General features: G+C 74.9%; 59 protein-coding genes and 2 tRNA genes (1 of these 61 cut by a window edge). 14 read left to right on the top strand and 47 right to left on the bottom strand.

Annotation, left to right across the window (positions count from 1 at the left end; genetic code table 11):
- From ACI792_RS14500 to ACI792_RS14440, 13 genes are all read right to left on the bottom strand, one after another.
- Positions 1-138: the start of a YraN family protein gene (locus tag ACI792_RS14500; RefSeq protein ID WP_456579036.1), read on the bottom strand. It extends 222 nt beyond the left edge of the window; 138 of the gene's 360 nt are visible here — the first part of the coding sequence; the start codon lies at positions 136-138; its stop codon lies beyond the left edge, outside the window.
- Positions 139-216: 78 nt separating this feature from the next.
- Positions 217-537, bottom strand: a complete 321-nt coding sequence (locus tag ACI792_RS14495; protein ID WP_456579037.1) for a DUF2469 domain-containing protein — start codon at positions 535-537, stop codon at positions 217-219.
- The gene (locus ACI792_RS14490) at positions 534-1,412 is read right to left on the bottom strand and encodes a ribonuclease HII (protein WP_456603205.1); all 879 of its coding nucleotides are present in this window, start codon (positions 1,410-1,412) and stop codon (positions 534-536) included. Before ACI792_RS14490 ends, ACI792_RS14495 begins: the two co-directional genes overlap by 4 nt.
- Positions 1,413-1,521: 109 nt before the next feature.
- The gene (locus ACI792_RS14485) at positions 1,522-2,229 is read right to left on the bottom strand and encodes a LuxR C-terminal-related transcriptional regulator (protein ID WP_456603204.1); all 708 of its coding nucleotides are present in this window, start codon (positions 2,227-2,229) and stop codon (positions 1,522-1,524) included.
- Between the two features lie 158 nt (positions 2,230-2,387).
- Positions 2,388-3,332 (bottom strand): signal peptidase I, encoded by a 945-nt coding sequence (gene lepB / locus ACI792_RS14480; protein WP_456603203.1) that lies wholly within the window; start codon positions 3,330-3,332, stop codon positions 2,388-2,390.
- A 78-nt stretch (positions 3,333-3,410) separates the two neighbouring features.
- The gene (gene rplS / locus ACI792_RS14475) at positions 3,411-3,767 is read right to left on the bottom strand and encodes a 50S ribosomal protein L19 (protein ID WP_091933693.1); all 357 of its coding nucleotides are present in this window, start codon (positions 3,765-3,767) and stop codon (positions 3,411-3,413) included.
- Positions 3,768-3,913: 146 nt separating this feature from the next.
- Positions 3,914-4,411, bottom strand: coding sequence for an NUDIX hydrolase (locus tag ACI792_RS14470; RefSeq protein ID WP_456603202.1), 498 nt, complete (start codon positions 4,409-4,411; stop codon positions 3,914-3,916).
- Positions 4,404-5,147, bottom strand: coding sequence for a tRNA (guanosine(37)-N1)-methyltransferase TrmD (gene trmD / locus ACI792_RS14465; protein WP_456603201.1), 744 nt, complete (start codon positions 5,145-5,147; stop codon positions 4,404-4,406). The genes ACI792_RS14470 and trmD overlap by 8 nt, the downstream gene beginning before the upstream one ends.
- Positions 5,144-5,689, bottom strand: coding sequence for a ribosome maturation factor RimM (rimM, locus tag ACI792_RS14460; protein WP_456603200.1), 546 nt, complete (start codon positions 5,687-5,689; stop codon positions 5,144-5,146). Before rimM ends, trmD begins: the two co-directional genes overlap by 4 nt.
- Positions 5,690-5,701: 12 nt before the next feature.
- Positions 5,702-5,938: an RNA-binding protein gene (locus ACI792_RS14455; protein WP_104529572.1), complete on the bottom strand. Its 237-nt coding sequence runs from the start codon at positions 5,936-5,938 to the stop codon at positions 5,702-5,704.
- Between the two features lie 3 nt (positions 5,939-5,941).
- Positions 5,942-6,412, bottom strand: a complete 471-nt coding sequence (gene rpsP / locus ACI792_RS14450) for a 30S ribosomal protein S16 (protein WP_456603199.1) — start codon at positions 6,410-6,412, stop codon at positions 5,942-5,944.
- 294 nt (positions 6,413-6,706) lie between these two features.
- Positions 6,707-8,455 carry a proline--tRNA ligase gene (locus ACI792_RS14445; protein ID WP_456603198.1) on the bottom strand — a complete coding sequence of 583 codons (1,749 nt, stop codon included), beginning with the start codon at positions 8,453-8,455 and terminating at the stop codon, positions 6,707-6,709.
- Positions 8,456-8,511: 56 nt separating this feature from the next.
- Positions 8,512-9,078 (bottom strand): hypothetical protein, encoded by a 567-nt coding sequence (locus ACI792_RS14440; protein WP_456603197.1) that lies wholly within the window; start codon positions 9,076-9,078, stop codon positions 8,512-8,514.
- A gap of 119 nt (positions 9,079-9,197) precedes the next feature.
- Between ACI792_RS14440 and ACI792_RS14435 the strand changes: the two genes are divergently transcribed.
- Both ACI792_RS14435 and ACI792_RS14430 read left to right on the top strand, forming a co-directional pair.
- Complete coding sequence (locus ACI792_RS14435; protein ID WP_456603196.1) at positions 9,198-9,878, top strand: response regulator transcription factor; 681 nt, start codon at positions 9,198-9,200, stop codon at positions 9,876-9,878.
- On the top strand, positions 9,875-11,122 hold the full coding sequence (locus tag ACI792_RS14430) for a sensor histidine kinase (protein ID WP_456603195.1): 1,248 nt from the start codon (positions 9,875-9,877) through the stop codon (positions 11,120-11,122). The genes ACI792_RS14435 and ACI792_RS14430 overlap by 4 nt, the downstream gene beginning before the upstream one ends.
- Here ACI792_RS14430 and ACI792_RS14425 read toward each other — a convergent pair whose 3' ends face one another.
- Positions 11,123-11,293 (bottom strand): hypothetical protein, encoded by a 171-nt coding sequence (locus ACI792_RS14425; RefSeq protein ID WP_456579049.1) that lies wholly within the window; start codon positions 11,291-11,293, stop codon positions 11,123-11,125.
- Between the two features lie 123 nt (positions 11,294-11,416).
- Between ACI792_RS14425 and ACI792_RS14420 the strand changes: the two genes are divergently transcribed.
- Positions 11,417-12,955: an LCP family protein gene (locus tag ACI792_RS14420; RefSeq protein ID WP_456603194.1), complete on the top strand. Its 1,539-nt coding sequence runs from the start codon at positions 11,417-11,419 to the stop codon at positions 12,953-12,955.
- Positions 12,956-13,114: 159 nt separating this feature from the next.
- On the opposite strand, the gene ACI792_RS14415 is transcribed toward ACI792_RS14420, so the two are convergent.
- From ACI792_RS14415 to ACI792_RS14405, 3 genes are all read right to left on the bottom strand, one after another.
- A complete protein-coding gene (locus tag ACI792_RS14415; RefSeq protein WP_456603193.1) occupies positions 13,115-14,200 on the bottom strand; it encodes an amidohydrolase family protein in 1,086 nt (361 codons plus the stop codon).
- On the bottom strand, positions 14,197-15,771 hold the full coding sequence (gene ffh, locus ACI792_RS14410) for a signal recognition particle protein (RefSeq protein WP_456579053.1): 1,575 nt from the start codon (positions 15,769-15,771) through the stop codon (positions 14,197-14,199). Before ffh ends, ACI792_RS14415 begins: the two co-directional genes overlap by 4 nt.
- A gap of 497 nt (positions 15,772-16,268) precedes the next feature.
- Positions 16,269-16,610: a helix-turn-helix transcriptional regulator gene (locus ACI792_RS14405; RefSeq protein WP_456603192.1), complete on the bottom strand. Its 342-nt coding sequence runs from the start codon at positions 16,608-16,610 to the stop codon at positions 16,269-16,271.
- 293 nt (positions 16,611-16,903) lie between these two features.
- Between ACI792_RS14405 and ACI792_RS14400 the strand changes: the two genes are divergently transcribed.
- A complete protein-coding gene (locus ACI792_RS14400; protein WP_456603191.1) occupies positions 16,904-17,932 on the top strand; it encodes a baeRF3 domain-containing protein in 1,029 nt (342 codons plus the stop codon).
- A gap of 6 nt (positions 17,933-17,938) precedes the next feature.
- Here ACI792_RS14400 and ACI792_RS14395 read toward each other — a convergent pair whose 3' ends face one another.
- From ACI792_RS14395 to ftsY, 5 genes are all read right to left on the bottom strand, one after another.
- Positions 17,939-18,130, bottom strand: coding sequence for a hypothetical protein (locus ACI792_RS14395; protein WP_456603190.1), 192 nt, complete (start codon positions 18,128-18,130; stop codon positions 17,939-17,941).
- 83 nt (positions 18,131-18,213) lie between these two features.
- Positions 18,214-20,586: a [protein-PII] uridylyltransferase gene (locus tag ACI792_RS14390; protein ID WP_456603189.1), complete on the bottom strand. Its 2,373-nt coding sequence runs from the start codon at positions 20,584-20,586 to the stop codon at positions 18,214-18,216.
- 137 nt (positions 20,587-20,723) lie between these two features.
- The gene (locus ACI792_RS14385; RefSeq protein WP_456579059.1) at positions 20,724-21,062 is read right to left on the bottom strand and encodes a P-II family nitrogen regulator; all 339 of its coding nucleotides are present in this window, start codon (positions 21,060-21,062) and stop codon (positions 20,724-20,726) included.
- Positions 21,059-22,393 (bottom strand): ammonium transporter, encoded by a 1,335-nt coding sequence (locus ACI792_RS14380; RefSeq protein WP_456603188.1) that lies wholly within the window; start codon positions 22,391-22,393, stop codon positions 21,059-21,061. Before ACI792_RS14380 ends, ACI792_RS14385 begins: the two co-directional genes overlap by 4 nt.
- Positions 22,394-22,616: 223 nt before the next feature.
- Entirely contained in the window at positions 22,617-23,837 is a 1,221-nt protein-coding gene (gene ftsY / locus ACI792_RS14375; RefSeq protein WP_456579061.1) for a signal recognition particle-docking protein FtsY, read from the bottom strand.
- A gap of 86 nt (positions 23,838-23,923) precedes the next feature.
- On the opposite strand from ftsY, the gene ACI792_RS14370 reads away from it, so the two are divergent.
- Together ACI792_RS14370 and ACI792_RS14365 are read left to right on the top strand one after the other, a co-directional pair.
- Positions 23,924-25,600, top strand: a complete 1,677-nt coding sequence (locus tag ACI792_RS14370; RefSeq protein ID WP_456603187.1) for an alkaline phosphatase D family protein — start codon at positions 23,924-23,926, stop codon at positions 25,598-25,600.
- 12 nt (positions 25,601-25,612) lie between these two features.
- Positions 25,613-26,413 carry an endonuclease/exonuclease/phosphatase family protein gene (locus ACI792_RS14365; RefSeq protein ID WP_456603186.1) on the top strand — a complete coding sequence of 267 codons (801 nt, stop codon included), beginning with the start codon at positions 25,613-25,615 and terminating at the stop codon, positions 26,411-26,413.
- Between the two features lie 60 nt (positions 26,414-26,473).
- Here ACI792_RS14365 and smc read toward each other — a convergent pair whose 3' ends face one another.
- The 12 genes from smc to ACI792_RS14305 form a co-directional block, all read right to left on the bottom strand.
- Positions 26,474-30,040 (bottom strand): chromosome segregation protein SMC, encoded by a 3,567-nt coding sequence (gene smc, locus ACI792_RS14360; RefSeq protein ID WP_456603185.1) that lies wholly within the window; start codon positions 30,038-30,040, stop codon positions 26,474-26,476.
- Positions 30,041-30,183: 143 nt separating this feature from the next.
- The gene (locus ACI792_RS14355; protein ID WP_091933638.1) at positions 30,184-30,375 is read right to left on the bottom strand and encodes a hypothetical protein; all 192 of its coding nucleotides are present in this window, start codon (positions 30,373-30,375) and stop codon (positions 30,184-30,186) included.
- 151 nt (positions 30,376-30,526) lie between these two features.
- Positions 30,527-30,796, bottom strand: a complete 270-nt coding sequence (locus tag ACI792_RS14350) for an acylphosphatase (RefSeq protein WP_456579066.1) — start codon at positions 30,794-30,796, stop codon at positions 30,527-30,529.
- Positions 30,793-31,671, bottom strand: a complete 879-nt coding sequence (gene mutM, locus ACI792_RS14345; RefSeq protein ID WP_456603184.1) for a bifunctional DNA-formamidopyrimidine glycosylase/DNA-(apurinic or apyrimidinic site) lyase — start codon at positions 31,669-31,671, stop codon at positions 30,793-30,795. Before mutM ends, ACI792_RS14350 begins: the two co-directional genes overlap by 4 nt.
- A gap of 4 nt (positions 31,672-31,675) precedes the next feature.
- Positions 31,676-32,413 carry a ribonuclease III gene (gene rnc, locus ACI792_RS14340; RefSeq protein ID WP_456603183.1) on the bottom strand — a complete coding sequence of 246 codons (738 nt, stop codon included), beginning with the start codon at positions 32,411-32,413 and terminating at the stop codon, positions 31,676-31,678.
- Positions 32,414-32,475: 62 nt separating this feature from the next.
- On the bottom strand, positions 32,476-32,655 hold the full coding sequence (gene rpmF, locus ACI792_RS14335) for a 50S ribosomal protein L32 (RefSeq protein WP_014377519.1): 180 nt from the start codon (positions 32,653-32,655) through the stop codon (positions 32,476-32,478).
- 1 nt (position 32,656) lies between these two features.
- The gene (locus ACI792_RS14330; RefSeq protein WP_456579069.1) at positions 32,657-33,283 is read right to left on the bottom strand and encodes a YceD family protein; all 627 of its coding nucleotides are present in this window, start codon (positions 33,281-33,283) and stop codon (positions 32,657-32,659) included.
- 112 nt (positions 33,284-33,395) lie between these two features.
- A complete protein-coding gene (locus ACI792_RS14325; protein ID WP_456603182.1) occupies positions 33,396-34,076 on the bottom strand; it encodes a hypothetical protein in 681 nt (226 codons plus the stop codon).
- Entirely contained in the window at positions 34,073-34,558 is a 486-nt protein-coding gene (gene coaD, locus ACI792_RS14320; RefSeq protein WP_456579071.1) for a pantetheine-phosphate adenylyltransferase, read from the bottom strand. The genes ACI792_RS14325 and coaD overlap by 4 nt, the downstream gene beginning before the upstream one ends.
- Positions 34,555-35,109 (bottom strand): 16S rRNA (guanine(966)-N(2))-methyltransferase RsmD, encoded by a 555-nt coding sequence (gene rsmD / locus ACI792_RS14315; RefSeq protein WP_456603181.1) that lies wholly within the window; start codon positions 35,107-35,109, stop codon positions 34,555-34,557. The genes coaD and rsmD overlap by 4 nt, the downstream gene beginning before the upstream one ends.
- The gene (recG, locus tag ACI792_RS14310) at positions 35,106-37,289 is read right to left on the bottom strand and encodes an ATP-dependent DNA helicase RecG (protein WP_456603180.1); all 2,184 of its coding nucleotides are present in this window, start codon (positions 37,287-37,289) and stop codon (positions 35,106-35,108) included. The genes rsmD and recG overlap by 4 nt, the downstream gene beginning before the upstream one ends.
- Before the next feature lie 7 nt (positions 37,290-37,296).
- Positions 37,297-38,895: a DAK2 domain-containing protein gene (locus tag ACI792_RS14305; RefSeq protein WP_456603179.1), complete on the bottom strand. Its 1,599-nt coding sequence runs from the start codon at positions 38,893-38,895 to the stop codon at positions 37,297-37,299.
- A gap of 185 nt (positions 38,896-39,080) precedes the next feature.
- Between ACI792_RS14305 and rpmB the strand changes: the two genes are divergently transcribed.
- The gene (gene rpmB / locus ACI792_RS14300) at positions 39,081-39,272 is read left to right on the top strand and encodes a 50S ribosomal protein L28 (protein WP_305999814.1); all 192 of its coding nucleotides are present in this window, start codon (positions 39,081-39,083) and stop codon (positions 39,270-39,272) included.
- Positions 39,273-39,350: 78 nt separating this feature from the next.
- On the opposite strand, the gene ACI792_RS14295 is transcribed toward rpmB, so the two are convergent.
- From ACI792_RS14295 to ACI792_RS14285, 3 genes are read right to left on the bottom strand one after another with little or no spacing between them, the layout of a single operon-like run.
- The gene (locus ACI792_RS14295; RefSeq protein ID WP_456579075.1) at positions 39,351-39,977 is read right to left on the bottom strand and encodes a cytidylate kinase-like family protein; all 627 of its coding nucleotides are present in this window, start codon (positions 39,975-39,977) and stop codon (positions 39,351-39,353) included.
- The gene (locus ACI792_RS14290) at positions 39,965-40,489 is read right to left on the bottom strand and encodes a GNAT family N-acetyltransferase (protein WP_456603178.1); all 525 of its coding nucleotides are present in this window, start codon (positions 40,487-40,489) and stop codon (positions 39,965-39,967) included. The genes ACI792_RS14295 and ACI792_RS14290 overlap by 13 nt, the downstream gene beginning before the upstream one ends.
- Positions 40,473-41,513, bottom strand: a complete 1,041-nt coding sequence (locus ACI792_RS14285) for a thiamine-phosphate kinase (protein ID WP_456603177.1) — start codon at positions 41,511-41,513, stop codon at positions 40,473-40,475. Before ACI792_RS14285 ends, ACI792_RS14290 begins: the two co-directional genes overlap by 17 nt.
- Positions 41,514-41,605: 92 nt before the next feature.
- On the opposite strand from ACI792_RS14285, the gene ACI792_RS14280 reads away from it, so the two are divergent.
- Entirely contained in the window at positions 41,606-41,839 is a 234-nt protein-coding gene (locus ACI792_RS14280; RefSeq protein WP_236824589.1) for an Lrp/AsnC ligand binding domain-containing protein, read from the top strand.
- An 11-nt stretch (positions 41,840-41,850) separates the two neighbouring features.
- Positions 41,851-42,411, top strand: a complete 561-nt coding sequence (locus tag ACI792_RS14275) for a DUF3515 domain-containing protein (RefSeq protein ID WP_456603176.1) — start codon at positions 41,851-41,853, stop codon at positions 42,409-42,411.
- A gap of 14 nt (positions 42,412-42,425) precedes the next feature.
- On the opposite strand, the gene ACI792_RS14270 is transcribed toward ACI792_RS14275, so the two are convergent.
- Both ACI792_RS14270 and ACI792_RS14265 read right to left on the bottom strand, forming a co-directional pair.
- Positions 42,426-43,025: a hypothetical protein gene (locus tag ACI792_RS14270; RefSeq protein ID WP_456603175.1), complete on the bottom strand. Its 600-nt coding sequence runs from the start codon at positions 43,023-43,025 to the stop codon at positions 42,426-42,428.
- 71 nt (positions 43,026-43,096) lie between these two features.
- Entirely contained in the window at positions 43,097-44,233 is a 1,137-nt protein-coding gene (locus ACI792_RS14265; protein ID WP_456603174.1) for a D-alanine--D-alanine ligase family protein, read from the bottom strand.
- 98 nt (positions 44,234-44,331) lie between these two features.
- On the opposite strand from ACI792_RS14265, the gene ACI792_RS14260 reads away from it, so the two are divergent.
- Positions 44,332-45,132 carry a CDP-alcohol phosphatidyltransferase family protein gene (locus tag ACI792_RS14260; protein WP_456603173.1) on the top strand — a complete coding sequence of 267 codons (801 nt, stop codon included), beginning with the start codon at positions 44,332-44,334 and terminating at the stop codon, positions 45,130-45,132.
- Here the strand turns inward: ACI792_RS14260 and ACI792_RS14255 are convergent.
- From ACI792_RS14255 to ACI792_RS14245, 3 genes are read right to left on the bottom strand one after another with little or no spacing between them, the layout of a single operon-like run.
- The gene (locus ACI792_RS14255) at positions 45,103-46,245 is read right to left on the bottom strand and encodes a cystathionine gamma-lyase (protein WP_456603172.1); all 1,143 of its coding nucleotides are present in this window, start codon (positions 46,243-46,245) and stop codon (positions 45,103-45,105) included. The genes ACI792_RS14260 and ACI792_RS14255 overlap by 30 nt on opposite strands.
- Positions 46,242-47,237 carry an NAD(P)H-dependent glycerol-3-phosphate dehydrogenase gene (locus ACI792_RS14250; protein ID WP_456603171.1) on the bottom strand — a complete coding sequence of 332 codons (996 nt, stop codon included), beginning with the start codon at positions 47,235-47,237 and terminating at the stop codon, positions 46,242-46,244. Before ACI792_RS14250 ends, ACI792_RS14255 begins: the two co-directional genes overlap by 4 nt.
- The gene (locus tag ACI792_RS14245) at positions 47,234-48,055 is read right to left on the bottom strand and encodes a lysophospholipid acyltransferase family protein (protein WP_456603170.1); all 822 of its coding nucleotides are present in this window, start codon (positions 48,053-48,055) and stop codon (positions 47,234-47,236) included. The genes ACI792_RS14250 and ACI792_RS14245 overlap by 4 nt, the downstream gene beginning before the upstream one ends.
- Positions 48,056-48,171: 116 nt before the next feature.
- Between ACI792_RS14245 and cofC the strand changes: the two genes are divergently transcribed.
- From cofC to ACI792_RS14230, 3 genes are read left to right on the top strand one after another with little or no spacing between them, the layout of a single operon-like run.
- Positions 48,172-48,819: a 2-phospho-L-lactate guanylyltransferase gene (gene cofC / locus ACI792_RS14240; protein ID WP_456603169.1), complete on the top strand. Its 648-nt coding sequence runs from the start codon at positions 48,172-48,174 to the stop codon at positions 48,817-48,819.
- A gap of 4 nt (positions 48,820-48,823) precedes the next feature.
- Positions 48,824-50,896 (top strand): RNA degradosome polyphosphate kinase, encoded by a 2,073-nt coding sequence (locus ACI792_RS14235; RefSeq protein ID WP_456603168.1) that lies wholly within the window; start codon positions 48,824-48,826, stop codon positions 50,894-50,896.
- Positions 50,880-51,809 (top strand): NUDIX hydrolase, encoded by a 930-nt coding sequence (locus tag ACI792_RS14230; RefSeq protein WP_456603167.1) that lies wholly within the window; start codon positions 50,880-50,882, stop codon positions 51,807-51,809. Before ACI792_RS14235 ends, ACI792_RS14230 begins: the two co-directional genes overlap by 17 nt.
- On the opposite strand, the gene leuD is transcribed toward ACI792_RS14230, so the two are convergent.
- A complete protein-coding gene (gene leuD / locus ACI792_RS14225) occupies positions 51,806-52,411 on the bottom strand; it encodes a 3-isopropylmalate dehydratase small subunit (protein ID WP_456603166.1) in 606 nt (201 codons plus the stop codon). The genes ACI792_RS14230 and leuD overlap by 4 nt on opposite strands.
- Before the next feature lie 4 nt (positions 52,412-52,415).
- The gene (gene leuC / locus ACI792_RS14220) at positions 52,416-53,822 is read right to left on the bottom strand and encodes a 3-isopropylmalate dehydratase large subunit (RefSeq protein ID WP_456603165.1); all 1,407 of its coding nucleotides are present in this window, start codon (positions 53,820-53,822) and stop codon (positions 52,416-52,418) included.
- Between the two features lie 112 nt (positions 53,823-53,934).
- Between leuC and ACI792_RS14215 the strand changes: the two genes are divergently transcribed.
- Positions 53,935-54,597, top strand: a complete 663-nt coding sequence (locus ACI792_RS14215) for an IclR family transcriptional regulator (protein ID WP_456603164.1) — start codon at positions 53,935-53,937, stop codon at positions 54,595-54,597.
- Positions 54,598-54,708: 111 nt separating this feature from the next.
- Here the strand turns inward: ACI792_RS14215 and ACI792_RS14210 are convergent.
- The 3 genes from ACI792_RS14210 to ACI792_RS14200 all read right to left on the bottom strand — a co-directional run bounded on the left by ACI792_RS14210 (position 54,709) and on the right by ACI792_RS14200 (position 55,866).
- Positions 54,709-54,781 (bottom strand) — tRNA-Glu (locus tag ACI792_RS14210).
- A 41-nt stretch (positions 54,782-54,822) separates the two neighbouring features.
- Positions 54,823-54,894 (bottom strand) — tRNA-Gln (locus tag ACI792_RS14205).
- Positions 54,895-54,972: 78 nt separating this feature from the next.
- Positions 54,973-55,866, bottom strand: a complete 894-nt coding sequence (locus ACI792_RS14200; RefSeq protein WP_456579091.1) for a CPBP family intramembrane glutamic endopeptidase — start codon at positions 55,864-55,866, stop codon at positions 54,973-54,975.
- Between the last annotated feature and the right edge of the window lie 238 nt (positions 55,867-56,104).

The raw sequence follows: 56,104 nt of genomic DNA, 5'->3' as shown, positions 1-56,104 counted from the left end.
GTCACCTTCCCGCGCGACGAGATCGATCTCGCCCTCGCGGCAGCGCCAGTTGCGGTCGAGGACGCGCAGGCCGGCGTCGGTCAGGTAGGCGACGGCGATGCGTTCACCGCGGGCGCCGAGTTCGGTGGTGGGAGGCACCCCCCGACCGTGCCGCCGCGGGGGCGCCGGGCCGAGCCCCTGGGGCGATCTGTGGACGGGGCCGCCGGGTGTGGACGGCTACGGCAGCCGGGGACCGTCCGGGAGCTCGAGGTCGGGCTTGTCGAGCTCCTCGACGTTGACGTCCTTGAACGTCAGCACGCGCACGTTGCGCACGAACCGGGCGGGCCGGTACATGTCCCACACCCAGGCGTCGGAGAGCTTCAGCTCGAAGTAGACCTCTCCCGCGGCCTCCCGCACCTGCAGGTCAACGGAGTTGGCCAGGTAGAACCGGCGCTCGGTCTCCACCACGTACGTGAACTGCCGGACGATGTCCCGGTACTCGCGATAGAGCTGCAGCTCCATCTCGGTCTCGTACTTCTCGAGGTCTTCGGTGCTCATCGACACTGCTCCGCATCGCTGCTCCGCAGGGGAACCGGATGCCTACGGCTGATGCCGGCAGGGGAACCGGACGCCTGCGGCGACCCTCGAAGGTCCTCGGTGCTCGTCAGGGCTAAGGACACAGGGCGCATGGGCCCATCATCGACCATGGCACCGGAACCGGTCAGGTGGGTGGTCCGCTCGGCGTGCGCGTCGCGGGCGCTGCGCACGTTGACGAAGCGCATCCGGTGCTCGGGGCAGGGCCCGTGGCGGTCCAGCGCGGCGGTGTGCACGTCGGTGATGTAGCCCTTGTGGCCGGCGAAGTCGTACTCCGGCCAGCGCTCGTGCAGCTCGAGCATGATCCGGTCGCGGGTCACCTTGGCCAGCACCGAGGCCGCGGCCACGCAGGCGGCCACCCGGTCGCCCTTCCAGACGGCCAGCCCCGGGCGGGCGAGGCCCGGCACGGGGAAGCCGTCGGTCAGCACGTAGTCCGGGCCGGGGTCCAGCGTGCACACCGCGCGGCGCAGCGCCTCGATGTTGGTCACGTGCATGCCCCGGGCGTCGAGGTCCGCGACCGGCAGGACGACGACCGACCACGCGACCGCCCGGTCGAGGATCTCGTCGTAGGCACGCTCCCGGGCGGCCGCCGTGAGCAGCTTGGAGTCGGCCAGCCCCGGCACCCGGCCCCGGCGTCCCGCGGGCAGGATGCAGGCCGCGGCGACCAGCGGGCCGGCGCAGGCACCCCGCCCGGCCTCGTCGGCCCCGGCGACCGCCTCGAACCCCCGCCGGCGCAGCGCGCGCTCCATGTCCCAGAGCGCGTCGGGCCGGTCGTCGGCGAGGGTGCGCCGGACGCGGACCGCCGGCGCGGATGGGGTGTGGGTGGGAGGTGCGGCCATCGCCGCACGACACTACGACGGCGGGCCGACACCGCCGCCGCCCCCCGGACGCGCCGCAGGCCGGCTCCCGGGAACGGGAGCCGGCCTGCGGGGGCGGGAGAGGAGCCGGTCAGACGTCGGCCGTCTCCTCGGGGGATGCGGCCGCCGGGTGCGCGCCGCAGCCGCAGCCCGGACCGCGGTTGGAGAGGACCAGCGAGACGGCGTGCGCCCGGTCGCGGGCACCCAGCTTGCGCAGGATGGCCTTGACGTGGGACTTGACCGTGTCCTCGCTGATGAAGAGGTTGCGGCCGATCTGCCGGTTCGACTGGCCCTGCAGCAGCTCGTCCAGGACGTCCTGCTCGCGGCGGGTCAGCGGCACCTCGGGGGCGAACGGCTTGGCGGTCGGCACGGCGGAGGGCTCCACGCGGCGGATCTGCGGATCGACCACGGTGCGCCCGGCGCGGGCGGCGAGGATCGCCCAGCCGAGCAGCGTCGGGGACGTGTTGATCATCAGGTAGCCGCGGATGCCGGCTGCCAGGGCCTCGTTGACCACGGCCGGGTCCTCGGAGGTGGCCAGCGCGACGATCGCGACCCGGGGGAAGCGGCGCCGCAGATCACGGCAGGCGTTCAGCGTGGCCGCCCGACCGGACCCCAGCTCCACCACGACGGCGTCGGGGCGGGCGGTCTCGACCAGGGTGAGGGCCCGCCGCAGCTCGCCGGGAGTGCCGACGGCCTGCATGCCGGCGGTCTCGTTGATCATGCTCACCAGCCCGCGACGCAGGACGGGCGCGTCGGCGAGGAGGAGCACGCGGGTGATGCCGCGCGCGGTGCTCGCCATGGGTGCAGACACAACTGACTCCGTTTCACTTCCGGGAACGTGCAATCACTCCATCGGAAGGGGAAAACGGTTGCTTGAATGCTTTTCCGGCAATTCTTGTGCGATTGCCCGCGGCGATGGTGAAAGGCGCCGGAATCACTCCTGCAACGCCACGACCATCAGGAGGACGGTGGGACGGCGCGCGCCCGCCGGCGCCACGCGGTGAGGGGCACGGCACCGGCCAGCCCGACGGCGTAGGGCAGCACCGCCACCGCGCCCACCGGGCCCACCCCGTCATCGGGGACCGGGGGCACGGCTCCCGACGCCTCGACGCCCTGGATGTCCGGGGAGTCGAGCAATCCGAACCGGTCCAGCGGCCAGACGATGACCGCGGCCTTGCCGATGACGTCGTCGACAGCGACGGTGCCGGCGTACTCGTCACCCACGTGCGAGCGCGAGTCCGCCGACGCGGAGCGGTGGTCCCCCATGACCCACAGCCGGCCCTCGGGAACGGTCACCGGGCCGAACGGCCGGCTCTCGATGGGCATGTCCTCGAAGATGTAGGGCTCCTCGAGCGGTTCGCCGTCGACGGTGACCCGGCCCTCGACGTCGCAGCACTGGACGGTCTGCCCCTCGGTGGCGATGACGCGCTTGACGAAGTCGTCCTCGCTGGGCGGCGCGACGCCGATCGTGCGGCCCAGCCACAGCAGCGCGCCGGTGAACCAGTTGCCGGGCTCCTCGACCGATATCTCCGGCGTCCAGGTGTCCGGGCCGCGGAAGACGACGATGTCACCGGGTTCGGGCTCCCCGAACCAGTACGGCACCTTGTTGACCAGCACCCGGTCGCCGGTGCAGCCGGTGCAGCCGTGCAGCGTCTGCTCCATCGATCCGGAGGGGATGAAGAAGGCCTGCACGAAGAAGGTCTTGACCACCAGCGCGAGCACGAAGGCGATCAGCAGGAGGACCGGCAGCTCCCGCAGGAGCGAACCCTTCTTCGGGTCCTTCGCCCTCCGGCGCCGGCGCACGGGCCTCTCGGAGGCGGGTGAGGCGTCGGGGGTCCGGTCGGGCTCATCGGGTTCGCCCGGGACGACGTCGGCGGGCCCCCCGGGCCGGTCGCTGCTCATCAGGAGCCAGCGTACGGCGCGGGGGACCCGCCGAGTTCCAGCCGGTCGGCCCGGCTGCAGCGTGTCCTCGCGGGGAGGTCAGCGCGCGACGGTCTCGCGCTTCTCCTTGATCTTGGCGGCCTTGCCGCGCAGCTCGCGGAGGTAGTAGAGCTTGGCGCGACGCACGTCACCGCGGGTCAGCACCTCGATCTTCTCCACGACGGGGGTGTGCACCGGGAAGGTGCGCTCGACCCCGACACCGAAGCTGACCTTGCGCACGGTGAAGGTCTCGCGGATGCCGCCGCCCTGACGGCGGATGACGACACCCTGGAAGACCTGGATCCGCGAGCGGTTGCCCTCGATGACGCGGACGTGCACCTTGACGGTGTCACCCGGGCGGAACGAGGGGATGTCGTCGCGCAGCGAGTCGGCGTCGAGTGCGTCCAGGGTGTTCATCTCGGCAGTCCTCAGTCTCAGGTGGCTCGTTCTCGGTTCGGACAGCGGAACGCCCCGGCTGTCCGTTCCGGGGGGCTGCGGCTCCGGTGCGGAGCTCCCGACAGCGGTGCCGTCGGTCAGCAGCGACTCTCTACTGTGCCACATCGTCACGCGACGATGCGCGGCGGGCCCGTCCACGGCCCCGCCCGCAGCTCCGCCACCAGAGCGGCGAGGTCGGCCGGGACGAAGGCTCCCCCCGCCGCCAGCTCGCCGGTCGTCCACCACCGGTGCGGTTCGTCGGCCAGCAGCTCCAGCGCGGTGAGCGCACCGGGGACGACCTCGTGGACGACGTCGCGCAGCACGAAGAACGTCTCGCGGGTGTCGAACACCTGCTCGCCGAACGGCCCGACGTGCCGCCGCAGCCACACCGGCCCCTCGAGCGCGGTCGTCTCGACGTGCAGCCCGATCTCCTCGGCTAGCTCCCGGACGGCGGCCGCGCGGAGGGTCTCGCCGTCCTCCACTCCCCCGCCGGGCGTGTACCAGAACAGCACCTCGCCGGGCGGCACGGAGGGATCGGGCAGCCGGGCGCCGAGCAGCAGCACCCGCCCCTCCGGGTCCAGGACGACGACGCGCGCCGTCGTCCGCTGGACCGGCCGGTCAGCCACCGGCCAGCGACGCCCGCTCGGCGTCGGTGAGCGCGTCGTCCGGCAGGGCGGCCAGCAGGTCGGGGCGGCGGGCCGCCGTGCGGCGCAGGGACTCGGCGCGCCGCCAGCGGTCGATGGCGGCGTGGTCCCCCGACAGCAGGACCGGGGGCACCTCGTGGCCCCGCCAGTTCGCCGGCCGGGTGTAGGAGGGGCCCTCGAGCAGGCCGTCGGCGTGCGAGTCGTACTCCGCGGACTCGCGGTTGCCCAGCACCCCGGGGATGAGCCGGGTGACCGCCTCGGTCATCACCAGGACGGCGGCCTCACCGCCGGCGAGCACGTAGTCGCCGATCGAGACCTCGGAGACCGGCCCGGCCTCGGCCGCCCAGTCGGCGACCCGCTGGTCGATGCCCTCGTAGCGCCCGCAGGCGAAGACCAGCCCGGGCTCGGTCGACCACTCCACCGCCATCGCGTGGGTGAACGGCCGACCGGCGGGGGTCGGCACCACGAGCCGGGTGCCGGGCGGGCGGACGGCCTCCAGGGCGCGGCCCCACGGCTCGGGCTTCATCACCATGCCGGGGCCACCGCCGTACGGGGCGTCGTCGACGGTGCGGTGGACGTCGTCGGTCCACTGCCGGAGGTCGTGCACGCCGACCTCGACCAGTCCCCGCTCGACGGCCTTGCCGAGCAGCGACTGGCGCAGCGGCGCCAGGTACTCCGGGAAGATCGTGACGACGTCGATCCGGAAGGCGTGACTCACAGGTCGAGCAGCCCCTCGGGCGGGTCGACCACCACGAACCCGCCGGCGACGTCGACGGTCGGCACGATCGCGGTGACGAACGGGATCAGCGCGTCCCCGCCCTCGACGCGGCGGACGACCAGCAGGTCCTGCGCCTCGTGGCGGACCGCGGTCACCTCACCGATCACCGTGCCGTCCGGGAGCCGGGCGGCCAGGCCGACGAGCTGGTGGTCGTAGTAGGAGTCGGGGTCGTCGAGCTCGGGCAGGTCGGCGACCCGGACCAGCAGCAAGGTGTTGCGCAGCTCGTCGACGGCCTCGCGGACGTCGTAGACGGCGCCATCGGGTGCGGCGAGCTGGAGCAGCAGCGTGCCGCTGTGCCACCGCCGGTCGACGACGGTGAGCGGGCCGCGCTCCGCCGGATCGGTCAGCAGCACCGCCCCGGGGGCGAAGCGCCCCTCAGGGTCGTCGGTGCGTACCTCGACGGTGGCCAGACCACGGACACCGTGGGGCCGGCCGATGCGGCCGACCACCACGGTGTCGGTGGGTTCGTTCTGGGTGCTCAAAGGAGCCGGTGCTCAGCGCCCGTCGGTGTCGACGACGTCGACCCGCAGGCCTCGTCCGCCGACCCCGGTCATCACCTGGCGCAGCGCCTTGGCGGTGCGCCCGCCGCGGCCGATGACCTTGCCGAGGTCGTCCGGGTGGACGCGGATCTCGAGGGTCTTGCCGCGGCGGTTGGTGAGCAGGTCGACGGTGACGTCGTCGGGGTTGTCGACGATGCCCCTGACCAGGTGCTCGAGCGCTTCTTCGAGCACGTCTTACTCGGCCGGCGTCTCGGCCGGAGCGGCGTCGGCTGCGGGGGCGTCGGCCGCAGAGGCGTCCGCCTTCGGGGCCTCGGCCTTGGGGGCGGCCTTCTTCTTGGGGGTGGTGGCGCCGGCGGCCGGCTCCTCCATACCCGCGCGGACGGCCTCCTCGTACAGGGCCTTCTTGTCCGGCTTCGGGGCAGCGACCTTCATGGGAGCCGGGGCCGGCTCGCCCTTGAACTTCTGCCAGTCACCGGTCACCCGGAAGATGGCGGCGACGGCCTCGGTCGGCTGCGCGCCGACGCCCAGCCAGTACTGCGCCCGCTCGGAGTCGACCTCGATGAAGGAGGGGTCCTCCTTCGGGTGGTACTTGCCGATCGTCTCGATCGAGCGGCCGTCACGCTTGGTGCGGGCGTCGGCGACGACGATGCGGTAGTACGGCGCGCGCATCTTGCCCAGGCGCATGAGCTTGATCTTGGTGGCCACGGTGTGTGGTGTTCTCCTCGAACGCGTTTCGGGTGCTCGCCGGGCGACGTGTGGGGGTACGCCGGGGCGGAGCCAGGGACACGCACGTCACCGGTGAGAGGGCCGCCGACGCCGTGTTCGACCGACCATGATGCCAGACGCCCGGACGGGGCGGTCACGCAGCCGGGTCGGCCCGCGCGGGCGCACCGACCACGGCCGCCGGACGCCGTCCACCCTCGCCGCAGCGCGTCCTCCCTCACCGCACACCCTGAGGGAGGACGCGCCATGATCAGGTTCCCTGATCGTGGCTGGGGGTCAGCTGCGGACGGCGGCCAGCACGCGGGCGGTGGCGTCGTCGACGGGGATCTCCTCGCGCTCCCCCGTGGCCCGGTCCCGCAGCTCCAGGACGCCCTCGGCCAGGCCGCGGCCGACGGTGACGATCGTCGGCATGCCGAGCAGCTCGGCGTCCTTGAACTTCACGCCGGGCGAGACCTTCGGCCGGTCGTCGTAGAGCACGGTGAGGCCGGCGGCGACGAGCTGGGCCGCCAGCGACTCGGCGGCCTCGAAGACGGCGGCGTCCTTGCCGGTGGCCACGACGTGCACGTCGGCCGGGGCGACCTCCCGTGGCCAGACCAGCCCGAGCTCGTCGTGCGTCGACTCGGCGATCGCGGCGACGGCACGGGAGACGCCGATGCCGTAGGAGCCCATCGTCACGGTGACCAGCTTGCCGTTCTCGTCGAGCACCTTGAGGTCCAGCGCCTCGGCGTACTTGCGGCCGAGCTGGAAGATGTGGCCCATCTCGACGCCGCGAGCGAGCTCCAGCGGACCGGAGCCGTCGGGCGCGGGGTCGCCGGCCAGCACCTCGGCGGCCTCGATGACGCCGTCCCAGGTGAAGTCCCGGCCGGCGACCAGGTCGAACACGTGCTTGCCGGGTGCGTTCGCGCCGGTGATCCAGCGGCTGCCGGGAACCACCCGCGGGTCGACCAGGTAGCGGATGCCCGACTCGCTCCCACTGCCGAGCACCTGCGGCCCGATGTAGCCCTTGACCAGCGCCGGGTGCTGGTCGAACTCGGTGAACGGCTCGACCTCCGCCGGGGCCACCTGCGCCCCGAGGCGCTTGGCGTCGACGTCCCGGTCGCCGGGGATGCCGACGACCAGCGGCTCGCGGGTGCCGTCGGGGTGCACGAGGGTGACGACGACGTTCTTCAGCGTCGAGGCCGCGGTGTAGCCGGCCTCGGGGAACATGTCCCGCGCGACGGCGACCAGCGTCTCGATGGTCGGGGTGTCGGGGGTGTCCTCGACGTGCGCCTCGGGCAGGCCCTCGAGCGGGATCTCGTCGGGGACGACGGTGGTGACCGCTTCGACGTTGGCCGCGTAGCCACCGGCCGAGCGGACGAAGGTGTCCTCCCCGATCTCGGTCGGGTGCAGGAACTCCTCGCTCTTGGAGCCGCCCATGGCGCCCGACATCGCGGAGACGATGGCGTACTCCAGGCCGAGCCGGTCGAAGATCTTGATGTACGCGTCGCGGTGCGCGGCGTAGGACGTGTCCAGCCCGGCGTCGTCGACGTCGAAGGAGTAGCTGTCCTTCATGGTGAACTCGCGGCCGCGCAGCAGCCCGGCCCGGGGACGCGCCTCGTCCCGGAACTTGGTCTGGATCTGGTAGAGCGAGAGCGGCAGGTCCTTGTAGGACGAGTACAGGTCCTTCACCAGGAGCGTGAACATCTCCTCGTGCGTGGGGCCGAGCAGGTGGTCGACGCCGCGACGGTCCTTGAGCCGGAAGAGGTTGTCGCCGTACTCGGTCCAGCGCCCGGTGGCCTCGTAGGGCTCCTTGGGCAGCAGCGACGGGAAGTGCACCTCCTGCGCGCCCATCGCGTCCATCTCCTCGCGGATGATCCGCTCGACGTTGCGGAAGACGCGGAAGCCCAGCGGCAGCCAGGTGAACCCGCCGGGGGCCGCGCGCCGGATGTAGCCGGCCCGCGCGAGCAGGCGGTGGCTGGCGACCTCGGCGTCGGCCGGGTCGTCCCGAAGGGTCCGGAGGAACAGGGTCGACATCCGCAGCAGCACGGCAGCAGTCTCCCAGGCCCGGCGGGGGACCTCCCCCGCCGGGCTCGCGGAGGAGATCAGTCGTCGCGACCGTGGCCGCCGCCGACCCGTCCGTCGGAGTCGTCGTGGCCGGAGGTGGGGCTCGCCGCGCCCGGCGACCAGGACGCCGACGGGGACGAGGACGAGGACGAGGACGTCGACGGGGACGAGGACGGGGACCGGAACGCCGAGTCGTCCAGGGCGAACCGCGGTGCGCCGTCGATGCACGCGACGTGCACGTCGATGTCGTCGTCGTCGTTCTCGAACTCCATCTTGCCGAGGTCGTCGGAGGGGTCGACCCACCAGCCGGCCGCGGGGACCCCTGCCAGGACGGGTGAGCCGCTGCTGCAGTCGGCGAACACGGTGCCGCCGGCGGTGGCGTACTCACCGGTTGCCGACGCGGCGGGCGCCGACGGGCCGGGGGCCGACCCGTGCGGCACGGACGCCGTCGGCGCCGGGGGTGCCGACGCGGAGCTGCTGGCCGCCACCGGCGACGTGCCCGGCGACGCCGAGGCGTCCACGAACGACACCGCGAGGAAGCCCAGGCCGACGGCTGCGGCCGCCGACGCGGTCCAGGCGGCTCCGAGGAGGACCGGTCGTCTCATGCTGGTTCGTGTCATGGCGCAGACCCTCCGGCCGAGCGGGTTAAGACCACCCCAAGAGGACATCAAGGAAGCGCGCCGGTTTCCATCCCCAGGGCCGAGGGCCCGCTAGCGTCCGCGGCGTGGCCCAGCTCCTGGTCGTCGAGGACGACGAGCGCATCCGCTCCGCGCTCATCCGCGCGCTGCGCGACCGGGGGCACGCGGTCAGCTCGGCCGGCACCGCGCTCGAGGGGTTGCGACAGGCCGTCGACGGGCGGCCGGACCTCGTCGTGCTCGACCTCGGGCTCCCCGATCTCGACGGCGGCGAACTGCTGCGCATGCTCCGCGCGGTCTCCTCGGTGCCGGTCATCGTCGCGACGGCCCGGGACGACGACGGGAGCATCGTGCGGGTCCTGGATGCCGGCGCCGACGACTACGTGCGCAAGCCGTTCAGCGCGGAGCAGCTCGACGCACGCATCCGCGCGGTGCTGCGCCGGAGCAGCCCCGCGGGCAGCGGCGCGGCCGAACTCACCGTGGGAGAACTGACCGTGGACCCGCGCGGCCGCCGGGTGAGCTACGCCGGCCGGCCGGTCGAGCTCGCGCCCAAGGAGTTCGACCTGCTGGCGTACCTGGCCGCGCGGCCCGGCGCGGTGGTCCCCAAGCGCGAGCTGCTCGCGGAGGTCTGGCAGCTCCCGTACGGCGGCTCGGACAAGACCGTCGACGTCCACCTGTCCTGGCTGCGGCGCAAGCTGGGGGACGACGGTCCCCGCATGGTGCAGACGGTGCGCGGCGTCGGCGTCCGCCTGACCGAGCCCGAGCCGTGAGAGGCCGCATCACGCTGCTGGTGGCGGCGACGACGTCGGTCGTCCTGCTCGCCTTCCTGCTCCCCGCCGCGTCGCTGGTCAGCCGCGTGGCCGAGGCACGAGCCCTGGATGCGGGCCAGGCACAGCTGCAGTTCCTGCTGCCGTCGGTCGGCCTCGGGGACCAGGACCAGGTCGCCGCGGATCTGGCGGCTCTCGCCGGGGGGCCGCGGGCGGGGGTGCTCTGGACCGACGGGACGACGTGGCTCGGCGAGCGCGGGACCACGACCACCGCACCGGGGAGCCCCGTGGTCGAGGAGTCGGCCGAGGGCACACGTCTCGTCCAGCCGGTGGGCCGTCCCGGCGGCACGGCGGTCGTCGAGGTGCTCGTGCCGGTGGAGCAGCTGCGCGCCGGCGTCGCCCGCACCTGGGCGGTGCTCACCGGGCTGGGCGTCGTCCTCCTGCTGGTGGCCCTCGTCGTCGCCGATCGGCTGGCACGCTCGCTCACCCGCCCGGTGATGGACCTGGCCGCAACGGCACACCGGCTCGGCAGCGGCGAGCTGTCCGCGCGCGCCGTCCCCGCCGGGCCACCGGAGGTGCGCGAGGTCGGGGAGGCGGTCAACCGGCTGGCCGGGCGGATCGGCGAGCTGCTGCAGGCCGAGCGGGAGGCAGCGGCCGACCTGGCGCACCGGCTGCGCACGCCGTTGACGGCCCTGCGCCTGGACGCCGAGGGGCTCCCCCCGGCCGATCGGGACCGGATCCGCGAGGACGTCGACGCGCTGAGCCGCACGGTGGACGCGGTGATCGCCGAAGCCCGCCGCCCGCTGCGCGAGGGGCTCGGAACCGGCTGCGACGCCTCCGCGGTGGTGACCGGGCGGGTCACCTTCTGGTCGGCGCTCGCCGAGGACGAGGGCCGGGCGCTCCGGTTCACCGCCTGTCCCGACGCGCTCCCGGTGCGGGTGCCCGCCGACGACCTCGCCGCCACCGTCGACGCACTGCTCGGCAACGTCTTCCAGCACACGCCGGACGGCACCCCCGTCGCCGTGGACGTCCGGCCGCGGGACGGCGGCGGCGCCCTCCTCACGGTCGCCGACGGTGGACCTGGCCTCGATGCCACCGCGCTCGAGCGAGGCCGGAGCGGCGGCGGGTCCACCGGGCTCGGCCTGGACATCGTCCGGCGGACGGCCGAGGCCTCCCGTGGCCGGCTGCACCTCTCCTCGTCGTCGGCCGGGACACGGGTGACCGTCGAACTGGGCCCGCCGACCTGATCAGGCGGGTTCGGGCACCCCGCCGGGGTCTCCGCCCGGGTCGTCGGGCGAGGGCTCGACCGGCGCGGGTGGCAGCGTGTCGGGGGTGTCCGGCAGGAGCTCGCCCGGATCGTCGGGCACGGGCTCGCTCGGGTCGATCGGACGGTCGGGCTCCGGGATCGGCGTGACCATGCGACGAGTCAACCAGCACGGTCCCCCCACCGGCATGTCGCGAGCGCTCCGCGACGGACGCGTCCTGGCTACGATCGGGCCGGTCAGAGGCGCATCCACACCCCCGCCGCGGGGCCGACCGGCGTGAGCGAGGAACCAGTGGGCCGAGACCGCGACCAGCAGGGCGCCCGGCCGCTCCCCCCGCGCCTCGACCCGCGCGCCGGCGGGCGCGCCCGCGCCCGGACCGGGTCGAGCGCCGCCGGCCTGCGCGAGCGGGACGGCCACCGTCGCCTCGTCGTCGGCAGCCGCGTGGTCGCCGGGCTGCTCTCGGTGCTGCTGCTCGTGGGCTCCGGCTGGGGCTGGTACCTCGGCCAGGTCGCCGACGCGACGGTGAACCGCACCGACGCCATCCCCGCCGACGGCAACGACGGCGACGGCGAGGCGATGAACCTCCTGCTGGTCGGCAACGACAGCCGCAGCAACCTGACCGAGGAGCAGCTGGTCGAGCTCAACGCCGGGACGGACTCCGGCATCAACACCGACACGATCATCCTGGTGCACGTGCCCGCCGACGGGTCCCGCGCCTCGTTCGTCTCCTTCCCGCGCGACTCGTGGGTCGAGATCCCCGGCCACGGCGAGGACAAGCTGAACGCCGCCTACGCCTACGGCTACACCGGCGCCGCCGACGCCGCGACCGAGGCAGCCCGCCAGGCGGCCGGCGCGCAGCTGCTGGTGCGGACGATCAGCCGGCTCACCGGGCTGGAGATCGACCACTACGCCGAGGTCGACCTGCTCGGCTTCTTCGAGCTGTCGAGCGTCGTCGGCGGCGTCGAGGTCAACCTCTGCAACGCCGTGGACGACCGTGAGTGGTCCGGCGCCTTCTTCCCGGCCGGCCCGCAGACGATCAGCGGCGCGGACGCGCTGAAGTTCGTGCGCCAGCGGCACAACTTCGGCCCGGACGGCCGCGGCGACTTCGACCGCATCGTCCGCCAGCAGGTCTTCATCGCCGGCGTGCTGCGCAAGATGCTCTCCGAGGAGGTGCTGCTGGACCTCGGCAAGCAGCGCGAGCTGGTGCAGGCCGCCGCGGAGTCGCTCACGGTGGACGAGGACCTGGACCTGCTGCAGCTGGCCGAGCAGATGCAGTCGGTCACCACGGGCAGCATCGAGTTCCAGACCGTGCCCAACCTCGGCGTCGACCGGGAGGGCGACGCGTCGATCGTCCGCCTCGAGGACGAGGCCACCCTCCGCCAGTTCTTCTCGCAGCTCTCCGCCGAGCCCGAGCCCGCACCGGAGGAGGCCGCCCCGCCGGAGGCCGCCGACCCCGCGGACGTCTCGGTGGCCGTCTTCAACGGCTCGGGAACGAGCGGGCTGGCCGCCACGGCCCAGGGCGAGCTCGAGGACGCCGGGTTCACGGTGGTCTCCACCGGGAACGCCGACTCCTCCGACTACGCGCAGAGCGAGATCCGCCACGCCGCCGGGGACGAGGCCCTCGCCGCCGCGGTCGCCGCCGCCGTCCCCGGCGCCGTCACCCGGGTCGTCGACGACGCCACGTCGGGCACCGTGCAGCTCGTCCTGGGCTCGGACTACAACGGCGTCGGGCAGGCGACCGACGCACAGCCGCCCGCGGCGCCGGTCGAGGGCGAGGACGCCCGCACCGCCGCCGACACCGGCTGCATCAACTGACCGCGCCCGGCGGCCTTCACCGCAGGCCCGCTGCGGGGGTCAGGACGAGGAACGGTGGACAGCACCGCCACCAGCGCCCCGGCCGCCAGCACGCTCCCAGGAACGAGAGCGCCTGCACTCCAGCGCCCGGCTGACGCGGTCACGGACGGGCCGGCCGGCTCAGGCGACGACGCGGCCGCGCAGGACCGTCCGCTGCGGTCGCTGCAGCGCGTCGAGGTCGGCCCGGGGGTCGGTCTCGTAGACGACGACGTCCGCCGTCGCACCCTCCTCGATGCCGCGCAGCCCCAGCCACTCGCGCGCCTTCCACGACCCCGCGGCCAGCGCCGCCTCGGCCGGGATGCCGGCCCGGCAGAGCGCCCGGATCTCGTCGGCGATCACCCCGTGGTCGATCCCGCCACCGGCGTCGGTGCCGGCGAACACCGGCACGCCCGCCTCGTACGCGGCCCGCACGACGGCGCCCGAGTTCGCGTACAGCCGCCGCATGGTGCTGGCGTAGGTCGGGAACTTCTTCTCCCCCGCCGCGGCGAAGCCCGGGAAGTTCTCCACGTTGACCAGGGTCGGCACGACGGCGGTCCCCCGGCGGGCCATCTCGCCGATGAGCTCCTCGGTGAGCCCCGTGCCGTGCTCGATGCAGTCGATGCCGGCCTCGATCAGCGCGGGCAGCGCGTCGGTGCCGAAGGTGTGCGCGGTGACCCGGGCACCCTCCTCGTGCGCGGCGGCGATCGCCGCCGCGACGACGTCGGCCGGCCACTCGGGCGCCAGGTCGCCGACCGAGCGGTCGATCCAGTCGCCGACGAGCTTCACCCAGCCGTCGCCGCGGCGGGCCTGCACGCGGGTCTGCTCGACCAGGTCCTCCGGCTCGATCTCGACGCCCAGCCCGGGGATGTACCGGCGGGTGCGGGCGATGTGCCGCCCGGCGCGGATGATCGTCGGCAGCTCGGGGTCGCCGTCCAGCTCGCGGGTGTCGACGGGTGAGCCGCAGTCGCGCAGCGCCAGCACACCGGCGTCCCGCTCGGTCAGCGCCTGCTGCCGGGCGTGGGCGAGGTCCTCGACGTGCCCACCGCCGCGGGCGATGCCGACGTGGCAGTGCGCGTCGACCAGGCCGGGCAGCAGCCAGCCGCCGCGGCTGACCGTCTCGGCGCCCGGCACCGGGTCGAAGGTGAACCGCCCGTCGCGGATCCAGACGTCGCGGTGCTCCCCCTCGGGCAGCACCACACCGGAGAGGTGGAGGGCGGGGGCGGTCACCGCCCGTTGCCGTCCTTGAACTGGTCGAAGTTCAGCTTGGTCAGGTCGGGCAGGCCCTGCCCGGGCGGGAGGCCCGGCATCCCGGCGCCGCCGAAGGGGTTGGCCCCGCCCGGGAGGCCCGCGCCCGGCGGCAGGCCCGGAGCGCCGGCGGGGCGGCGGGCCGGACCACCCTTGCCCTTGCCCTTCTTGCCCTTGCCCTTCTTCGACTGCGCCTGCATCTGCCGGCCGCGGGCCTTCTTCGACATGGGTCCCATGCCCTGCAGGCCCATGCTCCCGGCCATCTGGCCCATCATCTTCTGCGCCTGGGCGAAGCGCTCCAGCAGTTGGTTGACCTCGGTGACGCTGACCCCCGAGCCGTTCGCGATGCGCACCCGGCGCGACGCGTTGATGATCTTCGAGTTGACCCGCTCCTGCGGCGTCATCGAGCGGATGATCGCGGCGGTGCGGTCGAGGTCGCGGTCGTCGACCTGCTTGAGCTGCTCCTTCATCTGGTTCGCGCCGGGGAGCATGCCCAGCAGGTTGGCGATCGGCCCCATCTTGCGGATGGCCACCATCTGCTCGAGGAAGTCCTCGAGGGTGAAGCCCTCGCGGGAGGTGAGCTTGCCGGCCATCTTCTCGGCCTGGTCGGCGTCGAAGGCCTGCTCGGCCTGCTCGATGAGGGTGAGCACGTCACCCATGCCGAGGATGCGGGACGCCATCCGCTCGGGGTGGAAGACGTCGAAGTCGGTGAGCTTCTCGCCGGTGGAGGCGAACATGATCGGCTGGCCGGTCACGTACCGCACCGAGAGGGCCGCACCACCGCGGGCGTCGCCGTCGAGCTTGGTGAGGACGACGCCGGAGAACCCGACGCCCTCCTGGAACGCCTGCGCCGTCGTCACCGCGTCCTGACCGATCATCGCGTCGACGACGAACAGCGTCTCGTCCGGGCGCACGGCGTCGCGGATGTCGGCCGCCTGCTGCATCAGCTCGGCGTCGATGCCCAGCCGGCCGGCGGTGTCGACGACGACGACGTCGTGCATCGTGCGGCGGGCGTGGTCGATGGAGTCGCGGGCCACCTGCACCGGGTCACCGACGCCGTTGCCCGGCTCGGGCGCGAAGACGTCGACGCCCGCCTGCCCGGCGACGATCGACAGCTGGTTGACCGCGTTGGGGCGCTGGAGGTCGGCGGCCACGAGCAGCGGGGTGTGGCCCTGGGACTTCAGCCAGCGGCCGAGCTTGCCGGCCAGGGTCGTCTTACCGGCACCCTGCAGACCGGCCAGCATGATCACCGTCGGCGAGGTCTTGGCCAGCCGGATCCGGCGGGTCTCGCCACCGAGGATCTGGATGAGCTCCTCGTTGACGATCTTGATGACCTGCTGCGCCGGGTTCAGCGCCTGCGAGACGTCCGCGCCCCGGGCCCGCTCCTTGACGGCGGTGATGAAGGCCCGCACCGCCGGCAGCGCGACGTCGGCCTCCAGCAGCGCGATGCGGATCTCGCGCGCGGTCGCGTCGATGTCGGCGTCGGAGAGCCGACCCTTGCCCCGCAGGCCGGTGAAGACCTTGTCGAGGCGGTCGGAGAGGGTCTCGAACACAGCACGTCCTCGTCACAGCTCGTGGCGCGGCCCGCCGGCCCGACGGCCGGCGACACGGCGACGGGTCCGGGCGTGCCGGACCCTCGCGCCTCCTGGCCCCAGCGTATCCACCCGGCTCTCACGCGGGCGGCACCGCGAACGAGCGACGGCGGCGAGGCGTCCACCCGGACCGGGGCCGGCTCACCAACCCTCCACGGCCGAGCGCACCACGAACAGGCATTGGCCGAAGCCTGTTTCGTGAGTATCGTTGCGCCTATCAATCCCGGCCAACAGTGAGCGGCCGGACGGAGAGGTGCTCCTCGTGTCCGACGTCCTCGACCTGACGGCGCTCGTCCTGGCACTCGGCCTGCTCGGTCTGCGCGCCCACCCCCGCACCCGGTGCTGGGCGCCGCGAGGCCTCCGGCACGCCTCGCCCGCGGGACCCCCGGCCGCCGCGCCCGCCCGCGGAGAGGAGCGCCGGCTCGCAGCTGCGGGTCGCTGAGCCGCCGCGGACCGGCTCAGGACTGCCGGGCGCCCGCTGCCGGTGCGTCCACGGATGCGAGGCCACCCCCGGCCCCGTCGAGGACGAGCGCGAGGAAGTCCCCGACCCGGACGTGCCGCTCCAGGTCGTGCCGGAACCGCCCCTGCATCACGACTGTGTAGCGGTTGCGCCGCCCGACCCGCTCCCGGATGACGTACCCGGCCTGCTCGAGGTCGCCCACGATCATCTGGACGGCCCGCTCGGTGATGCCGACGCGTGTGGCGATGTCGCGCATCCGGGCGTCGGGATCGGCAGCGAGGCTGACCAGGACGTGCCCGTGGTTGGACAGGAAGGTCCAGCTCGCCCCCGGCGCGATCATGCCGGGCACCTTACGCGACCGCCACCCACGCCATCAGCTGGTCCAGAGCAATGCATTTCGGGTAACGTGCTTCGCGCGAGGGGAGTACCCGATGCACACGAGCGCAGTCGCTGCCCGCCAGTCCCGGCCCCCGGCCCGGGCGCGACCGGCCCTGACCAGGGGTCGGGGGAGACCTCGCCGCACCCTGGGAGACGCCCTGTGACGTCGCGCCGCACCGCCATCCCGCCAGCCGCGAGAGCGATCGCCCCCGTTCCCGCCGACCGGTCCTCCTCGTGACCCCCACCGGGCCCCGGGTGACCTGGCCCTCCCCCGGCCAGGTGCTCCTCCTGCAGTCGGTCCGGGCGGACCCGTGCATCAGCGTCCTCGCCGCGACCACCCCCTCGCCGCGCATGACCGACACGGACGTGCGGCGCCTCCGCCGGCTGGCCGACGACGCCGCCGCCCGGCTGGCCGAGGGCGACCACCCCGACGTCCACCTGCTCCGGACCGCGCTCGACGAGGTGGTCGCCGGCGCGTCCACGCTGGCGACCGGGTCGGGGATCGGCCTCTACGTCAGCGCCCACGTGCGCGAGGTCGTGCGACTGCCCGTCCCCGTCGCCGACCGCGTGGTCGTCGACCCCTCCTTCGCCACGCGCGACCTCGTGCGGGCGCTGCACCGGACGCCCCATCACGTCGCGTTGCTGCTCGGAGAGCACGAGGCCCGGCTGATGGTCGGGGTGGCCGACGACCTGCGGCCACCGCCGCGCAGCGCCTTCCCCCTCATGGCGGACGGGGCGCCGGTCGACGCCTTCCTGCGCCGGGTGGACGAGGCGCTGGGCACCTACCTCCAGCTGCACCCGGCACCGCTGGTCCTGGTCGGGGCCGAGCACGTCGTCGGGCGCTTCCGCCGGCAGTCGCGCAACACCCACCGGCTGGCCGGGACGCTGGACGCCAACCTCACCCGCTCACCCGTGACGACCCTCGTGCCGCGGATCAGGGAGGTGCTGCAGGCCTACCTCCGGTCCCGCCAGGACGAGGCGCTGGAGCACCTGGACCGGCGGCGGTCGCGGAACGCGGTCGTGGAGGGGATCGACTCCTGCTGGCTCGCCGCCCGGCGGGAGCGTCCGGAGATGCTCGCGGTCGAGGAGGGCTTCACCTACGCCGCCCGGCTCAGCCCGGACGGCGACTTCCTCACCCGCGCCGACGACGTCGAGCACCCGGACGTCGTGGACGACGTCGTCGACGAGCTGATCGAGACGGTGCTCCTGCGCGGAGGGTGGGTCGCCTTCGTCGACGACGGCGCCCTGGCCGAGCACGGACGGGTGGCGCTCACCATCCGCTGACCGGGGTCAGGCCGCGCTGGGAAGCCCCGCCGCGAGGGCACCGGCCGGCACGGCCCCGACGACCAGGGCCGCGCCGCAGTCGACGCAGGCCCACTCGGGGCACTCGCCGCCGTCCTCGGTGTGGCCGTCGACGCACGGCGGCTGCACGAAGTCCCGGTCGTCCTCGCAGGACGGGCAGGGCCAGTGGCGGCTCTCCACGGGCGAGCTCCTCTCGGCAGATGGGACCGGTCCGTCCCGTTCCGCCTCGACGCTCGCACGGACCACCGACAGAACCCGGTAGCTCAGGCCGGCGTGTCGGGCCCCACCGCCACCGCGGGGCCACGGGTGGCGGCGACCAGGGCCGCGTCGACCCGTTGCCGCTGTTCCTGGTCCACCGGGGAGCCCGAGGGGTTGGCGACGTAGAAGCAGTCGACGGCGTCGCCCCCGAGCGTCTCGATGCGGGCCGACGTGACGTCGAGCCCCTCCCCCGCGATCGCCGCGGTCAGCCGGTAGAGCAGCCCCGCCCGGTCCCCCGCGCGCACCTCCACGATGCCGGTCGCCTGCCCGCTGACCTCGTGGTTGTGCCACGAGATCCGCGGGGGCGCGGTCCGGGCCTCCTGGTGGTAGTCGGCCTCCCGCTGGCGCAGCCGCTCCGGCAGCCGGAGCGTGCCCTCGAGGGCGGCCCGGACGCCGTCGGCGAGGATCTCCGGCACCGGCGCCCGGCCGAACCGGGGCCGCACCGAGTAGACGCCGGTGCTGTACCCGTCGGCCACGGTCATCTTCGCCGCCCGCACGTCGAGCTGGTTGAGCGCGAGCACGCCGGCGCAGGTGCTGAGCAGGCCCGGCCGGTCGGGGGCCCCGATGGTCACCTGCTGGCCGTCGGCCACCTCCTCGATGGCGACGGTCACGCCCCGCGTCGCGCCGGGGATGCCGGGGACCTGCACCGTGGCCTGCGCGCGCGTGGCCGGGTGCAGCACGGGTTCCGGCGCCACCAGCGGGGTGCCACCGAGGACGGCCTGCACCCGCGCGACGAGGGCCGCCACCAGGTGCGCTTTCCACGGCGACCAGGCGGAGGCGCTGGTGGCGGCGCCGTCGGCCTGCGCCAGCGCGTGCAGCAGCTGCAGCACCGAGGGGTCGCGCCCGATGGTGGCCGCCACCCGCTCGATGGTCGCGGGGTCGTCGATGTCGCGCCGGGTCGCCGTCGCCGGGAGGAGGAGGTGGTGGCGCACCAGGGTGCCCAGGACGGCGACGTCGGCGTCGGCGAAGCCCATGCGGGCACCGATCGCTGCGGCGACGCGCTCCCCCACCACGCTGTGGTCCCCCGGCCAGCCCTTGCCGATGTCGTGCAGCAACGAGGCGACCAGCAGGAGGTCGGGGCGGTCGACGTCGCGCGTCAGCTCGGAAGCCGCGGCCGCCGCCTCGATCAGGTGCCGGTCGACGGTGAACCGGTGCCACGGGTGCCGCTGCGGCAGCGAGCGCACCCGGTCCCACTCCGGCAGCAGCCGGGCCAGCAGCCCCTCCTGGTCCAGCTGCTCCAGCACCGGCACCGCCGACCGGCCGCTGGCCAGGACCCGCAGGAAGGACCAGCGCGCCTCGGCCGGCCACGGCTCGGGCATCGGGGGGCTGTGCACCGCGAGCACCTTGAGCGTGTACGGGGAGAGCAGCAGGTCGGCCCGGGCGGCGGCCGCCGCGGCCCGCAGCAGCAGGCCCGGGTCGGCGGCGGGCTTCGCGCCCTGGGCGAGCACCACCTCGTCGCCCTGCCGCACGACGCCCTCGGCCAGCGGCTCGCGGCGCACCCGGCGGTAGCGGCCACGGGGACGCCGGACCAGCCCGGCCTCCACCCGCCGCCAGGTCTCGTCGGCGACGAAGGCCAGCCGCCGCCCGGCCAGGCTCACCTCCCGCAGGAGCACGTCCTCGTCGGCCAGGCCGAGCGCGGCGGCGACCGCCCGCTGCTCCTGGCGGACCAGGACGTCGGCGGCGCGCCCCGACCGGCGGCGCAGCTCGTCGCGCACGTCCAGGAGGAAGGCGTAGGCCTGCTCGACCTCGGACGCGGGCTCGTCGGCGAGCTGGGCGGCGGCCGCCGCACGGAGCACCTGCCCCTCGCGCAGCCCGCCGTAGGCCTCTTTGAGGTCCGGCTCGAGCAGGAAGGCGAGCTCGCCGAGCCGGCGGGCGCGGTCGCGGCGAAGGTCCCTCAGCTGCGGCAGCAGCCGGACGGCGTGCTGCCGCCAGCTGGCCAGGGTCGCGGTGCGCAGCCGGGCGGCCAGCCCGGAGTCGCCGGCCACCAGCCGGGCGTCCAGGAGCCCGAGGCCGGCCTTGACGTCGGTGGAGGCGACGCCCACCGCCTCGGCCACCGACCGCACCGAGTGGTCCAGTCGCAGCCCGGCGTCCCAGACGGGGTACCACAGCGCGTCGGCGACGGCGGCGACCTCCGGCCGGTCCTCGTGCACGAGGACCAGGTCCAGGTCCCCGTGCGGGGGGAGCTCCCGGCGGCCGAGACTGCCGACGGCGACCAGGGCCAGGCCGTCGGTCCCCGTGCGGGGCGGCGGCCCGCCCCGCCGAGCCCGGGCCGGCGGCGTGCCACCGACGGCGTCGTCCAGCAGCCCGGCGAGCCACCGGTCCAGGGCCTCGACCCGCCCAGCGCGGCTCAGCCCCGGCAGCCCCTCGGTGTCCAGCACGGCTCCCCCTCGGTACGGCCCGGATGGAAAGGCGTCGGCCGGGGCGGTGACGAGACCACCACCCCGGCCGACGGAAGAAGGACTCCCTGCCCCCGCGCTCGCACGCTCGCCGCGGGACCCTGCAGGGGCCGGGTCCCTCAGATGGCGTCGTCCCCGCGTTCCCCGGTGCGGACCCGGACGATCTCGTCGATCGTGGTGACCCACACCTTCCCGTCGCCGATCTGGCCGGTGGAGGCCGCCTCGACGACGGCGTCCACCACCCGGGCGGCGTCGAGCTCGCCGACGACGACCTCGATGCGGACCTTGGGCACGAAGTCCACCTGGTACTCCGCCCCGCGGTAGACCTCGGTGTGCCCCCGCTGGCGGCCGAAGCCCTGGACCTCGCTGACGGTGAGCCCGGCGATGCCGATCAGCTCGAGCGCGTTCTTGACGTCGTCCAGCTTGAACGGCTTGACGATCGCGGTGACCAGCTTCATGCCAGCGTCCTCTCCGTGTTGCGGGCCTCGGCACGCGCCTGGCCGGCCAGTGGTGCGGTGGAACCGCTGCTGCCGAGCGAGGCGAAGTCGTAGGCCGACTCGGCGTGCGCGACGTTGTCGATGCCGGTGACCTCGTCCTCCTCGGTGATGCGGAAGCCCATCGTCTTCTGGATGACGAACCCGATGACCAGCGTAAGGACGAAGGAGAAGACGAGGACGGCCACCGCCCCGACGACCTGGCGCCACAGCTGGTCGACGCTGCCGCCGAAGAGCAGGCTCTCCACGCCCGCGGGGGCGTCGGGGTCGGCCAGGAAGCCGATGGCGATCGTGCCCCACAGGCCGCCGACCAGGTGGACGCCCACGACGTCGAGCGAGTCGTCGTAGCCCAGCTTGTACTTCAGGCCCACGGCCAGGGCGCACAGCACGCCGGCGACGGCCCCGACGACGATCGCCCCGACCGGCGAGACCGCCGAGCAGGCGGGGGTGATGGCGACCAGGCCGGCGACGACGCCGGACGCGGCGCCCAGCGAGGTGGCGTGGCCGTCGCGGATCTTCTCGATGAGCAGCCAGCCCAGCACCGCCGCCGCGGTGGCGACCAGCGTGTTCACCCAGGCGACCGCGGCGGTGTTGTTCGCGGCGACGGCGGAGCCGGCGTTGAAGCCGAACCAGCCGAACCACAGCAGCCCGGCGCCGATCATCACCAGCGGCAGGTTGTGCGGGCGCATCGCGTCCCGGCCGAAGCCGCGCCGCTTGCCGAGCACCAGGGCGAGGGCGAGGCCCGCCGCACCGGCGTTGATGTGGACGGCGGTGCCACCGGCGAAGTCGATCGCGGCGAGGTCGTTGGCGATCCAGCCGCCGATCACGTCATCGACGTCGAAGGCGAACACCCAGTGCGCGACAGGGAAGTAGACGATCGTGGCCCAGATGCCGACGAAGACCATCCACGCGCCGAACTTGGCGCGGTCGGCGATGGCACCGGAGATCAGCGCGACGGTGATGATGGCGAACACGGCCTGGAAGCCGACGAAGGCCATGGCGGGCAGGCCACCGGCCTCGCTGGTCGTGTCCTCCATCAGGCCGGCGAGGCCGAAGTACTCGGCCGGGTCGCCGATCAGGCCGCTGCCCCCGACGCTGTCGCCGAAGGCGATCGAGTAGCCGTAGAGCACCCACAGCACGCTGACCAGGGCCAGGGCGCCGAAGCTCATCATCATCATGTTCAGCACGCTCTTCGCGCGGACCATGCCGCCGTAGAAGAGCGCGAGGCCTGGCGTCATCAGCAGCACGAGCGCCGCGCTGGTGAGGATCCAGGCGGTGTCGCCGGTGTTGACCACGGCAACCTCCTGTGTCGGGTCGTCGGCCGGGCGGCCGTATCGGTGGGCTCGGGCCCTCCGTGCGGGAGGGGCGACGCGGTGTTCACCGTGCCGGTCGCGTGTTTCCGGCGACGTCGGCGCCGCGTTTCGCGGGCGTGAACTCCGCGCCGCGTGTCCCGCTCCCGCGTTGCGGGCGTGTTGCGCGCCCCCCAGGAGCCCGTCCCTCACCCACCGAGCGCGGGGATCACCCCTCTCCGACGAGGCCCTCCGCGAACGCCCGCGGCTCGAACGGCGCGAGGTCGTCGGGGCCCTCCCCCAGACCGATGAGCTTCACCGGGATGCCCAGCTCCTGCTGCACCCGGACGACGATGCCGCCCTTGGCCGTGCCGTCGAGCTTGGTGAGCACCACGCCGGTGACCTCGACCGCCTCGGTGAACACCCGTGCCTGCACGACGCCGTTCTGGCCGGTGGTGGCGTCGAGCACCAGCAGCACCTCGGTGACCGGCGACTGCTTCTCCACGACCCGCTTCACCTTGCCGAGCTCGTCCATCAGCCCCGACTTGGTGTGCAGCCGGCCCGCGGTGTCGACGACGACCGTGTCCACCTCCGCCTCGACGCCGGTGCGCACCGCCTCGAACGCCACGGCCGCGGGGTCGCCGCCCTCCCGGCCGCGGACGGTGAGCACGCCCACCCGCTCGCCCCAGGTCTCCAGCTGGTCGGCCGCGGCGGCCCGGAAGGTGTCGGCCGCGCCGAGGATCACGCTCTTGCCGTCGCCGACCAGCACGCGCGCGAGCTTGCCGACGGTGGTGGTCTTGCCGGCGCCGTTGACGCCCACGACCAGCACGACGCCGGGCCGCCCCTCGTGCCGCGAGGTGCCCAGCGACCGGTCGAGGTCGGGACCCAGGACCGCGACGAGGTTGTCGATCAGCAGTTCGCGCAGCTCGGCGCCGGTGGCCGTGGCGAGCACCATCGACTGGGTGCGCAGCCGCTCCACGATCTGGGTGGTCGCGGAGATGCCCACGTCGGCGGCGAGCAGGGTCTCCTCGATCTCCTCCCAGTCGTCCTCGGTCAGCTTCTCGCGGGCCAGGACGGTGAGCAGGCCGCGGCCCAGCGACGACTGCGAGCGGGCCAGCCGCGAGCGCAGCCGCACCAGCCGGCCGGCCGAGGGGGCCGGGGTGTCGAAGACCAGCCCCGGCTCGGGCTCGGCCGGGGGCAGCTCCACCGTCGGCGGGGCGTCGGGGACGACCGCGTCGGGCTGGTCCTGCAGTCCCAGGCCAGAGGCGGTGGCGCCCGTCGGCCGCGGCTGGTCGGCCGGTGGCGCGGGAGGCCGGGGCCGGGTCAGCGTCGTGCCGCTGACGGCGTCGTCGTCCAGGCGCGTGGTCCGCCGGCCGCGGCCGACGAGGAGGCTGACACCGAGGACCAGTGCCACGACCAGGATCGCGATCGCGATCAGCACGAATTCCATGCCCCGAGTCTCCCAGCACCCGCCCGCGGAGCACCTCCGGCACGGCGGGTCCCCGCAGGCACGGGCCGATGCGCCAGGCTGTGCCCATGCCGCCGCCCGCCTCGTCCTCCCCCGCCCTCGTGCTGGGCCCCCTCCTGCGGCACGTGGACCCGGTCTCGGCCACCGTCTGGGTGGAGACCGACCGGCCGTGCGAGGTCGACGTCCTGGGCCGGACGGCCCGCACCTTCTGCGTCGGCAGCCACCACTACGCCCTGGTGCTGGTGGAGGAGCTCGAGCCGGGCAGCACGACCCCCTACGAGGTGCGTCTCGACGGCGACCTCGTCTGGCCGCCGGCCGCCTCGGAGTTCCCGGCCAGCCGGATCCGGACGCCCGGCGGGCCGGGTGCGTTCCGGCTGGCCTTCGGCTCCTGCCGCTACGCCAGCCCGGGCACCGTCGAGGCGTCCGAAGGGATCCCACCGGACGCCCTCGACCTCTACGCCGGCCGGGTGGCGGGCCTGCCGGAGGACCGGTGGCCCGACGCGCTGGTGCTCCTGGGCGACCAGGTGTACGCCGACGAGCTCACCACGCACACGAAGTCGCTGCTGCACCGCCGGCGCGATGCGCGCACCACCGGCGGCCGCGGACCGGACGACCAGGTCGCGGACTTCGAGGAGTACACCCGGCTGTACTACGAGTCCTGGCAGGACCCCCGGGTGCGGTGGCTGCTGTCGACGATCCCGTCCTCGATGATCTTCGACGACCACGAGATGATCGACGACTGGAACACCTCCGCGGCCTGGCGGGCCACGGCCTCGCAGGAACCCTGGTGGCGCGGGCGGATCACCGGCGGTCTGGTCAGCTACTGGATCTACCAGCACCTGGGCAACCTCAGCCCGCAAGAGCTGGCCGAGAACAAGACCTGGCAGGCGATCCAGGACCTGAGCGCCGACGACCCCACCCGGGACGCCCAGCCGATGCTCCGCGAGATGGCGGAGCTGGCGGACGCGGAACCGGCGACGATCCGGTGGAGCTTCGTGCGGCACTGGGGCGACGCCCGGCTGATCATGGTCGACACCCGGGCCGGCCGGGTCCTCGAGGAGCAGCACCGCCGCATGCTCGACGAGGACGAGTTCGCCTGGGTCGAGGCCGCCATGCGCCGCGCCGTGCACGAGGGCGTGGAGCACCTGATCATCGGCACCTCGCTGCCCTGGTTGCTGCCGCACGCGATCCACAACGTGGAGCGCTGGAACGAGACGCTCAACGTTCGGCACCACGGCCGCTGGCGAGGAAGGATCGCCGAGGCGATCCGGCAGGCCGCCGACCTGGAGCACTGGTCGGCGTTCGGGCACTCCTTCGAGCGGCTCGGTGCGGCGCTGACCGCGGTCGCCCGAGGCGATCACGGCCGGGCCCCCGCGACCGCTCTCGTCCTCTCCGGCGACGTCCACCACGCCTACGCGGCCGAGCTGGTGCGCCCCGGCGGGCTCCGGGCCCGCGTGCACCAGCTCACCGTCTCCCCGCTGCACAACCAGGCGCCCCACCCCGTCCGCATCGGTTTCAAGATCGGCTGGAGCCGGGCGGCGCGCCGGTGGACCGAACGCCTGGCGCGACTGGTGGAGGCAGAACCCACCGGCCTCGAGTGGGAGAAGCAGGCCGGCCCCTACTTCGGCAACCAGATCGGCGAGCTGGTGCTCGACGGCCGGGAGGCCCGCTTCGTGCTGTCGGTGAGCGAGCGGGGCGCCACCACGCTGAGCCAGGTCCTGGACGCGCCGCTGTCGAGCGCCTGAGAGGGTGAGGAGGTGACGAAGCCGGCCCCCGGTCCCGACCAGCCGCCGATCCCGGTCCGCCTGGTCACCTTCAACACCCACCACGGCGTGGGCGCCGACGAGCGCCACGACCTGCCCCGGCTGGCCACGCTCCTGGCCTCGGTGGACGCCGACGTCATCTGCCTGCAGGAGGTGGACCGCCACTTCGGCGCGCGCAGCGAGGACGTCGACCAGGCGCTCCTGCTGTCCCGGGCACTGGACATGCAGCTGGCCTGGGGGCCGGCCATCGACGAGCAGCGGCCGGGCGACCAGCCGCCTCGGCAGTACGGCAACGCACTGCTCTCGCGGCTGCCGATCCTGATCAGCGACGTCCACCGACTGCCGGGGAGCGGTGAGCCGCGCAGCGCGCTGCGGACCATGGTCGAGCTCGACGGCGGGGCGCTGTGGATCACCGCGACGCACCTCACCACGCGTTCGGCCGAGGAGCGCGGGGCACAGGTGGCGACGCTGGCGGCGCTGCACACCGACTCGATGGAGACCGGCGTGCTGGTCGGCGACTTCAACGCCGCGCCCGACGCCCCGGAGCTCGACGCGCTGCGCCAGCGGTTCACCGACGCCTGGCGGCTGGCGCGGGCCCGTGACGACCAGGCCGGCTGGCGGTTCTGGCAGTCCGACGCCGGTCACACCCACCCGGCGCGGTCGCCGCACCGGCGCATCGACCAGGTGTGGGTCTCGCCGGGGGTCGCCGTCGCCGGGGCGCACGTCCTCGACGGCGGGGGCGCCTCGGACCACCTGCCCGTGGTCGTCGACCTCGAAGTCCGCTCGGGCGTCTGAGAAAGGACCCTGCTGCCTCCACCGCTCGCACGCTCGCGGCGGCCCCCTGCAGCAGGGCCGTCAGGCGGTGGCGAGCTCGCGCAGCCGCTGGCTGATGACGCCGGTGATCCCGTCGCCGCGCATGCTCACCCCGTAGAGGGCGTCCGCGATCTCCATCGTCCGCTTCTGGTGCGTGATGATGATCAGCTGCGACGTCGACCGGAGCTGCTCCACGAGCACCAGCAGCCGGCCGAGGTTGACGTCGTCGAGCGCCGCCTCGACCTCGTCGAGCACGTAGAAGGGCGAGGGGCGGGCGCGGAAGATCGCCACGAGCATCGCGACCGCCGTCAGCGACCGCTCCCCGCCCGAGAGCAGCGACAGCCGCTTGACCTTCTTGCCCGGCGGCCGCGCCTCCACCTCGACGCCGGTCGTGAGCATGTTCTCCGGGTCGGTGAGCACCAGCCGCCCCGAGCCGCCCGGGAAGAGGGTGGCGAAGACCTGCTCGAACTCGCGCGCCACGTCGGCGAACGCCGCGGCGAAGACGTCGTGGATGCGGCCGTCGACCTCGCGCACGACGGTCAGCAGGTCCTTGCGGGTGGTCTTGAGGTCCTCGAGCTGGGTGGCGAGGAAGGTGTGGCGCTCCTCCAGCGCCGCGAACTCCTCGAGGGCCAGCGGGTTCACCTTGCCCAGCGTCGCGAGGTCGCGCTCGGCCCGGGCCACCCGCCGCTCCTGGACGGCGCGGTCGTAGGGCACCGGGTCCGGTGCCGGCTCCCCCGCCGCCTCGGCCTCGGCCACCTGCTGCGGCGAGGGCGGCACGGCCGCGGCGGGCCCGTACTCGCCGATCAGCGTGGGCAGGTCGACGCCGAACTCCTCGGCCGCCCGGGTCTCCAGCGACTCGATGCGGTAGCGCTGCTCGGTGCGCGCCACCTCGTCGCGGTGCACCTCGTCGGTGAGCCGGTCGAGCTCCGCTGTCGCCGCACGCACCCGGCTGCGCACCTCCAGCAGCTCGGCCTCGGCACCGCTGCGCGACGACGCCAGCGCATCCCGCTCCGCGGCTGCGCGGGCCAGCGAGCGCTCCAGGGCAGCGCTCGCCACCCCGGCGTCCCGCCGCACCGCGTCGGCGACCGCGGCCCCCCGCTGGCGGGCGACCCGGGCGGCCGCGGCGCGGTCGCGGGCCGCCCGCTCCTGCCGCGCCTGCCGGCGCAGCGACTCGGCCCGGCCCTGCAGCGCCCGCGCCCGCTCCTCGGCGGTGCGGACGGCGAGACGGGCCTCGGTCTCGGCCTGCCGGGCGGCGGCCACCTCGACGCGCAGCCGGTCGCGCTCCTCCGTCGGCGGCTCCTCCGCGACGGGCGCGGCCTCGGCGTCGGCGAGCTGCTGCTCCAGGCGGGTCAGCGAGCCCTGCGCCTGCTCCAGGGCCTGCTCCGCCCGCACCCGCGCGGCCAGCGACCGCTCGGCCTCCGAGGCGGCGGAGCGCGCCGCGGCGCCGAGCTCGGCCAGCGCCGCCGCCTCTGCCGAGCGGGTGCGGTCGGCGGCCTGGCGCGCGGCCAGCGCCTCCTCGACCGCGGCCGAGCGCGCCCGGGCCTCCTGCCGTGCCGCGGCCAGCTGGTCGGCGAGCTCGGCGGCCCGGGCCGACGCGGCGGCGAGCTCGGTCCCGGCCTCGTCCACGCGGGCCCGCAGCTCGAGGTTCGAGGGCGCGTCGGTCTGCCCACCCAGCGCCCAGTCCGCGCCGAGCAGGTCGCCGGTGGCGGTGACCGCCCGCACCCGGGGGTGGGTGCGCACGAGGGCGACAGCCGCGTCCAGGTCGGGTACGAGCGCCACCCGCTCGAGCGCGCGGGCCAGGGCCGGGCGCAGCTCCTCGGGGGCGCGCACGGCGTCCAGGGCCCACCGCGCGCCGGCCGGCAGCTCCGGCCAGCCGTCCCGCGGGACCGGCGGCAGTCCCCCGGTCACCAGCAGCCCGGCCCGCCCGCCGTCGGTCCGCGTCAGGTGGTCCAGCGCCGCGGCGGCCTCGGCGACGCCCGCGACGACGACGGCCTCCGCCATCCCGCCCAGCGCGGCCGCGACGGCGACCTCGTCACCGGGGGCGACGGCGAGCTGCTCGGTCACCGGGCCCAGGACGCCCGGCAGCCCGGCGCCGAGCACCGCGGCCGCGCCGTCGGCGGGCGTGAGCCCGAGGGCCAGGGCGTCGCGGCGGGCCTGCCAGGACGCGCGGTCGCGCTCGGCGGCCCGTTCGGCCTCGGCCAGCTCGGTCACCCGGCGGGCGGCGGCGGTGTGCCCGGCCACGGCGTCCTCGTGAGCGGCGACCAGCGCGAGGTCGGTGTCCTCCTGGCCGGCGACCTGCCCGCGCCGATCGGCCAGCCGGTCGGCGGCGGTCTCGGCGCGGTCGGCGGCCTCGGCGGCGGCGACGGAGAGCCGCTCGATCTCCGCCTCGCCGGCGTGCACCCGGGACCGAGCGGCCGCGACCTGCCCGGAGAGCCGGGCGAGGCCCTCGCGGCGGTCGGCGAGCGCGCGGGCGGCGGCGACCCAGGCCTTCTCGGCGGCGGCGAGCGCCGTCTCCAGCTCCGCCCGGCCGGCCACGACCGCGGCGAGGCGCTCCCGCTCGGCCGCCAGCCCGGCGGCCAGCTCGGCCTCGGTGGCGGCCACCCGGTCGGCCTCGGCGTCGAGCTGGTCGGGGTCGCGCCCGGTGGCGGCGGAGGGGGCCGCGGCGGAGAGGTGCCGGTGCCGCTCGGCGGCGAGCTGGGCGACGCTCCGGAACCGCTCCCCGAGCGCGGAGAGCCGGTACCAGGTGTCCGAGGCGGCCTGCAGCCGCGGCGCGCTCGCCGCGAGCGAGCTCTCCAGCTCGCCCTCCCGGCGGGAGACGGCGGAGAGCTCGCGCTCGACGACGGCGCGCCGCTGGCGGGCCGCGGTCTCGTCGGCGACGTCCCGGTCGAGGGCGTCGCGCAGCTGCACCAGGTCGTCGGCGAGCAGCCGGAGCCGGGCGTCGCGCAGGTCGGCCTGCACGCCGGCGGCCCGCCGGGCGACCTCGGCCTGCCGGCCCAGCGGCTTGAGCTGGCGCCGCAGCTCGGCGGTGAGGTCGGCCAGCCGGTCGAGGTTGGCCTGCATCCCGTCGAGCTTGCGGAGCGCCTTCTCCTTGCGCTTGCGGTGCTTGAGGACGCCGGCGGCCTCCTCGATGAACGCGCGCCGGTCCTCGGGGCGGCCGGAGAGCACCGCGTCCAGCTGTCCCTGGCCGACGATGACGTGCATCTCGCGGCCGATGCCGGAGTCGCTGAGCAGCTCCTGGACGTCGAGCAGCCGCACCTTGTCGCCGTTGATCTCGTACTCGCTCTCGCCGGAGCGGTACATGCGGCGGGTGATCGACACCTCGGTGTACTCGATCGGCAGCGCGCCGTCTGCGTTGTCGATCGTGAGCGTCACCTCGGCCCGGCCGAGCGCCGGGCGGCCGGCGGTGCCGGCGAAGATGACGTCCTCCATCTTTCCGCCCCGCAGGCTCTTCGCGCCCTGCTCGCCGAGGACCCAGGAGATGGCGTCGATGACGTTGGACTTGCCCGACCCGTTGGGGCCGACGACGGCGGTGATGCCGGGCTCCAGCCGGAGCGTGGTGGCGGACGCGAAGGACTTGAAGCCCTTGAGCGTCAGGCTGGAGAGGTGCACGGGACGTGGACTCTAGCCCGTGTCTCCGCAGGACAGGGGGGCCGCGGGGCCGGTGGTGCGCCTGTGGACGATCGGTTCAGGATGCGGCCCCCTTCCGGGCACCGCCCCGAGCGTGCGAGGGGTGGGGAGAAGGGGGTCCTTCCTCAGGCGAGCGCGGGCTCGGCGGTGTCGCCCGCCAGCGAGAGCAGCTCGTGCGCGATGGCGGCGTCGCGCTGGGCACGCAGCTCGGCGAGCTCGTGCTCGAGCCGCTGCACCCGGGCCCGCAGGGCGGCGTTCTCCTCGGCTACCCGGAGTTCCACGGGGGTGACGACCGAACCGAACAGGGCCTTGGCCATGGCTGTGACGGCCTTTCGAGAGAGCGAGAGGGTGTGCCCGGCGCCCCGGTGGACGGTCGGCGCGGGCTGGATGTTCCCAGGGTGACAGCCCCCGACACGCAGGTCAACGGCGCGGGGGCAGGGCTCCCGTGTCGGGGGGATGTCGTCTTCGTCACGCCGTGGTGAAGCCCGACATCCCCCGCGCCGGCCCGGTGCGGACGTCGACGTCGGTCACCCGCCCCGGGGCGTCCGGCCCGTCGAGGGCGGCGACGAGGTCGCGCACGGCCTGCTCGGGGCCCTCGGCGACGACCTCGACCCGGCCGTCCGGCAGGTTGCGCGCGACCCCGGCGAGGCCGGCCTCGCGCGCCAGCCCACGCACGAACCAGCGGTAGCCGACGCCCTGGACGCGGCCGGAGACCAGCACCTCGACCCGGACGGTCACGCCCGTCGCGCTCTCGGCCGGGGCTGGCACACGGGGCAGCTGTAGCTCGAGCGGTTCATGAACGACTCCCGGCGGATGGGGGTTCCGCAGCGGGGGCAGGGCCGGTCCTCCTGCCCGTAGACGGCGAGGAAGCGGGAGAAGTAGCCGCTCTGCCCGTTGACGTCGACGTAGAGGGAGTCGAACGAGGTGCCGCCCTGCGCGAGGGCCTCCCCGAGCACGTCGCGCACGCCGTCGAGCAGGTCGGCCACCTGGGCCCGGGTGAGCCGGTCGGTGGGGCGGGCGCCGTGCAGGCGCGCCCGCCACAGCGCCTCGTCGGCGTAGATGTTGCCCACCCCGCCGATGAGCGTCTGGTCCAGCAGAGCGCGCTTGACCTCGGTGCGGCGCCGGCGCAGCGAGGCGGTGAAGGCGTCGACGTCGAAGGAGCCGTCCAGCGGGTCGATGGCGATGTGCGCCAGCCGCGGCGGCACCCCGCCGTCCGCCGGCGCGTCCTCGACCGCCAGGCCCCCGAAGGTGCGCTGGTCGACGAAGCGCAGCTCGCGGCCGCGGTCGGTGAAGGTGAAGCGGGCCCGCAGGTGGGTCTCGTCGGGCGCCGACGGCTTCTCGACGAGGAGCTGCCCGCTCATCCCGAGGTGGCCGACCAGCGCCCGGCCCGAGGGGGTCCCGTCCGCCTCGGCCAGCGGCAGCCACAGGTACTTCCCGCGGCGGTGCGCGGCGGTGAAGGTGCGGCCGGTGATCGCCTGCACGAAGTGGTCGGCGCCCTCCAGGTGCCGGCGGACCGCCCGCGGGTGGTGCACCTCGACGGCGGCCACGGTCCGCCCGGTCACCCACTGGTCCAGACCCCGGCGCACCACCTCGACCTCGGGCAGCTCGGGCACCGGCCTACTCCTCCGAGAGCGAGCGCCAGGCGGCCTCGGCGGCCTCCTGCTCGGCGGCCTTCTTCGTGCGGCCCGCCCCCTCCCCGCGGACGGTGCCGGCGAGCAGCACCGCGGCGCGGAAGGTCTTGGCGTGGTCGGGACCGTCGTCGTCCACCTGGTAGACCGGCGCGCCCAGCCCCTGCGCCGCACCGAGCTCCTGCAGGCTCGTCTTCCAGTCCAGGCCGGCGCCTCGGGTGGCCGACTCGACCAGCAGCGGGTCGAACAGCCGGTGCACGATCGCCGCGGCCGTGTCCAGCCCGCAGCCCAGGTGCAGCGCCCCGATGAGGGCCTCGAGCGCGTCGGCGAGGATCGAGTCCTTGTCGCGGCCGCCGGTGGTCTCCTCGCCGCGGCCGAGCAGCAGGTGCGGGCCGAGCCCGCCGTCGCCGAGCCGCCGGGCGACCCGGGCCAGCGAGGTCATGTTCACCACGGAGGCACGCAGCTTGGCCAGCTGGCCCTCGGGGAGGTCCGGCTGGCTGCGGTAGAGCTCGTCGGTGACCACCAGCCCGAGCACCGAGTCGCCGAGGAACTCCAGGCGCTCGTTGGTCGGCAGGCCGCCGTTCTCGTAGGCGAAGGACCGGTGGGTCAGCGCCAGCGGCAGCAGGCCCCCGGGCAGCGCGACGCCGAGGGCGTCGAACAGCCAGGTGGCTGCCCGCTCGGCGTGCTCGGCGCCACCCGGAGGCGCCGCGGGGACGCGACCGTCCACGGCATCCCGGTCAGGATGCGGAGCGGCGGCCGGCGTCCCCATGGCGGTACGGGTGCGGGAGGTCAGACCGACAGGACCTGGCGGCCGTCGTACTGCCCGCAGGTGGGGCACGCCTGGTGCGGGGGCTTGAGCTCACCGCAGGCGCGGTTGGGGCACGGCGACAGGGTCGGCGCGGTGGCCTTCCACTGCGACCGGCGCATGCGGGTGTTGGCCCGCGACATCTTCCGCTTCGGAACGGCCACGTCAGTTCTCCTCTGGGGTGGTGGATTCGCCGGGGGTGCCCGGCGAGGAAGCGAATCGCTCCGCGAGGGCCGCCCACCGGGGGTCGGTCACCTCGTGGGTGTGGTCCTCGGGCAGGTCGTCGACCCGCTGGCCGCAGCCGACGCAGAGGCCGCCGCAGTCCTCCGTGCAGACCGGCGAGAGCGGGAGGCTCAGGACGATGGTGTCCCGCGCCAGCGGCTCAAGGTCGAGGAAGTCGCCCTCGACCCGGCGCACCTCGTCCTCCTCGCTGGTGGCCTCGGTGGTGCTGCCCGCGTAGGCGTACAGCTCCTGGACGTCCAGCGTGAGGGTGTCCTCGAGCGGCTCGAGGCAGCGGGCGCACGAGCCGACGACGGGGACCTCCAGGTCACCGGAGACCAGCACGCCCTCCATGACCGACTCCAGCCGCAGCTGCAGGTGCACCTCGGCGCCGCCCGGGACGCGGATCAGCTCCAGCCCCCAGCCCTCGGGGGCCGGTGCGGTGCGGTCCAGCTCGTGCAGGCTCCCCGGGCGGCGGCCCAGCTCGCGCAGGTCGACCTTCCAGGGGTTGGCCGAGGGGCGCCGGTCCTCGGGGGAGGCGGCGCCGGGGCGGTTCGGGGAAGCGGCAGGCATGTCAGTACTCGCGGTCGGGTGCGGGAGGGGTGGGCGACCGGGCGGGAGCCGACGGTCGGGCCGGTGGTCGAGACTACCCGATCCTCCCGGGACCCCCACCGTGCGGAAGGTCTCAGCCGTCTCGCAGGGTGCTGCGGGCCTTGTCCACGGAGCGGAGCATGCGCTCCAGGGTCGTCCCGAACTCGGCGAGCCGGGTGTCGACGTACTCGTCGACCTCCGCCCGCATCCGCGCTGCCTCGGCGTGCGACTGCTCGCCGAGCTCGTCGGCGCGGGTGACCGCGGAGCGGTAGACCTCGGTCTCGGTGATGAGCCGCTCGTGCTCGGCCTGGGCTTCGGCGAGGAGGGCGGCCCGGTGCTGCCGGCCGTCGGCGACGAGAGCCTCGGCCTCGGCCTCGGCCTCCAGCAGGATCTGCTCGGCGTCGGCCTGGGCCTGGGCCAGGAGCTCGTCGCGCTGCCGCCGGGCCGTGCCGACGATCTCGTCCCGCTGGCGTCGGGCCTGCACGAGGAGCTGCTCGCTGTCCGCGCGGGTCCGCCCGGTGAGGCGCTCGGCCTCGGCCTGGGCCTGCTGCAGGATCTCGGTCCGCTGCTCGACGATCGCGCCGGCGGCCTGCACGTCCTCGGGCAGCGACTCCCGGAGGTCGTCGAGCAGGTCGAGCACGAGGTCGCGGGGCACCATGCAGGAGCTCGACATCGGCACGCTGCGGGCGTTCTCGATGACCGTGGTGAGCTCGTCCACCGTCTCGTAGAGCCGGTAGACCACCTCGGTGGTGTGACCGCGCCCGGGCCGGGTCACGAGCGCCCCTCCCGGGCCCGCTCGCGCAGCCGGTCGTCGACGGCCTTGGGCACCAGCCGGGAGACGTCCCCGCCGAACGTGGCGATCTGCTTGACCAGGCTCGAGGAGAGGTGCCCCACCTGCGGGGCGGTCGGTACGAACAGCGTCTCGACGGCCGCCAGCTCGCGGTTCATCTGCGCCATCTGCAGCTCGTACTCGAAGTCGCTGACCGCCCGCAGCCCCTTGACGATCACCGGGATGTCGTGGCTGCGGCAGTAGTCGACCAGCAGCCCCTGGAAGCTGTCCACGCGCACGTTGGGCAGGTCGGCGACCGCATCCCGGAGCAGGTCCATCCGCTCGTCGACGGAGAAGAGCCCCGCCTTGCCCGGGTTCACCAGCACGGCCACGACCAGTTCGTCGTAGAGCCCGGCGGCCCGGTTGATGACGTCGACGTGCCCGTTGGTCACCGGGTCGAAGGAACCTGGGCAGACGGCACGCCTCACGGACGCCGACCGTACCGGAGCACGGCCTCGCCGTAGCGCCGCTCGCGCAGACCGTGCAGGGGTGTCGGCCAGTCCCACGCCCGTTCCCGGCTGGGCCGCTCGACCACGACGACCCCGCCAGGGGTCAGCCACTCCCCCGTGACCAGGGCCCGGAGCACCTCGTGGACCTCCTCTGCCGGCGTCTCGTAGGGCGGGTCGGCGAGGACGACGTCGAACGCCTGCGGCGCCGGGCCGGCGACGACGGCGGGCACGGAGCCGGCGACCACCCGCCCGCCGGGCAGCCCGATCGCCGCCAGGTTGGCCCGCAGCACGGGCAGCACCCTCGGGCCCTGCTCGACGAAGACCGCGGTGGCCGCGCCGCGGGAGAGCGCCTCGAGGCCCAGGGCACCGGAGCCGGCGTAGAGGTCGAGGACCGCAGCCCCCTCGAGGTCGACCAGCGAGCCCAGGGAGTTGAAGAGCGCCCCGCGCGCCTTGTCCCCGGTGGGCCGGACACCCGCCTGCGGGACGGTGAGGCGCCGGCCGCCGGCCAGCCCCGCGATGATCCTGGTCACGCCTTCTCGAGCCACTCGGCGCGCTCGTCGCTGGCCAGGGCCGCGACCTCGGCGGCGAGCCCCGGGTGGTCGGCGAGACCGCGCTCGGTCGCCAGCAGCGCCGTCGCCTCCGCCCGCGCCTCGGCGATGAGCTCCTCGTCCGCCAGGAGGGAGAGCAGCTTGATGGTCGAGCGGCGGCCGGACTGCGCGGCGCCGAGGACGTCGCCCTCCCGCCGGGTCTCCAGGTCCAGCCGGGCGAGCTCGAAGCCGTCGGAGGTCGAGGCGACCGCGGACAGCCGCTGCCCGGTCGGCGACGACGTCGGGGCGTCGCTGACCAGCAGGCACAGCCCGGCGTGCTTCCCGCGGGCGACGCGGCCGCGCAGCTGGTGCAGCTGGCTGACGCCGAAGCGGTCGGCGTCCATCACGACCATGACCGTGGCGTTGGGCACGTCGACCCCGACCTCGACCACGGTGGTCGCCACCAGCACGTCGGTCTCCCCCGCGGCGAAGGCGCGCATGACGCCGTCCTTCTCCTCGGGGGTCATCCGCCCGTGCAGCACGTCCAGCCGCAGGCCGGCCAGCGGACCGGCGCGCAGCGCTTCGGCGACGTCGAGGACGGCGAGCGGGGGCCGGCGGTCGCTGCGCCCCTCCTCGGGCGGCGCGCCGTCGGCGTCCCCGGGCTGGTCGTCGGAGCCGGGGACGTCGCCGATCCGGGGGCAGACCACGTAGGCCTGCCGGCCGGCGGCGACCTCCTCGCGCAGCCGCGCCCAGGCCCGGTCGAGCCAGCCGGGCTTCTCCACGACCGGCACCACCGAGCTCGTGACGCCGCCACGCCCGCTGGGCAGCTGCCGCAGCGTGGAGATCTCCAGGTCGCCGTAGACGGTCATGGCGACGGTGCGCGGGATGGGCGTCGCCGTCATGACGAGCACGTGCGGGGGCCGGCTCCCCTTGGCCCGCAGCGCGTCGCGCTGCTCGACGCCGAAGCGGTGCTGCTCGTCGACGACGACGAGGCCGAGGTCGGCGAACTCCACGCCCTCCTGCAGTAGCGCGTGCGTGCCGACGACGATGCCGGCCCGCCCCTCGGCCACCTCGGCGCGGGCCTCGCGGCGCGCCGCGGCCTTGAGCGAGCCGGTGAGCAGGGTGACGCGGGTGCCGGCGGGGTCGCCGTCGATCTCCCCGGCACGGCCGAGCGGGCCGAGCAGGGCCCGGATGCCGCGGGCGTGCTGGGCGGCGAGCACCTCGGTGGGCGCGAGCAGTGCGGCCTGGCCCCCGGCGTCCACCACCTGGGCCATCGCGCGGAGGGCGACGACGGTCTTGCCCGACCCCACCTCGCCCTGGAGGAGCCGGTGCATCGGCTGGTCGCGGTCCAGCTCGGCGGCCAGCTCCTCCCCCACGGCCCGCTGGCCGTCGGTGAGCGCGAACGGCAGGGCGGCGTCGACGGCGTCGAGCAGCCCGCCGGCCTTGGGAGGACGGGCGGTGCCCGGCTCCAGCGCGGCGGCCCGGCGCCGGGCGGCGAGGGTGAGCTGCAGGGTGAGCGCCTCGTCCCACTTCAGCCGGTGCTCGGCGCGCTCGACGTCCTGGCTGGTGGTCGGGCGGTGGATGTCGAGCAGCGCCGCCGGCAGCGACAGCAGGCCGTGCCGGGCGCGGATCTCGTCGGGAAGCGGGTCGGTGACCAGGTCGGCGAGGTTGCCCGCCCCGCCGAGCAGCAGCTTGACCGACTTCTGGATCACCCAGCTCGAGACATCCTTGCTCGCCGGGTAGATCGGCACGAGCTCGCGAGCCCAGTCGTCGTCGTCATCGTCGCCGCTGAGCAGGTGCATGTCGGGGTGGGTGAACTGCAGCTTGCCCTGGTAGGTGCCGACGGTGCCGGCGAACATGCCCCACACCCCGGGCGCGAGGCGGGCGTGCCGGTGGCTGAAGAAGACCAGCTTCATGGTGCTGGCGCCGTCGCCCACGGTGACCTCGGTGAGGGTGCCGCGGCGCTGCCGCATCGGCCGGGTGCTGACCGTCTTCACCTGGGCGAGCACCGTCACCCGGTCGCCGGGCTGCAGGTCGTCGAGCCGGGCCATCTCGCCGCGCCGGGCGTAGCGGCGCGGGTAGTGGCGCAGCAGGTGGCGCACCGTGTGCAGGCCCAGCTGCTCGGCCATCCCGGTGGCGGTCTTCGGCCCGAGCACCTTCGCCAGCGGGGTCTCCAGCGTCACCGCCACCTCACTCGACCCCGATCTGCAGGGGCAGCGAGCCGGGACCGCCGCCGTAGCGCACCACCTCGACGGTCGGGTGCGCCGACGAGAGGTGGGCGCAGACCGCGTCGCCGAGCACCTCGTCGGGGCCGACGACCAGGGTGGCCATCTCCCCGCCCGCGGAGAGCAGCCGGTCCAGCAGGTCGCAGGCGACGGCGGCGAGCTCGGCGCCGATGACGACGACGTCGCCCTCCGCGGAGCCGAGCACGTCACCGGGGTGGCAGCGACCCGCGGAGGTGAGCGCCTCCTGGTCGGCGACGGAGAGCTCGGCCCACCGGGTCGCGGCGGCGGCCTCGGCCATGGCGATGACGTCGTCGCCGAAGCGCCGCTGCGGATCGGCGACGGCCACCGCGGCCAGCCCCTGCACCGGCGAGCGGGTGGGCACCACGGCGACCTCCCGGCCGGCCTCCCGCGCCCGCTCGGCCGCCAGGGAGGCGACGGCGTGCAGGCCGGCGTCGTTCGGGAGGACCACCACCTCCTGGGCAGCGGCCGCGACGATCTGGTCGTAGACCTCGTCCTCGGTGATCCCGCCGGCGTCGCAGACGACGACGCGGACCCCCTCGGCGCGGAAGAGCTCGGCCAGCCCGTCGCTGTGCACCGCCGCGACGACCGCCCGCACGCCGTGCACCGGCGCCGCCGGGGGCACCGGCGCGAGCGGGCTGACCGTGATGCGGTGCGGGCGGCCCGCCTCGATGCCCGCCTCGATGGCGGCGCCGACGTCGGAGACGTGCACGTGGACGTTCCACTCCCGGCCGGTCGGGGTGTCGACGCCCACGATGACGAGGCTGTCGCCGAGCTCGGCCAGCCGCTCGTGGAGGCGGGCGACCGACCCCTCGTCGGCGTCGGCGAGGAGGTACTGCACCTCGCTGCCCGGCCCTGGCGGCGGCTGGTGCGGCGTGTGGAGGTGGTCGTGCGGGCCGTGCGTGCGGCGGGCCAGGGCCGGCCGCACCGGCTGGATGCCGGTGACCGTGCGCACGAGGGAGTCCAGGACGAGGGACAGCCCGGCGCCGCCGGCGTCGACGACGCCGGCCTCGCGCAGCGCGGCCAGCTGGTCGGGGGTGCCCTCCAGGGCGCGGTGGGCGCCGTCGGCCGCGGCCCCGACGACGTCGGCGAGCGCCGTGCGACCCGCGTCGACGGCGGCCACGGCGGCCTCCCCGGCGGCCCGGGCCACCGTGAGGAAGGTGCCCTCCTCGGGGTCGGCGACGGCGGTGTAGGCGCTCTCGGCGGCCTTGCGCAGCGCGGCGGCGAGGACCGGGCCGTCGGCCGGGGGCTGGTCTGCGAGCTGGTCGGCCAGCCCGCGCAGCAGCTGCGCCAGGATGGTGCCGGAGTTGCCACGGGCGGAGAGCACCGCGCCGCGGGCCACGACGGCCCACGTCGACTCGCCGGGCGCCGCCTCGTCCAGCGCGGCCTGCGCGCCCTCGGCGGTGTGCAGGAGGTTGGTGCCGGTGTCCCCGTCGGGCACGGGGAAGACGTTGAGGTCGTCGAGCCGCCCCCGGAAGTCGGACAGCGCCTCGACCGCGGCGCGGCACCACTGACCGACCGCGGCGTCGTCCAGCGCCGTCAGCACGGGAGCAGGCTACCCACCGGCACCGACACCGCCCGGCTCCGCGAGCCCCGGGACCGTCTGCGCGGGCCCCGCCGGGAGGGGGCTGCGGCATCCGCCGCGGAGAGCGGTTAGACTGCTGGACGGTCTTGATGCGGGTGCTGCCTTGCCCCGCCGTCTGTGAACGATTCTTCTGGGAGTGATCCACCGTGGCTGCCGTGTGCGATGTGTGTGGCAAGGGCCCCGGTTTCGGTATGTCGGTGTCGCACTCGCACCGCCGCACGCCGCGCCGTTGGAACCCGAACATCCAGTCCGTGCGGGCGCTGATCGCCCCCGGCAACCGTCGCCGGATCAACGCGTGCACGTCGTGCATCCGCGCCGGCAAGGTTGCCCGCGCGTGACGCAGGCCCCCTGAGGGGGCGCGAGACATCGAGGAGCCCCGGAGGTCACCGACCTCCGGGGCTCCTCGCGTGCGCGCCTCAGCCCCCGATGCCCCGCCCGCGCGCGGCGGTCACCACGAGGTCCACGACGGTCTCCACCGGGAACGCGGTCGCGTCCACCACCAGGTGGTAGAGGCGGGGATCGGCCGGGTCGCGGCGGTAGAAGTGCCGGACGTAGGCCTCGCGCGCGCGGTCGTTGGCCGCCATCTCCCGGGCCACCTCCTCGCGGGGCCGCCACGACCGGGCCACCGCCGCGGCCAGCCGCCGCTCCCGCGGCCCGTCCAGCCGGACGTGCAGCGCGTCGGCGCGGTCGGCCAGCACGACCATCGCGGCCCGGCCGAGCACCACGCCGCCGTCGCCGGCCGCGATCTCGGCCAGGATCCGCTCGGTCTGGTCGCGGTAGGCCCGTGTGTCGGGCAGCGGCGCCCCCGGCACCACCCCGCCCACCGGGTCGGGCATGGTGCCCAGCGACGCGACGAGCCGCCACAGCCCGCGCACCACCGTCTCGTCGTTGGCCTCGGCCTCCTCGAGCGGTACCCCCAGCCGCCCGGCCACCTGGGCGGGGATCGCGCGGTCGTGGAACGGCAGCCCGAGCCGCGCGGCGACCGCGGGCGCCACCTCCGCCCCCGCGGCGCCGTAGGGCGCCGAGATCGTCACGACGCCCATGTCGGCTCCTCCGCGTGCACGGGCAGCTCCTTGCCGAGGAAGACGGCCTCCGGCGAGCAGGCGTACACCCCGTAGCCGGGGACCGGCGCATAGCCGAGCTCCCGGTACAGCGCGACCGCCTCCGGCTGCCGCTGCCCGGTGTTGAGGACCACGGTGCGGTGCCCGGCACGGGCAGCCGAGGCCTCCAGCTCCGCCATCAGCACCTGGGCCAGCCCCCGCCGGCGGAACCCCGGCGCGACGTAGACCCGCTTGATCTCCGCACCACCCGGCGGGTAGGCCCGCCACGCGCCGCACCCGGCCGGCTCCCCCGCCACCTCGGCGACCAGGAACAGCCCGGCCGGCGGGCGGAACTCCCCCGGGTCGACGACTGCCTCGTCGCGGCCGCCGTACCGCGTCACGTACTCCTGCTGCACCTGTTCCACCAGGAGCTGCGCCAGGGGGTCCTCGTAGGGCAGCGGCCGCAGGCGCACCGCCGCGCCGTCCCGAAGCTCCCGCTCAGCCGAAGTGCGCATGCCCCGCCCTCTCCGCTCCCACGGCGGCCAGCACGTCGGCGGCCGTGACCCCGTCCACCCGCACGTCCGGCCCGCGCTTCCCCGGCCGCACCACCCCGATCGGCGTCCACCCCGCGGGCAGCGCCACCTTCCGCGGGAACGTGGCCAGCAGGGCGTGGTCCTCCCCACCGGTGAGCACCCACGCCATCGGGTCCACCCCCAGCGCCGAGCCGACCTGCTGGAGCGGGCCCACCGGCTCCAGGCACGCCCGCACCAACGCCGCGCGGTCCAGGTCGAGGACGACCCCGCTGGCCTCCGCGATGTGCCCGGCGTCGGCGAGCAGGCCGTCGCTCACGTCGCACATCGCGGTGGCGCCCGCATCGGCCGCCACCTGCCCGGCCGCGTACGGCGGCGTGGGGCGCCGGTGCGCCGACACCACCGCCAGCGGGCTGCTGAACCCGCGGCGCAGCACCGCCAGCCCGGCCGCCGACCACCCCAGCCGCCCGGCCAGCGCGACGACGTCCCCGGGCCGGGCGCCCGAGCGCAGCACCGGCGCCCGCCCACCGAGGTCGCCCAGGGCGGTCACCGACAGGACGACGGCGGTGCTGCCGGGGGCGGCCGCCACGGTGTCCCCGCCGACGACGGCGGCCCCCTGCGGTGCGCACTCGTCGGCCAGCCCCGTGGCGACCCCCTCCAGCCAGCTGGTGGGCGTCTCCGGCGGGCAGGCCAGCCCCACCACGAGCGCCGTCGTCCGGGCGCCCATCGCCGCGACGTCGGCCAGGTTGGCCGCGGCCGCCTTGTGCCCGATGTCCTCGGCCGAGGACCAGTCCCGCCGGAAGTGCCGGCCCTCCACCAGCACGTCGGTGGTGGCCACGACCCGGCGGTCCGGGGTGCGCACGACGGCGGCGTCGTCGCCGGGTCCGACCTCGGCGGCCGCCGCGGTGCCAGACCGGGCCAGCACCCGGGCGATGACGCCGAACTCGCCGACGACCCGCACGGTGTCGGCCGGATCGCCGCGCGGGACCAGGGGGCGGGGTCGGCTCATCGATGCTCTCCAGTCGCTGCGGTAGGTTGCCGACGAGTCCGCCAACCGGCGGGGACGACGTCTCGGCACTGTTGCCGGAGGAAGGATCTCCCGTGGTCCACGCCTACATCCTCATCCAGACCGAAGTCGGCAAGGCGGCCCAGGTCGCCAAGACGATCAGCGAGATCAGCGGCGTCACGAAGGCCGAGGACGTCACCGGCCCGTACGACGTGATCGTGCGCGCCGAGGCCGACACCGTCGACGAGCTCGGCCGGCTCGTGGTCGCCCGGGTGCAGTCGGTCGACGGCATCACCCGGACGCTGACCTGCCCGGTCGTCAACATCTGAGCGCTCCCCCCGTGGACCCGCTCCGCCGGGCCGCGATCCTGATCACGGCGGTCACCCTCCCGGTGGTGATCGCGCTCGTCGTGCTGGTCAACCTGCGCGGCGGCGAGATCCCGCCGGAGTCCGAAGGCCCGGCCGCCGTCGACGGGGTCACGCCGGTCCGCCCCGAGGACCTCCCGACGCTCGAACTCGACAGCCCGGAACTCGGCCCCGAGGCCGAGGAGTCCTGCACCGCGCTGATGAGCAACCTGCCGCTGGAGCTGGCCGGCGAGCCCTCGCGCCGGGTGCGCTCCGAACGCGCCAACGTCTACGCCTGGGGCGAGCCGCCCGTGGTGCTGACCTGCGGCGTCGAGCGGCCGGCCGGGTGGACCGTCGGGGCGTCCGCCATCCAGATCAACGGCGTGCAGTGGCACGTCGACACCAGCGACCCCGAGGCGACGGTGTGGACGGCGGTGGACCGCCCCGTCTACGTCGAGGTGCGGCTGCCCCCCGGCGTCGACAGCGCCCCCGTCACGGCGCTCACCGTGCCGCTGGCCGAGGCCCTCCCCTACCAGGAGCCCGTGCCCGGTCCCTGAGCGCCCGCGCCTGCTCACGCCGGCGGCAGCAGCGCCAGCTGCTCCTCGAGGACGGCGCCGACCTCCCGCACCGCCTCGGGGACCGACCCGGCCACGGACGTCACCGACACGCTGAACACGCCGTGCCAGCACCACGCGAACGCCGCCGGGTCGGTCAGCCCGGCGTCCGGCACGGGGGTCTCCACGGTCAGCAGGCGGCAGTTCGCCGGCAGCTCGGGCGGGTCCACGCTGAGGACGCCGCCGTAGAGGTCGGCGTCGTTGCGGGCCAGGGCCTCGGCGTAGGCGCCGGCGCCGGCCCGCTGCTCGAACTGGTCGACGAACAGGCCGGTCATGGGGCCGGACTCCCGCCCCCAGAAGCGCTCCCACCCGTACCGGTAGCCGTAGTCGGCGAGCACCGCCATCTCGCGCTCCGGGTCCGGCGCGTAGGCGGCGACGTCCTCGAGCCGCTTCTCCCCGGCCGGCGGCTCGAGCTCGTCGTCGGGGAGTCGCGGCAGCCCGGAGGGCACCTCCTCGACGAGGAGCTCCTCCAGCTCCGCCGGTGCGGAGGGTCGGTCGGAGGCCGGGGCGGCGGTGGCGACGCCGTCGACCGCGCGCCCGCAGGCAGCGAGGAGCACGGCGGCCAGGAGGAGGCCCGGGGCGATCCGGTGACCGGTGGCGCCTCCGCCACGGCCCGGCCGCCCGGCCCTCACCGGCCCGGCCGCGCGCCGCCGGCGAGCGCCCCGCTCACCAGGCGGTCCACCAGCTCGCCGAAGTCGACCCCGGTGGCGCCCCACATGCGGGCGAACATCGAGATCGGCGTGAACCCGGGCATGGTGTTGACCTCGTTGATCACCAGGCGGTCCGCGCCGTCGGGGCCGGTGCCGAGGAAGAAGTCGACGCGGGCCAGCCCGCGGCAGTCCAGCGCCAGGTAGGCGCGGCGCGCGGTGTCCTGGACGGCGGCGAGCTGCTCGGCGGTGAGGTCGGCCGGGATGTCGAACTCCGCGGCGTCGTCGAGGTACTTCGCGGCGAAGTCGTACCAGTCCACCCCCGGCCGCAGCCGGATCTCGGCGGGCAGGCTCGCCTCGGGCAGGCCCGAGCCGCGCGCGGCGAGCACGCCGCACTCGATCTCGCGGCCGGGGACGGCGGCCTCGACGATCACCTTCGGGTCCACCGCGGCGGCCGCCGCGACCGCCGCCGGGAACTGCGCCCAGTCGGTGACCTTGCTGATGCCGATGCTCGAGCCGGCGCGCGCGGGCTTCACGAAGACCGGCAGGCCGAGTCGCTCGCGCTGTGCCTCGGAGAGCAGGACGGGGTCCGCGCAGACCGCGCCGTGCTCGTCGCGCAGGACGACGTGGTCACCCTGGGGCAGGCCCGCCGCGGCGAGGAGCTTCTTGGTGAACTCCTTGTCCATGGAGGCGGCGCTGGCGAACACCCCCGAGCCCACGTACGGCAGCCCGGTCATCTCCAGCAGGCCCTGGACGGTGCCGTCCTCGCCGAAGGCCCCGTGCAGGACGGGGAAGACGACGTCGACCTCGGTGAGCGCCCGACCGACCGCGGCGCCGGGCTGGAGGACGGCCAGTCCGCGGGCCTCGGGGTCGCCGACGAGGGAGACCGCCGTCCCCCCGGTGACCTCGGGCAGCGCGCCGTCGGTGAGCGCCAGCCGCTGGCCGGGGTCGGGCAGCACCCAGCGCCCGTCCTTCGCGATGCCGACCGGGACCACCTCGTAGCGCTCCGGGTCCAGCGCGGCCATGACGCTGCCGGCGGAGATGCAGGAGATGGCGTGCTCCTCGCTCCGCCCGCCGAAGACGACGGCCACACGCACCCTGCCCTGCTGTCCGCTCATCGACGCGACCCTAACCGAGGCCCCGACGCCGCCCCCGCCGCGACGTCGGTGCACGCGTCGGTCCGCCGGGCCGGGCGTGGTGTGGCAGCCTCGTCGCCGTGCCCGACGACCCAGCTCACCAGACCGCACCCGGGGCCGCGCGCACCACCGACGAGCCCCGGCACTCCCCAGGACTGCGCCTGGCCGGCGCGGCGGTGCACCTGTACACCGCCAGCGGCTCGGTGCTCGGCCTGCTCATCGTCCTCGCGGCCTTCGACGGCGCCGTGGAGACGGCCCTGTGGCTCATCCTCGCGACGCTGTTCATCGACGGCACCGACGGGATGCTGGCCCGGAGGTTCCGGGTCAAGGAGACGATCCCCTGGTTCGACGGCGCCCGGATGGACGACATCGTCGACTACCTGACCTACGTCTTCGCGCCGATCGTGCTGCTCTGGACGACCGACCGGCTGCCCGGCGGCGCGCTCGGCTGGGTCTTGGCCGCGCTGCCGCTGCTCGCCTCCTGCTACCAGTTCTGCCGGGTGGACGCGAAGACCGAGGACCACTACTTCCTCGGCTTCCCGAGCTACTGGAACGTGGTGGCCTTCTACGCGATCGTCCTGGACGTCGGCCCGACCGGCGTCGGCATCGCGCTCGCCGTCCTGACCGTCCTGGTGTTCGTGCCGGTCAAGTACGTCTACCCGTCGCGCACCAAGCTGCTGCGGGGGGTGAACCTGGGGCTGGCGGCGGTCTGGCTGGTCGCCTTCGCCGTCCTGATCGTCCAGTACCCCGATCCCCACCCGCTGGTCGTCGCGGTGAGCATGGTCTACCTCGCCTACTACTTCGGCGTGAGCATCTGGCTCACGGTGGCCGGCACCCGCCGCCGGTCCGCGTCAGCCGAGGGCGTCGAGCGCGCGGGATAGGTCGGCGACCAGGTCCGCGGTGTCCTCGATGCCGCAGGAGAGCCGCACGAAGCCCTCCGGGACGGCGTCCCCGCCCCACTGGGCCCGCCGGTCGATGGTGCTGTGCACCCCGCCGAAGCTGGTCGCCGCCGCCCACAGCCGGCTGGCGCCCAGCAGCCGGGCGACGGCGGCCTCGTCGGGCAGCTCGGCGGAGACGACGCCATTGGGGCGCAGCATCTGCCGGGAGGCGAGGGCGAACGACGGGTCCTCCGGCCGCCACGGCCAGCGCAGACCGGTCACGGCCGGGTGCCCCGCGAGGAGCTCGGCGACCGCGGCCGCGTTCTCCGCCTGGCGGGCCAGCCGCAGGTCCAGGGTGCTCATCGAGCGGTGTCCGAGCCACGCCTCGAAGGGCCCCGGCGTGCTGCCGGTGCGGTCGCGGAAGCCCTTCACCGCCGCGTGCAGGGCGTCGTCGGCCACGGTCACGTGCCCGAGGAGGACGTCGCTGTGCCCGGTGAGCGCCTTGGTGTCGCTGCCGACGGTGAGGTCGGCACCGAGCGCCAGGGGGCGCTGGCCCAGCGGGGTGGCGGTGGTGTTGTCGACGGCGACCAGCGCACCGGCCGCGTGCGCGGCTGCCGCGACCGCGGCGATGTCGCAGACGTCGAGCTGCGGGTTGCTCGGCGTCTCCAGCAGGACCATGCGGGCCCCGGCCAGACCCCCTTCGGCGGCCACCCGCTCGATCTCCGGCGTCGGCACGTACCGCACCTCGACGCCGAACCGGGCCAGCTCCTCGGCGGCCAGCAGGCGGGTCGTGTAGTAGCCGTCCGACGGCAGGACGACGCGGTCACCGCTGCCGACGCAGGACAGCACCGCGGCGGTGAGCGCCGCCATCCCGGTGGCGAAGGAGAGGCAGCGGCCGCCGTCGAGCTCCCCGACGGCGTCCTCGAAGTGCCGGAGCGTCGGCTGCTCGGTCCGCGCGTACGCGTCGGCCCCGCCGGCGCGCGGCGGCCGGTCCCCGAGGTGGAAGGGTGCGGCGAAGACCGGCGAGGGCCGCAGCGGCGCGCCCGGGACCGCCGGGTCCTCCCCCGCCCGGACCGACCGCGTCCCGTCCCCGTGACCGCCCAGCTCGCTGCTCATTCGGGCTTCGCCTCCCGCGACATGATCTCCCGCACCATCTGCGCCGGCGCCTCGCCCTCGTGGCACACCCGGACGACGGCCTCGGTGATCGGGACGTCGATGCCGTGCGCGCGGGCGAGGTCGAGCACGGAGCGGCAGCTCTTCACGCCCTCGGCGGTCTGCCGGGTGCTCGCCTGCACCTCCTCGACGCTCATGCCCCGGCCGAGCTTCTCGCCGAAGGTGCGGTTGCGCGACAGCGGCGAGCTGCAGGTCGCCACCAGGTCGCCCAGCCCCGCCAGTCCCGCGAACGTGGTGAGCTCGGCGCCCAGTGCGAGCCCCAGCCGCGCCGTCTCGGCCAGCCCGCGGGTGATCAGCGAGGCGCGGGTGTTGTCGCCGAAGCCGAGCCCCTCGGCGATGCCGGCGGCCAGCGCGATGACGTTCTTGACCGCTCCGCCCAGCTCGCAGCCGACGACGTCCGGGTTCGTGTAGGGCCGGAAGTAGGGGGTGTGGCAGGCCGCCTGCAGGACCGCGGCCCGGTCCGGGTCCGAGCACGCGATGACCGTGGCCGCCGGCTGTTCCTCGGCGATCTCCCGGGCCAGGTTGGGGCCGGACAGCGCCGCGACCCTCCCCGCCCCGGAGCCGGTGATCTCGCAGATCACCTCGCTCATGCGCATGGTGCTGCCGAGCTCGATGCCCTTCATGAGCGACAGCAGCGTGGCGTCCGGCGGCAGCAGGCCGGACCAGGACGTGAGGTTGTCGCGCAGCGACTGCGAGGGCACCGCCAGCACGACGACCTCGGCGCCGTCGAGCGCCTCGGCCGGGTCGACGGTCGCCCGCAGCCGGTCGGGCAGGCGCACGCCCGGCAGGTAGTCGGGGTTCTCCCGGTGGTCGCAGATGGCCCGCACCAGCTCGGGCCGCCGCGCGTGCAGCCGGACCTCGCACCCGGCGTCGGTGAGCACCTTGGCGAACGTGGTGCCCCAGGAACCCGCACCGAGCACCGCCGCGCGCGTCACGCGGCGCTCCCCGCGGCGCCGCCGGGGCGCGAGCGCCCCGGACCGGGGTGGACGGCGGCCGGGGCCGGTTCCCCCCGGAGCTCGGCGAGCTGGTGGCGAACCCTCGTCATCATCAGGTCGGTCGTCTCCCGCAGCAGTGGGGCGTCCAGCGGCCGGCCGGCCCGGACCTCGGCGCGCAGGGCCGAGAGGTCGATCGGCTCGCCGACCAGGTAGTCGGCGGGCGTGCGCAGCCGCAGGTGCAGCTTCCTGGCGTGGTAGTCGTGCACCCGCTGCGGTCCCCACTGCGCCACCGGGACCACGACGGCGTCGGTGGTGAGCGCCAGGTGCGCCGCGCCCGTGCGCGCCTGCATGGGCCACCACGCGGGGTCCCGCGTCACCGACCCCTCGGGGTAGATCACCACGATGCTGCCGGCCTGCAGGTCGGCGCGCGCCGCGTCCAGCGAACCCCGGGCGGCCGACGAGTACCGGGCCACCGGGATCTGCCCCGCGGCCCGCAGGATCGTGCCCGCCGGCCCCTTGAAGACCGCCTCCTTGGCCAGGAAGTGCGGGATGCGCCCACGGTCGAACACCAGGCGGGCGCAGGCCAGCGGGTCGAGCACCGAGACGTGGTTGACCACGAGCAGGACCGGCCCGCGCACGGGGATGCGCTCGATGTGGTGGTAGCGCAGCCGGAACATCAGGGAGGAGACCGGGTAGATCACCAGGATGCACAGCCAGAGGTGGAACGAGATCCGCCCGCGGGTGCGCCACCGGCTCTCCGGCCGGCCACGCGCGTGCCCGGACGGGGTCGTGCCATGAGGGGACGCCTCTTCCGTCACCGACCCGCCTCCCTCTGGTGTGAGCCCGCCCATGATCGACCCGTCCCACCCGGCCCGGACCACCGGGTCCCGGTCCGGCGGGCCGCCGAGCGACCGCGTGCTGACATTGTGGGGCCGTGTCCACATGGTCGGTCGTCGTCCCGGCGAAGCGGCTCGCGGCGGCCAAGACCCGGCTGCGGCCGCTCACCGCCGGCCCCGGCGGTGACCACGGCGCCCTGGTCCTCGCCCTGCTCGCCGACACGGTCGCCGCGGCGCTGGCCTGCCCGCGGGTGGGCTCTGTCGTCGTCGTCACCGACGAGGCGGCTTCCGCGGAGCTGGTGCGCGACCTCGGCGCCGACGTCGTCCCCGACGAGCCCGACCGCGGCCTCAACCCCGCCCTCGAGCACGGGGCCCGGTGGGCCGGAAGCGCGCAGGTGGCCGCGCTCTCCTCCGACCTCCCGGCCTTGCGCCCCGGGGAGCTCGACGCCGCGCTGGCCGCCGCGGCGGCGGCACCCCGGTGCTTCGTGGCCGACGCCCAGGGGACGGGCACCACCCTGCTGACCGCCGCCGGGGCCCCGCTGCGCCCGCGGTTCGGCCGCGGCTCCGCGCACGCCCACGAGGCCGATGGCGCGGTCCGGCTGCCCGGCGCGTGGCCCGGCCTGCAGCGCGACGTGGACGTCCCCGCCGACCTCCGGGCCGCGCTGGAGCTCGGCGCCGGCCCGCGCACGAGCGGGCTCGTGCGGGCCTCACCGGTGCTCGCGAGCCGGGTGGGTACGGCACGATGAGGACGTGGCCCCAGAGAGCGCTCCCCGGACCGATGCCCTGCCCGCCGACCGCTACCTGAACCGGGAACTGTCCTGGCTCGACTTCAACGCGCGCGTGCTGGAGCTCGCCGAGGACGAGTCCCTGCCGCTGCTGGAGCGGGTCAAGTTCCTCGCCATCTTCGCCACCAACCTCGACGAGTTCTACATGGTCCGCATCGCCGGCCTGAAGCGCCGGCAGAACACCGGTCTCACCGTGCGCTCCCCCGACGGGCTGACCATCCGGGAGCAGCTCGAACTGGTCACCGGTCGCACCCAGGAACTGGTGCAGCGCCACTCCGACGTCTTCAACAAGGACGTGCTGCCGCGGCTGGAGGAGGCGGGCATCCGGCTCGTGCACTGGGAGGACCTCGCCGACCAGGACACCCGCCGGCTGCGCGACTACTTCCGCGACCAGGTGTTCCCCGTGCTCACCCCGCTCGCGGTCGACCCGGCGCACCCCTTCCCCTACATCAGCGGGCTCTCGCTGAACCTGGCGGTGTCGGTGCGCGATCCCGACACCGGCGCCCCGCGGTTCGCCCGGCTGAAGGTGCCCAACAACGTGCCGCGGTTCGTGCCGGTCGAGTCGGCGGACTCCACGGCCACCTTCCTGCCGCTCGAGGACCTCATCGCCGCCCACCTCGCCCAGCTGTTCCCGGGACTGGAGGTGATCGACCACCACTTCTTCCGGGTCACGCGCAACGCCGACCTCGAGGTGGAGGAGGACCGCGACGAGGACCTGCTGCAGGCCCTGGAGCGCGAGCTGGCCCGGCGCCGCTTCGGCCCCGCCGTCCGCCTCGAGGTGGCCGAGCCGATGGATCCGCGGATCCTCGAGGTGCTCATCTCGGAGCTGGAGGTCTCCCCCGACGACGTCGTCCACGTGCCGGGGCTGCTGGACCTCGCCTCGCTCATGGCGCTCTACGACCTGGACCGCCCGGAGCTCAAGGACGACCCGTTCGTCCCCGCCACGCACCCGCGGCTCTCCGAGGGCGAGACGCCCAAGAGCGTCTTCGCCACCCTCCGCGAGGGCGACGTGCTGGTGCACCACCCCTACCACTCGTTCGCCACGAGCGTGCAGCGCTTCATCGAGCAGGCCGCGGCCGACCCGAACGTGCTCGCCATCAAGCAGACGCTGTACCGCACCTCCGGTGACTCGCCCATCGTGACCGCGCTCATCGAGGCGGCCGAGGCGGGCAAGCAGGTCGTCGTCCTCGTGGAGATCAAGGCCCGCTTCGACGAGGAGGCCAACATCAGCTGGGCCCGCTCGCTGGAGCGCGCCGGCTGCCACGTGGTCTACGGGCTGGTGGGGCTCAAGACCCACTGCAAGACGGCGCTGGTCGTCCGCCGCGAGCAGGGCGTCATCCGGCGCTACTGCCACATCGGCACGGGCAACTACAACCCGAAGACCGCCCGCATCTACGAGGACCTGGGCATCCTGACCGCCGACCCGCGGGTGGGCGCGGACCTCACCGACCTGTTCAACGTGCTCACCGGGTATTCGCGGCAGACCAACTACCGCACGCTCATGGTGGCACCGCACGGCATCCGCAACGGCCTGATCGAGAAGATCCGCCGCGAGGCCCGGCACGCCGCCGAGGGCGGCCCCTCGGGCATCCGCATGAAGGCGAACTCGATCGTCGACGAGCGGATCATCGACGCGCTCTACGAGGCCTCGCGCGCCGGCGTCCCGGTCGAGCTCTTCGTCCGCGGCATCTGCGCGCTGCGGCCCGGGGTGCCCGGCCTCTCGGAGACCATCCGGGTGCGCTCGATCGTCGGCCGCTTCCTGGAGCACTCCCGCGTCATGTCGTTCCACAACGGCGGGGACCCCGAGTGGTGGATCGGCAGCTCCGACCTCATGCACCGCAACCTCGACCGCCGCGTGGAGGTGCTGCTGCGGGTCTGCGACGAGGCGGCCCGGGCGCAGCTCCAGGAGGCCCTGGAGCCGGCGATGGGGCCCGGGGTGCGCTGCTGGGAGCTGCGCAGCGACGGCAGCTGGGAGCGGCTCGAGGGCCGGGACCACCAGGCGGTGCTGATGCGGCGGGTCCATGAGCTCGCCGGCTGAGCCCCGCACCGTCGTCGCCGCGGGCGGGGTGCTCTGGCGACCGGCCGCGGACGGCGGGATCGAGGTCGCCGTGGTGCACCGCCCGCGCTACGACGACTGGTCGCTGCCCAAGGGCAAGCTCGACGCCGGCGAGCACCCCCTGCAGGCGGCCTGCCGGGAGGTGGTCGAGGAGACCGGGCTCGCCGTGGTGGCCGGGCGCCGCGCCCCGACCACCCGCTACGCCGTCGACGGCGCCCCCAAGCGCGTCGACTACTGGCTGATGCGCTGCGCCGGTGGCGAGTTCACGGCCAACGACGAGGTCGACGAGCTGCGCTGGCTCTCCCCCGACGCCGCCGCCGCGCAGGTCACCCACGAGCACGACCGGCTGGTGGTCGCCGACGCCGCCCGCACCGACGTCCCACGCGAGGTGGGCGTGCTGCTGGTGCGCCACGGCCGCGCGGGGAGCAGGCAGGACTTCGACGGCCCCGACGACCTGCGGCCGCTGGACGCCAAGGGGGAACGCCAGGCGCGGCGGCTGGCCGAGGCGCTACCGCTGTTCTCCCCCCGCGCGGTGGCCGCGGCACCGCCGCTGCGCTGCCGCGCGACGGTGGCACCCCTGGCCGAGCAGGTGGGGCTCCGGGTGCACGACCGGCCCGAGTTCGGGGAGGAGTGCTTCGCGGAGGACCCGCAGGCCGCCCTCAGCGCGCTCGAGCGGCTGCTCTCGGACGCCCCCGAGGCCGGGGTGACGGTGCTGTGCAGCCAGGGCGGGGCCATCCCGTCGCTGCTGCAGGCGCTCGGGGTGCACGGGCACGGCGTCCCCGGCCTCGCGCCGCCGGCCGCCAAGGGCAGCGTGTGGGCCCTCGGCGGCCGGCCGGGCGCGCTGGTGGCCGACTACTACCGCGACCTCGAGCCCGACCCCGACGCGCCCCGTTAAGCCGGCAGCGCGGGCAGCGCCTTGGGCAACCAGGCGGGGCGCCGCACCTCGTAGGCCTCGACGTCGTCCAGGTGCCGCTCGGTGAGGCCGACGTCGTCGAGCCCTTCCAGCAGCCGCCAGCGGGTGTAGTCGTCGGCCTCGAACGGCACCGCGGTGTCGCCGTAGGTGATCTGCTTGGCCTGCAGGTCCACGGTCACCTGGGTGGTGGGGTCGGCCTCGGCGGCCGCCCACAGCGCCTCCACCTGCTCCTGCGGCAGCACGACGGTGAGCAGGCCGGCCTTGGTCGAGTTGTTCTTGAAGATGTCGGCGAAGCGCGAGCTCATCACCACGCGGAAACCGCCGTCCAGCAGCGCCCAGACGGCGTGCTCGCGGGAGGAGCCGGTGCCGAAGTCGGGGCCGGCGACGAGGATCGAGGCGTCGGCGTACTCGGGCTTGTTGAGCACGAAGTCCGGCTCGTTGGTGCGCCAGGCGACGAAGAGCCCGTCCTCGAACCCGGTGCGGGTGATCCGCTTGAGGTACTCCGCCGGGATGATCTGGTCGGTGTCGACGGCACTGCGGCGCAGCGGTGCGACGGTGCCGGTGTGGGTGGTGAAGGCGTCCACGGGGTCAGGCTCCGATCAGGTCGGCGGGGGCGGTGAGGCGGCCGGTGAGCGCGGTGGCGGCGGCCACGGACGGCGAGACCAGGTGGGTGCGCCCTCCCTTGCCCTGCCGGCCCTGGAAGTTGCGGTTGCTCGTCGAGGCGGAGCGCTCACCCGGCTTGAGCTGGTCGGGGTTCATGCCCAGGCACATCGAGCAGCCGGCGCCGCGCCACTCCGCCCCCGCGTCGACGAAGACCCGGTCGAGCCCCTCGGCCTCGGCCTGGTTCTTCACGCCGACCGAGCCGGGGACGACGAGCATCCGCGTGTTCGGGTCGATCTTCTTGCCGCGCAGCATCTCGGCGGCGACGCGGAGGTCCTCGATCCGGCCGTTGGTGCAGGAGCCGAGGAAGACGGTGTCGACCTCGATCTCGGTGAGCGGGGTGCCCGGGGTCAGCCCCATGTAGGCCAGCGCCTGCTCGGCGGCCCGCCGCTCCCCCTCGTCGGCCATCTCCGCCGGGTCGGGGACGCGCTCGCTGATCGGCAGCCCCTGGCCGGGGTTGGTGCCCCAGGTGACGAACGGCGTCAGCGTCGAGGCGTCCAGGACGACCTCGCTGTCGAACACCGCGCCCTCGTCGGTGCGCAGCGTCGACCAGTACTCCACCGCGGCGTCCCAGTCCGCGCCCTGGGGCGCGTGCGGCCGCCCCTGCAGGAAGTCGAGGGTGGTCCGGTCGGGGGCGATCAGCCCGGCGCGGGCGCCGGCCTCGATCGACATGTTGCAGATCGTCATGCGGGCCTCCATCGACAGCGCCTCGATGGCGCTGCCGCGGTACTCGATGACGTGGCCGGCGGCGCCGTTGGTGCCGATCTGCGCGATGACGGCCAGGATGACGTCCTTCGCCGAGACGCCGGGTGCCAGCTCGCCGTCCACGGTGACCGCCATCTGCTTCGGGCGGTACTGCGGCAGCGTCTGGGTGGCCAGCACGTGCTCGACCTCGCTGGTGCCGATGCCGAAGGCCAGCGCACCGAACGCGCCGTGCGTGGAGGTGTGGCTGTCGCCGCAGACGATGGTCATGCCGGGCTGGGTCAGCCCCAGCTGCGGGCCGATGACGTGCACGATCCCCTGGTCGCGGTCGCCCATGGGCGCCAGCCGGATGCCGAACTCGGCAGCGTTGCGGCGCAGCGCGTCGACCTGCGCCCGGCTGACCGGGTCGGCGATGGGCTTCAGGATGTCCAGGGTCGGGACGTTGTGGTCCTCGGTCGCCATCGTCAGGTCGGGCCGCCGCACCGTGCGCCCGGCCGCCCGGAGACCGTCGAAGGCCTGCGGGCTGGTCACCTCGTGCACGAGGTGGAGGTCGATGTAGAGCAGGTCGGGCTCCCCCGACGTGCTGCGCACGACATGGGCGTCGTAGACCTTCTCGGCCAGGGTCTTCGGCACGGGCGCGTCCCCTTCGGGTGACTGGTCGATCCCGAGTTGACTGTCTCACTCTGCGGGATGCGAGTATTGCTGTGTGGGACAGCCTAACCCGGTCGCGGTTCTGGACAAAGCGGTGTCGATCCTGCACGCCGTGGCGCACGAGCCGGCCACCCTCGCGGAGCTGGTCGCGCGCACCGGTCTACCCCGGGCGACCGCCCACCGGCTGGCCGTCGCGCTGGAGGGGCACCGCCTCGTCCGGCGCACCGAGAGCGGCAGCTGGGCGCCCGGCCCGGCGCTGGCCGAACTCGGGCGCGGGACGGCCGACATCGGCGAGATCGCCTCCCGCCACCTGGTCACCCTGCGGGACGTCACCGGCGAGAGCGCCCAGTTCTACGTGCGCGACGGCGCGACCCGCGTGTGCGTCGCCGCGGCGGAGCGCACCAGCGGCCTGCGGGACACCGTCCCGGTCGGTGCGCGCCTGCCCATGACGGCGGGGTCGGCCGCCCACGCGCTGCTGGCCTTCATGCCCGCCGACGAGGTGACCCGGCTGCTGCCCTCGGCCAGCTTCACCGCGCGCACGCTGCTCGACGTCCGCCGCCGCGGCTGGGCCCACAGCGTGGCCGAGCGGGAGGCCGGCGTCGCCTCCCTGTCCGCGCCCGTCCGCGACGGCGGCGGGTCGGTGCTCGGCGCCGTCTCCATCTCCGGCCCGGTGGAGCGGCTGGGCCGCCGGCCCAGCCCGGAGGTCGTCGGCGCGGTGCTGGACGCCGCGGCGGCGATCTCCCGCTCCGCACGCTGACGCCTCGGTCGTACCGCGTTCGAGCACGTGTCGGCGCGCCCACCAGCCCCTCGAGGCCGCCCCTGGAACGGCGAGAGCCCCCGACCGGGTGGTCGGGGGCTCTCGGTCGCGTAGCCCCGAAGGGATTCGAACCCTCGCTACCGCCGTGAGAGGGCGGCGTCCTGGGCCGCTAGACGACGGGGCCGTGCTGTGGTGCGGTACTGCAAGAGGAACCAGGCTTCCTCGCTGGGGTACCAGGACTCGAACCTAGACTAACGGAACCAGAAACCGTCGGGCTGCCAATTACCCCATACCCCATGGGTAGCACCTCGCGGCGCCGGGAAGAACTGTACCCGACGCCGCGGAGGCGGGTCGCACCACCCCCCGGTCGGCGGATCAGCGGGCCGGGACGGAGACCGCGGGCGGGTGCCGCAGGTCCAGGGCGGGCGTGCGCAGCTCGGGCTGCGCCCGCCGCCGCCAGCGGGCGACGAGCAGGACGAAACCGCCGAAGCCGGCGACGGTCAGGGCGAGCGACACCGGGACGAGCCCCGCCGGCACCACGTCCGTGGTCACCGCGTCCCCCAGCAGGGCGACCAGCACGAACAGCACCACGTTGTTGACCGCGTGCATCACCACGGCCGCCTCGATGCCGCCGGTCAACCACACCACGGCCGAGGCGGCGAGGGCGAAGGCGAAGCGGTCGAGGAAGGTGGCGAGGTCCGGCGGCAGGTGGGCGAGGGAGAAGAGCGCGCCGGTCACCACCGCGGCGACCACCGCGCCCGTGCGGGGGGCGCTGATCCAGCCGGCGACCGCCTGGCTGAGGTAGCCGCGGAAGAGGTACTCCTCCGCCGCCGACTGCAGCGGTGTGGTGAACAGGACCACCACCAGCAGCCAGCCCCACGACGGGACCGGCCCGGTCACCTCTGCGCCGCCCACGGTCACGCCCACGAGCACCGACAGCCCGATGACGACGCCGATCGAGGCCAGTGCCAGCACGGTCAGGCGGGGCAGCAGCCGCCACCGGAACCGGGCCAGCACCGACGACGACCAGCCCGTGCCCATGCCGTGCGCCACGGCCCAGGCCAGCCACACCACCGGGATGCCCACGACCAGGGTCGCGTTGGTGACCAGCAGGGTGCCGGGGTCGGTGAGCTCGATGAGGGTCAGGTCGGGGCTGATCCCGGTCAGGATGCCGAGGACGCCGAGCAGCGCCCCGGCCACGAGGAAGACCACCCCGAGCAGGAGCAGCCCCAGCAACGGCCGCCACCAGGCCCAGTCGCGCGAGCGCATCGCCCGCAGGAACGACGTCGGCTCGTCGTGCGGCGGCGTGCCCGGCGGGAGGGCCCACCCGGCCGGTGGCGCCGGCGGGTGGGGGGCCCACGCACCCGCCGGGAACGGCGGGTGGGCCCCCGGCGGGAACGGTGCCGGGTGGTACGGACCCGGCGGGGGGGGCCCCGGGGGGCCCGGCGGCGGGCGGGACGGGCACCCCACCCGCTCCGCGGGCTCGCGGGGGGGGGGGCCGCGGCAG

The sequence above is a fragment of the Blastococcus sp. SYSU DS0669 genome, from assembly GCF_054050895.1.
The sequence above is the reverse complement of the archived record's forward strand: the minus strand, read 5'-3'. Positions and strand labels throughout refer to the sequence as shown.

Excerpts from the sequence above, each read along its gene's own strand:
- ACI792_RS14230 (WP_456603167.1), top strand. The coding sequence starts at position 50,880 with ATGAGCTCGCCGGCTGAGCCCCGCACCGTCGTCGCCGCGGGCGGGGTG.
- ACI792_RS14330 (WP_456579069.1), bottom strand. The coding sequence starts at position 33,283 with ATGCCTGCCGCTTCCCCGAACCGCCCCGGCGCCGCCTCCCCCGAGGAC.
- ACI792_RS14370 (WP_456603187.1), top strand. The coding sequence starts at position 23,924 with ATGCCGCCGCCCGCCTCGTCCTCCCCCGCCCTCGTGCTGGGCCCCCTC.
- ACI792_RS14255 (WP_456603172.1), bottom strand. The coding sequence starts at position 46,245 with ATGAGCAGCGAGCTGGGCGGTCACGGGGACGGGACGCGGTCGGTCCGG.
- ACI792_RS14265 (WP_456603174.1), bottom strand. The coding sequence starts at position 44,233 with ATGAGCGGACAGCAGGGCAGGGTGCGTGTGGCCGTCGTCTTCGGCGGG.
- ACI792_RS14490 (WP_456603205.1), bottom strand. The coding sequence starts at position 1,412 with ATGGCCGCACCTCCCACCCACACCCCATCCGCGCCGGCGGTCCGCGTC.
- rplS (WP_091933693.1), bottom strand. The coding sequence starts at position 3,767 with ATGAACACCCTGGACGCACTCGACGCCGACTCGCTGCGCGACGACATC.
- ACI792_RS14385 (WP_456579059.1), bottom strand. The coding sequence starts at position 21,062 with ATGAAGCTGGTCACCGCGATCGTCAAGCCGTTCAAGCTGGACGACGTC.
- lepB (WP_456603203.1), bottom strand. The coding sequence starts at position 3,332 with ATGAGCAGCGACCGGCCCGGGGGGCCCGCCGACGTCGTCCCGGGCGAA.
- ACI792_RS14485 (WP_456603204.1), bottom strand. The coding sequence starts at position 2,229 with ATGGCGAGCACCGCGCGCGGCATCACCCGCGTGCTCCTCCTCGCCGAC.
- ACI792_RS14425 (WP_456579049.1), bottom strand. The coding sequence starts at position 11,293 with ATGGTCACGCCGATCCCGGAGCCCGACCGTCCGATCGACCCGAGCGAG.
- ACI792_RS14200 (WP_456579091.1), bottom strand. The coding sequence starts at position 55,866 with ATGCGCTCGCGCGACTGGGCCTGGTGGCGGCCGTTGCTGGGGCTGCTC.
- ACI792_RS14295 (WP_456579075.1), bottom strand. The coding sequence starts at position 39,977 with ATGGGCGTCGTGACGATCTCGGCGCCCTACGGCGCCGCGGGGGCGGAG.
- ACI792_RS14495 (WP_456579037.1), bottom strand. The coding sequence starts at position 537 with ATGAGCACCGAAGACCTCGAGAAGTACGAGACCGAGATGGAGCTGCAG.
- ACI792_RS14290 (WP_456603178.1), bottom strand. The coding sequence starts at position 40,489 with ATGCGCACTTCGGCTGAGCGGGAGCTTCGGGACGGCGCGGCGGTGCGC.
- ACI792_RS14405 (WP_456603192.1), bottom strand. The coding sequence starts at position 16,610 with ATGATCGCGCCGGGGGCGAGCTGGACCTTCCTGTCCAACCACGGGCAC.
- ACI792_RS14285 (WP_456603177.1), bottom strand. The coding sequence starts at position 41,513 with ATGAGCCGACCCCGCCCCCTGGTCCCGCGCGGCGATCCGGCCGACACC.
- ACI792_RS14355 (WP_091933638.1), bottom strand. The coding sequence starts at position 30,375 with ATGGCCAAGGCCCTGTTCGGTTCGGTCGTCACCCCCGTGGAACTCCGG.
- ACI792_RS14440 (WP_456603197.1), bottom strand. The coding sequence starts at position 9,078 with ATGAGACGACCGGTCCTCCTCGGAGCCGCCTGGACCGCGTCGGCGGCC.
- ftsY (WP_456579061.1), bottom strand. The coding sequence starts at position 23,837 with ATGGAATTCGTGCTGATCGCGATCGCGATCCTGGTCGTGGCACTGGTC.